The 57,671-nt window shown below is 30.9% G+C and carries 53 protein-coding genes and 2 pseudogenes (1 of these 55 cut by a window edge); 16 read left to right on the top strand and 39 right to left on the bottom strand.

All coding sequences use genetic code 11. The features are described from left to right. The 5 genes from N524_RS0110595 to nrdI form a co-directional block, all read right to left on the bottom strand. Nucleotides 1-204 carry the 5' portion of an iron chelate uptake ABC transporter family permease subunit gene (locus N524_RS0110595; RefSeq protein ID WP_017637111.1) on the bottom strand. 756 nt of this gene lie to the left of the window's left edge, so only the first 204 of its 960 coding nucleotides appear in the window; its start codon is at nucleotides 202-204; its stop codon lies off the left edge, out of view. Then, nucleotides 194-1,162: an ABC transporter permease gene (locus N524_RS0110590; protein ID WP_029056475.1), complete on the bottom strand. Its 969-nt coding sequence runs from the start codon at nucleotides 1,160-1,162 to the stop codon at nucleotides 194-196. The genes N524_RS0110595 and N524_RS0110590 overlap by 11 nt, the downstream gene beginning before the upstream one ends. 209 nt (nucleotides 1,163-1,371) lie before the next feature. Further along, nucleotides 1,372-2,346: a class 1b ribonucleoside-diphosphate reductase subunit beta gene (nrdF, locus tag N524_RS0110585; RefSeq protein ID WP_002450939.1), complete on the bottom strand. Its 975-nt coding sequence runs from the start codon at nucleotides 2,344-2,346 to the stop codon at nucleotides 1,372-1,374. 390 nt (nucleotides 2,347-2,736) lie between these two features. Beyond that, nucleotides 2,737-4,842, bottom strand: a complete 2,106-nt coding sequence (gene nrdE / locus N524_RS0110580; RefSeq protein WP_029056474.1) for a class 1b ribonucleoside-diphosphate reductase subunit alpha — start codon at nucleotides 4,840-4,842, stop codon at nucleotides 2,737-2,739. Continuing rightward, on the bottom strand, nucleotides 4,805-5,203 hold the full coding sequence (gene nrdI, locus N524_RS0110575) for a class Ib ribonucleoside-diphosphate reductase assembly flavoprotein NrdI (protein WP_026083473.1): 399 nt from the start codon (nucleotides 5,201-5,203) through the stop codon (nucleotides 4,805-4,807). Before nrdI ends, nrdE begins: the two co-directional genes overlap by 38 nt. A gap of 800 nt (nucleotides 5,204-6,003) precedes the next feature. Here nrdI and N524_RS0110570 point away from each other — a divergent pair. The 4 genes from N524_RS0110570 (at nucleotide 6,004) to N524_RS0110555 (ending at nucleotide 10,315) form a co-directional block, all read left to right on the top strand. Beyond that, nucleotides 6,004-6,882 (top strand): DMT family transporter, encoded by an 879-nt coding sequence (locus tag N524_RS0110570; RefSeq protein ID WP_029056473.1) that lies wholly within the window; start codon nucleotides 6,004-6,006, stop codon nucleotides 6,880-6,882. Between the two features lie 17 nt (nucleotides 6,883-6,899). Then, a complete protein-coding gene (gene queF / locus N524_RS0110565; RefSeq protein WP_029056472.1) occupies nucleotides 6,900-7,400 on the top strand; it encodes a preQ(1) synthase in 501 nt (166 codons plus the stop codon). A 331-nt stretch (nucleotides 7,401-7,731) separates the two neighbouring features. After that, on the top strand, nucleotides 7,732-9,237 hold the full coding sequence (locus N524_RS0110560) for a peptide MFS transporter (protein WP_029056471.1): 1,506 nt from the start codon (nucleotides 7,732-7,734) through the stop codon (nucleotides 9,235-9,237). 148 nt (nucleotides 9,238-9,385) lie between these two features. Next, entirely contained in the window at nucleotides 9,386-10,315 is a 930-nt protein-coding gene (locus tag N524_RS0110555) for a diacylglycerol/lipid kinase family protein (protein WP_017636672.1), read from the top strand. A 78-nt stretch (nucleotides 10,316-10,393) separates the two neighbouring features. Here the strand turns inward: N524_RS0110555 and N524_RS0110550 are convergent, their stop codons facing one another. From N524_RS0110550 to N524_RS0110525, 6 genes are all read right to left on the bottom strand, one after another. Next, nucleotides 10,394-10,930, bottom strand: coding sequence for a 5' nucleotidase, NT5C type (locus tag N524_RS0110550; protein WP_029056470.1), 537 nt, complete (start codon nucleotides 10,928-10,930; stop codon nucleotides 10,394-10,396). A gap of 90 nt (nucleotides 10,931-11,020) precedes the next feature. Continuing rightward, a complete protein-coding gene (hisC, locus tag N524_RS0110545) occupies nucleotides 11,021-12,076 on the bottom strand; it encodes a histidinol-phosphate transaminase (protein ID WP_029056469.1) in 1,056 nt (351 codons plus the stop codon). Nucleotides 12,077-12,271: 195 nt separating this feature from the next. Continuing rightward, nucleotides 12,272-13,789: an ABC transporter permease/substrate-binding protein gene (locus N524_RS0110540; protein WP_029056468.1), complete on the bottom strand. Its 1,518-nt coding sequence runs from the start codon at nucleotides 13,787-13,789 to the stop codon at nucleotides 12,272-12,274. Then, a complete protein-coding gene (locus N524_RS0110535) occupies nucleotides 13,782-14,747 on the bottom strand; it encodes an ABC transporter ATP-binding protein (protein ID WP_029056467.1) in 966 nt (321 codons plus the stop codon). The genes N524_RS0110540 and N524_RS0110535 overlap by 8 nt, the downstream gene beginning before the upstream one ends. Nucleotides 14,748-14,988: 241 nt before the next feature. Next, on the bottom strand, nucleotides 14,989-16,770 hold the full coding sequence (gene recQ / locus N524_RS0110530) for a DNA helicase RecQ (RefSeq protein ID WP_029056466.1): 1,782 nt from the start codon (nucleotides 16,768-16,770) through the stop codon (nucleotides 14,989-14,991). Nucleotides 16,771-16,780: 10 nt separating this feature from the next. Next, nucleotides 16,781-18,670: an ABC-F family ATP-binding cassette domain-containing protein gene (locus tag N524_RS0110525; RefSeq protein WP_176745286.1), complete on the bottom strand. Its 1,890-nt coding sequence runs from the start codon at nucleotides 18,668-18,670 to the stop codon at nucleotides 16,781-16,783. Nucleotides 18,671-18,772: 102 nt separating this feature from the next. Between N524_RS0110525 and N524_RS0110520 the strand changes: the two genes are divergently transcribed. Continuing rightward, a complete protein-coding gene (locus N524_RS0110520; protein ID WP_017637518.1) occupies nucleotides 18,773-19,588 on the top strand; it encodes a ZIP family metal transporter in 816 nt (271 codons plus the stop codon). A gap of 141 nt (nucleotides 19,589-19,729) precedes the next feature. Here N524_RS0110520 and ltaS read toward each other — a convergent pair whose 3' ends face one another. The 7 genes and pseudogenes from ltaS to N524_RS0110485 form a co-directional block, all read right to left on the bottom strand. After that, the gene (ltaS, locus tag N524_RS0110515; RefSeq protein WP_029056464.1) at nucleotides 19,730-21,670 is read right to left on the bottom strand and encodes a polyglycerol-phosphate lipoteichoic acid synthase LtaS; all 1,941 of its coding nucleotides are present in this window, start codon (nucleotides 21,668-21,670) and stop codon (nucleotides 19,730-19,732) included. Between the two features lie 418 nt (nucleotides 21,671-22,088). After that, complete coding sequence (locus tag N524_RS0110510; RefSeq protein ID WP_029056463.1) at nucleotides 22,089-23,093, bottom strand: biotin-dependent carboxyltransferase family protein; 1,005 nt, start codon at nucleotides 23,091-23,093, stop codon at nucleotides 22,089-22,091. Continuing rightward, on the bottom strand, nucleotides 23,081-23,788 hold the full coding sequence (locus N524_RS0110505) for an allophanate hydrolase subunit 1 (RefSeq protein WP_029056462.1): 708 nt from the start codon (nucleotides 23,786-23,788) through the stop codon (nucleotides 23,081-23,083). Before N524_RS0110505 ends, N524_RS0110510 begins: the two co-directional genes overlap by 13 nt. Nucleotides 23,789-23,808: 20 nt before the next feature. Next, nucleotides 23,809-24,015, bottom strand: a complete 207-nt coding sequence (locus tag N524_RS0110500) for a hypothetical protein (protein ID WP_029056461.1) — start codon at nucleotides 24,013-24,015, stop codon at nucleotides 23,809-23,811. Between the two features lie 43 nt (nucleotides 24,016-24,058). Continuing rightward, a complete protein-coding gene (locus N524_RS0110495; RefSeq protein ID WP_017637523.1) occupies nucleotides 24,059-24,667 on the bottom strand; it encodes an aminotransferase class IV in 609 nt (202 codons plus the stop codon). Next, a pseudogene (locus N524_RS12900) lies at nucleotides 24,667-25,807 on the bottom strand (chorismate-binding protein). Before N524_RS12900 ends, N524_RS0110495 begins: the two are co-directional and overlap by 1 nt. After that, on the bottom strand, nucleotides 25,791-26,384 hold the full coding sequence (locus N524_RS0110485; protein WP_029056460.1) for an anthranilate synthase component II: 594 nt from the start codon (nucleotides 26,382-26,384) through the stop codon (nucleotides 25,791-25,793). Before N524_RS0110485 ends, N524_RS12900 begins: the two are co-directional and overlap by 17 nt. A gap of 408 nt (nucleotides 26,385-26,792) precedes the next feature. Here N524_RS0110485 and queC point away from each other — a divergent pair, with 408 nt between their 5' ends. The 4 genes from queC to N524_RS0110465 all read left to right on the top strand — a co-directional run bounded on the left by queC (nucleotide 26,793) and on the right by N524_RS0110465 (nucleotide 29,287). After that, on the top strand, nucleotides 26,793-27,464 hold the full coding sequence (gene queC, locus N524_RS0110480) for a 7-cyano-7-deazaguanine synthase QueC (protein ID WP_017637526.1): 672 nt from the start codon (nucleotides 26,793-26,795) through the stop codon (nucleotides 27,462-27,464). Between the two features lie 2 nt (nucleotides 27,465-27,466). Continuing rightward, nucleotides 27,467-27,886: a 6-carboxytetrahydropterin synthase QueD gene (gene queD, locus N524_RS0110475; protein ID WP_029056459.1), complete on the top strand. Its 420-nt coding sequence runs from the start codon at nucleotides 27,467-27,469 to the stop codon at nucleotides 27,884-27,886. Then, entirely contained in the window at nucleotides 27,886-28,599 is a 714-nt protein-coding gene (gene queE / locus N524_RS0110470) for a 7-carboxy-7-deazaguanine synthase QueE (RefSeq protein WP_029056458.1), read from the top strand. The genes queD and queE overlap by 1 nt, the downstream gene beginning before the upstream one ends. A 103-nt stretch (nucleotides 28,600-28,702) precedes the next feature. Then, nucleotides 28,703-29,287 (top strand): hypothetical protein, encoded by a 585-nt coding sequence (locus N524_RS0110465; RefSeq protein ID WP_029056457.1) that lies wholly within the window; start codon nucleotides 28,703-28,705, stop codon nucleotides 29,285-29,287. Between the two features lie 119 nt (nucleotides 29,288-29,406). Here N524_RS0110465 and N524_RS0110460 read toward each other — a convergent pair whose 3' ends face one another. The 10 genes from N524_RS0110460 to norA all read right to left on the bottom strand — a co-directional run bounded on the left by N524_RS0110460 (nucleotide 29,407) and on the right by norA (nucleotide 40,979). Beyond that, nucleotides 29,407-30,513, bottom strand: a complete 1,107-nt coding sequence (locus N524_RS0110460) for a glycosyltransferase family 2 protein (RefSeq protein WP_029056456.1) — start codon at nucleotides 30,511-30,513, stop codon at nucleotides 29,407-29,409. A gap of 160 nt (nucleotides 30,514-30,673) precedes the next feature. Then, on the bottom strand, nucleotides 30,674-31,516 hold the full coding sequence (locus N524_RS0110455; protein WP_029056455.1) for an aldo/keto reductase: 843 nt from the start codon (nucleotides 31,514-31,516) through the stop codon (nucleotides 30,674-30,676). Nucleotides 31,517-31,642: 126 nt separating this feature from the next. Then, complete coding sequence (locus tag N524_RS0110450; protein WP_017637338.1) at nucleotides 31,643-32,992, bottom strand: hemolysin family protein; 1,350 nt, start codon at nucleotides 32,990-32,992, stop codon at nucleotides 31,643-31,645. A 249-nt stretch (nucleotides 32,993-33,241) separates the two neighbouring features. Further along, entirely contained in the window at nucleotides 33,242-34,417 is a 1,176-nt protein-coding gene (gene nagA / locus N524_RS0110445) for an N-acetylglucosamine-6-phosphate deacetylase (protein WP_029056454.1), read from the bottom strand. Nucleotides 34,418-34,556: 139 nt separating this feature from the next. Further along, nucleotides 34,557-36,521: a PTS fructose transporter subunit IIABC gene (locus N524_RS0110440; protein WP_029056453.1), complete on the bottom strand. Its 1,965-nt coding sequence runs from the start codon at nucleotides 36,519-36,521 to the stop codon at nucleotides 34,557-34,559. A gap of 5 nt (nucleotides 36,522-36,526) precedes the next feature. After that, nucleotides 36,527-37,447 carry a 1-phosphofructokinase gene (gene pfkB / locus N524_RS0110435; protein WP_017637341.1) on the bottom strand — a complete coding sequence of 307 codons (921 nt, stop codon included), beginning with the start codon at nucleotides 37,445-37,447 and terminating at the stop codon, nucleotides 36,527-36,529. Next, nucleotides 37,444-38,202, bottom strand: a complete 759-nt coding sequence (locus N524_RS0110430) for a DeoR/GlpR family DNA-binding transcription regulator (protein WP_029056452.1) — start codon at nucleotides 38,200-38,202, stop codon at nucleotides 37,444-37,446. The genes pfkB and N524_RS0110430 overlap by 4 nt, the downstream gene beginning before the upstream one ends. 185 nt (nucleotides 38,203-38,387) lie before the next feature. Continuing rightward, nucleotides 38,388-38,870 carry a Cys-tRNA(Pro) deacylase gene (gene ybaK / locus N524_RS0110425; protein WP_029056451.1) on the bottom strand — a complete coding sequence of 161 codons (483 nt, stop codon included), beginning with the start codon at nucleotides 38,868-38,870 and terminating at the stop codon, nucleotides 38,388-38,390. A 107-nt stretch (nucleotides 38,871-38,977) separates the two neighbouring features. Continuing rightward, nucleotides 38,978-39,460: a hypothetical protein gene (locus N524_RS0110420; protein ID WP_029056450.1), complete on the bottom strand. Its 483-nt coding sequence runs from the start codon at nucleotides 39,458-39,460 to the stop codon at nucleotides 38,978-38,980. Between the two features lie 358 nt (nucleotides 39,461-39,818). Continuing rightward, nucleotides 39,819-40,979: a multidrug efflux MFS transporter NorA gene (norA, locus tag N524_RS0110415; RefSeq protein ID WP_029056449.1), complete on the bottom strand. Its 1,161-nt coding sequence runs from the start codon at nucleotides 40,977-40,979 to the stop codon at nucleotides 39,819-39,821. Nucleotides 40,980-41,303: 324 nt separating this feature from the next. Between norA and N524_RS0110410 the strand changes: the two genes are divergently transcribed. Together N524_RS0110410 and N524_RS0110405 are read left to right on the top strand one after the other, a co-directional pair. Next, on the top strand, nucleotides 41,304-41,921 hold the full coding sequence (locus N524_RS0110410) for a DUF1361 domain-containing protein (RefSeq protein ID WP_029056448.1): 618 nt from the start codon (nucleotides 41,304-41,306) through the stop codon (nucleotides 41,919-41,921). Beyond that, a complete protein-coding gene (locus N524_RS0110405) occupies nucleotides 41,918-42,196 on the top strand; it encodes a hypothetical protein (RefSeq protein WP_029056447.1) in 279 nt (92 codons plus the stop codon). Before N524_RS0110410 ends, N524_RS0110405 begins: the two co-directional genes overlap by 4 nt. A gap of 71 nt (nucleotides 42,197-42,267) precedes the next feature. Here the strand turns inward: N524_RS0110405 and N524_RS0110400 are convergent, their stop codons facing one another. The 6 genes and pseudogenes from N524_RS0110400 to N524_RS0110375 form a co-directional block, all read right to left on the bottom strand. After that, nucleotides 42,268-43,641: a cryptochrome/photolyase family protein gene (locus N524_RS0110400; protein WP_029056446.1), complete on the bottom strand. Its 1,374-nt coding sequence runs from the start codon at nucleotides 43,639-43,641 to the stop codon at nucleotides 42,268-42,270. A gap of 222 nt (nucleotides 43,642-43,863) precedes the next feature. Continuing rightward, entirely contained in the window at nucleotides 43,864-45,420 is a 1,557-nt protein-coding gene (locus tag N524_RS0110395; protein ID WP_029056445.1) for an SLC13 family permease, read from the bottom strand. 181 nt (nucleotides 45,421-45,601) lie between these two features. Beyond that, nucleotides 45,602-46,549, bottom strand: coding sequence for a malate dehydrogenase (mdh, locus tag N524_RS0110390; protein WP_029056444.1), 948 nt, complete (start codon nucleotides 46,547-46,549; stop codon nucleotides 45,602-45,604). A gap of 101 nt (nucleotides 46,550-46,650) precedes the next feature. Next, nucleotides 46,651-46,959, bottom strand: a complete 309-nt coding sequence (locus N524_RS0110385; protein WP_017638397.1) for a hypothetical protein — start codon at nucleotides 46,957-46,959, stop codon at nucleotides 46,651-46,653. Nucleotides 46,960-46,986: 27 nt separating this feature from the next. Further along, nucleotides 46,987-47,895 (bottom strand): annotated as a pseudogene (locus N524_RS12895) (aldo/keto reductase). Between the two features lie 63 nt (nucleotides 47,896-47,958). After that, complete coding sequence (locus N524_RS0110375; RefSeq protein ID WP_029056443.1) at nucleotides 47,959-48,885, bottom strand: CobW family GTP-binding protein; 927 nt, start codon at nucleotides 48,883-48,885, stop codon at nucleotides 47,959-47,961. A 224-nt stretch (nucleotides 48,886-49,109) separates the two neighbouring features. Between N524_RS0110375 and N524_RS0110370 the strand changes: the two genes are divergently transcribed. After that, a complete protein-coding gene (locus tag N524_RS0110370) occupies nucleotides 49,110-49,553 on the top strand; it encodes a MarR family winged helix-turn-helix transcriptional regulator (protein ID WP_029056442.1) in 444 nt (147 codons plus the stop codon). A 133-nt stretch (nucleotides 49,554-49,686) separates the two neighbouring features. Here the strand turns inward: N524_RS0110370 and cydC are convergent, their stop codons facing one another. After that, complete coding sequence (gene cydC / locus N524_RS0110365) at nucleotides 49,687-51,366, bottom strand: thiol reductant ABC exporter subunit CydC (RefSeq protein ID WP_029056441.1); 1,680 nt, start codon at nucleotides 51,364-51,366, stop codon at nucleotides 49,687-49,689. Next, nucleotides 51,363-53,000, bottom strand: coding sequence for an ABC transporter ATP-binding protein/permease (locus N524_RS0110360; RefSeq protein ID WP_029056440.1), 1,638 nt, complete (start codon nucleotides 52,998-53,000; stop codon nucleotides 51,363-51,365). Before N524_RS0110360 ends, cydC begins: the two co-directional genes overlap by 4 nt. Nucleotides 53,001-53,218: 218 nt before the next feature. Here N524_RS0110360 and N524_RS0110355 point away from each other — a divergent pair, with 218 nt between their 5' ends. From N524_RS0110355 to N524_RS0110340, 4 genes are all read left to right on the top strand, one after another. After that, a complete protein-coding gene (locus N524_RS0110355; protein WP_017638403.1) occupies nucleotides 53,219-54,091 on the top strand; it encodes an undecaprenyl-diphosphate phosphatase in 873 nt (290 codons plus the stop codon). A 223-nt stretch (nucleotides 54,092-54,314) separates the two neighbouring features. After that, the gene (locus N524_RS0110350) at nucleotides 54,315-54,998 is read left to right on the top strand and encodes a hypothetical protein (RefSeq protein ID WP_029056439.1); all 684 of its coding nucleotides are present in this window, start codon (nucleotides 54,315-54,317) and stop codon (nucleotides 54,996-54,998) included. A gap of 6 nt (nucleotides 54,999-55,004) precedes the next feature. Then, on the top strand, nucleotides 55,005-55,451 hold the full coding sequence (locus N524_RS0110345; protein WP_029056438.1) for a YaiI/YqxD family protein: 447 nt from the start codon (nucleotides 55,005-55,007) through the stop codon (nucleotides 55,449-55,451). 12 nt (nucleotides 55,452-55,463) lie between these two features. Next, the gene (locus N524_RS0110340; RefSeq protein WP_017638406.1) at nucleotides 55,464-56,030 is read left to right on the top strand and encodes a TIGR00730 family Rossman fold protein; all 567 of its coding nucleotides are present in this window, start codon (nucleotides 55,464-55,466) and stop codon (nucleotides 56,028-56,030) included. Between the two features lie 72 nt (nucleotides 56,031-56,102). Here the strand turns inward: N524_RS0110340 and N524_RS0110335 are convergent, their stop codons facing one another. The 3 genes from N524_RS0110335 to N524_RS0110325 form a co-directional block, all read right to left on the bottom strand. Then, the gene (locus N524_RS0110335) at nucleotides 56,103-56,648 is read right to left on the bottom strand and encodes a GNAT family N-acetyltransferase (protein WP_029056437.1); all 546 of its coding nucleotides are present in this window, start codon (nucleotides 56,646-56,648) and stop codon (nucleotides 56,103-56,105) included. Between the two features lie 116 nt (nucleotides 56,649-56,764). After that, on the bottom strand, nucleotides 56,765-57,061 hold the full coding sequence (locus tag N524_RS0110330) for a hypothetical protein (RefSeq protein WP_017638408.1): 297 nt from the start codon (nucleotides 57,059-57,061) through the stop codon (nucleotides 56,765-56,767). 251 nt (nucleotides 57,062-57,312) lie between these two features. Then, nucleotides 57,313-57,603 (bottom strand): SA0632 family lipoprotein, encoded by a 291-nt coding sequence (locus N524_RS0110325; protein WP_017638409.1) that lies wholly within the window; start codon nucleotides 57,601-57,603, stop codon nucleotides 57,313-57,315. Nucleotides 57,604-57,671 lie beyond the last annotated feature (68 nt).

The following is a 57,671-nucleotide window of genomic DNA, read 5'->3' as shown; positions in this document are numbered from 1 at the left end:
CCGATTTGTCGTAATAGCTTGGAAAATAACAACGGAAGTACCTATAGCACCGCCAACTAAAATAATTAATATGAATTTTCTTAAACGACTTTGGATTTGATAATCAAATATTTCAAAATCAATACCTAACAATAAATATAAAACACCTATAATTAGTGTGATTAAGGTTAGTAACAATACTTTCTTATTGTGTTTAGTTAGCATAATTACCCCTACCTTTCATCAATAAGATAAGGAATATAATAGTTCCAAACACACCTATAGTTAAACCGATGTTAATTTCGTATGGGTACACGATTAGTCGACCTATAATGTCTGAAAACAGCACAAAGACCGCACCTAACATCATTGTATGAGGTAAAGTATGTTTTAAATGGTCTCCTCTATAAATTGAAATGATATTAGGAACAATTAACCCTAGAAATGGTAATGTACCAACAGTGACAACAACAAGCGCAGTAATTGTTGCAGTTATAAATAAAGCGATGTTAATTATTTTTTCATAGTTAACTCCTAAGTTATGGCTGAAGTCTTTGCCCATACCCGCAATCGTAAAATGGTTCGCAAATATATATGTAATTATTAAAAACGGAATACTTAAATATAATACTTCGTAACGACCACTAGTAATAATGGCAAAATTACCATTCAACCAATTACCTATGCTTTGAACTGCATTTGTACGTAACGCAATAAATGTCGTAAAACTAGAAACTATGCCACCAAGCATAATACCTAACAACGGAATAAAGATGACATCTTTTACCTTAATAAGTTGAACTAATTTAACAAAGAAATAAGTTCCAACTACACTGCATATAACAGCAAAAATTAATTTGATAAGTATATGTCCTTTAGGAAAGAAAATTAAAGATAATAAAATACCTAATTTTGCCCATTCCATCGTACCTGCTGTCGTTGGACTTACAAATTTATTTTGCATCATTTGTTGCATAATTAAACCAGCGATACCCAATTTACTACCTGATATGAGAATACTAACTGTTCGAGGAATACGACTCGATAAAATAATATTTAATTGGTCGCTGTTAAGATGGAAAATATCAGTAATCGATATTTGGCTAACACCAACAAATAAAGAAAGAACCGTAAACGCAACGAGAAAGATGAGTAAAACATATCGCTTAAATAAAAACTTCATAACACTTTCTCCTTGAATAGTAATTCTTATTATTTCTGACGATAATGATAATCGTTATCATTTAAAATGTTACAGAATTTATTGGTAATATTCAATAGGTTTTCGAAAAATATTGCTGTAAATTTGATTAATTTTAATATTTAAGTTAAAAACATAAAAAAAGTCTTAATTTTAATCTCATAGCGATTAAAATTAAGACTGTTTATTATTTATTTCTCGTCATCGAATATAAAATCTTCATCTCTTAAAGCTTCAACATTTAGAGCCAGTGTATAACCGTCACCTTTTACAGAGAAGAAATCATGATTTTTAGTTGTAGTGTCTAAGGCATTTTCAATAATAGGGTTGAATTCACGTTCTTCAAAATAAGGTTCAAAACCAAGATTTGATAATGCTTTATTACCATTATATTTAACGTAATTCAGTACATCTTCTGCTAATCCAATGTCATCATATAACAGATGTGTATATGATACTTCATTATCATATAACTCTTTTAATAATTTATACATTTCTTGATCAGCTCGTTGCTTTTCACTTTCAGATAGTTCATTTCTTAAGCTTTGTGCATCTAATCCAGTAAAGACACCATGAATAGATTCATCCAATAATATTTTACGAATAATTTCTCCAGATGTTGTCATCTTTCCTTGACCAGCTAGATATAGTGGATAGTAAAAACCTGAATAGAATAAAAATGTTTCTAAGAAAACACTTGATACTCTAGCAATGTACTGGTCGAAAATGGAAGCTTCTTTACCCCATAATTTATGATAGTTTTCGATGATTTTATCTGATTTATATTTTAAATGAGGTTCTTCAATAACCCACGTATCTAATAAATAGTTTGTTTCACTAGAAGGTAATAATGTAGTGAAAATATGAGAATAACTTTTAGCATGAATTTGTTCCATCATTGCCATAAATGAATATACTGCTTTTTTTCTTAAATCAGTAGTATGAAGCATTATTAATGGCATACCATCGTCTGCTTGGTGTGTGTCTAAACCTGTTAAACCTGCTAACGCTTTTTTAAATGTATTCTTTTCAGCTTCAGATAACGTTTTCCAACTTGCGATATCCTTTGATACTTTAAATTCTGTTTCTACCCACATTTGAGATATATTTTGACGCCAAAACATATTAGTCATATCTTCTTGGGTATTCCAATTGACGGCCTTCATGAATAATAATCCTCCTATCCTTTAATTAAGGTGACAGATAACCACTAACTTTCAATTAAACTACCTAATCCCTTATTAAGGTTATGTATTAACAGAGGTCGGGACAAAAGCGCTTAGGATTTGAGCAGAACCGGACGATGAGCAATATTGTTTCTCAAATTTTGTCGAATCGTGTGAGTTTGCCCAACTTGCATTACTTGTAGAATTTCTTTGTGAAATTCTCTGTGTTGGGTCCCTTCTGCCGAAAATCCTGCTTTTGGGACGCCGTTAATCAGTTTCCCAGAGCACAAAGACTTTATGTCTCAACCACTTTTCTTTATTCTTTTAGATACTCTAAATCATAAATTCAATTAGATTAAGCTTAATGTTCTATTATGTTTGTTTATGATTTTAGATAGCGCAACTTGTACATTCTTCTACACTTAATAATTTATTACGAGTATAGTATAGAGATTTCAAACCTTTATGATGAGCATATACATATAATCTAGAAAGTTCTCGAGTAGAAATTTCTGAGTTAACATATAGTATTGTTGAAATACCTTGGTCAACATGAGTTTGAATTGTTGATACCAAATCAATTAATTTCATTTGATCAGTGTTAAATGCTGATTTGTAATACCACATTGTTTCTGGTGATAAAAATGGCATTGGATAAAACGTTTCTGCATTACCATAAGTACGTCTTTCAATTTGATCAACAATAGGCATCACTGAACTTGTAGCATTTTGCACATATGAAATACTTTGAGTTGGTGCAATAGCTAATCGATATGCGTGATATAAACCATATTGTTCAACGTCTTTTTGTAGTACTTTCCAATCTTCAGCAGTTGGGATATCTAATCCTTCGAATAATTCACGTACTTTTTCAAATTGTGGTTCAAATTCTTGAGATGTGTAGAATTCGAAATATTTTCCATTTGCATAGTCAGATTTCTCAAAATCAAGATATTTTTCTCCACGTTCTTTAGCAATTTGCATAGAACGTTCAATAGAATAATAATTCATCATCATAAAGAAGATATTAGCAAAATCTTTAGCTTCTTCTGATTCATAACCTATTTTATTTTTAGCTAAGTAACCGTGTAAATTCATAACTCCTAGACCAACAGAATGTAACTCACTGTTTGCTTTTTTAACACCAGGTGCGTTTTGAATATTAGCTTCATCACTAACCACAGTCAATGCATCCATACCAGTATGAACTGAGTCTCTGAATTTTCCAGATTCCATTACATTAACAATATTTAATGATCCTAGGTTACATGAAATATCTCTTTTAATGTCATCTTCAGTGCCGTAATCATTTATTACAGATGTTTCTTGTAATTGGAAAATTTCAGTACATAAGTTACTCATTTTAATTTGACCAATATTAGAATTAGCATGTACTTTATTCGCATTATCTTTAAACATTAAGTAAGGATAACCTGATTGTAATTGTGTTTGTGCAATCGTATTTAACATTTCACGAGCATCTTTTTTCTTTTTCTCAACGTTTGGATTTGCAACCATGTCGTCATAATATTTATCTAAATCGATGTCATCTAAAGTCACACCATATTCCTGTTTTACAGTATGTGGCGCAAACATATAGAAGTCTTTACCTTCTTTAGCTAAATCAAAGAATTTAGAAGGGACAATTAAACCAGTTGAAATAGTAGATAAGCGTAAATCTTCATCAGCATTTACCTTTTTAGTATCTAAAAATTCTTCAACATCATAATGGAAGATGTTTAAATAAACTGCGCCTGCACCAGGTCTTTGTCCTAATTGGTCAGCATAACTAAATCCACCTTCTAAAGATTTAGCAACAGGTAATACACCTTTAGCTACACCTTTAATACCTTTGATTGCTTCACCACGTGCACGTAATTTTGATAAATTGATAGCAACGCCGCCACCAATTTTACTTAGTTGTTTCGCAGTTGAATCAATAAAGTTAATAGAATTTAAACTATCATCTACTTCTAATAAGAAACATGACACTAATTCTCCACGTCGTGCTCTACCAGCATTTAAAAACGTTGGTGTTGCTGGTTGGTAACGTTGTTCAACCATGGATGAAATAAATTGTTTCGCTTGGTTTTTATCACCATTAGCTAAGTACATTGATACGATAGCAACGTGTTGATTATAATCTTCTAAAAATTGTTGTTTATCATTGGTTTTAAGTGCATAGTCTTTATAAAATTTACTTGCTGACATATAACTTGCGAATTGGAAATTAATTGATTTCGCATATTCTGTAATTTCAATTAAATCTGCCTCATTATATTTTTCAAAGACATTGAAATAAAAGTTATTGTCTACAAGATAATGTAATCTTTCGATTTCGCTATCGAAATAAATTGTTTTATCGTGGATTTCTTCCAAGTATACTTTAAGTGCCTCTTGGTCTTTTTCTAAATTAAAAAAACCATTATCTTTTCTTTTTGTAACTTCGTTATTTAATTCAATATGATTGTACTTCTTCTCGTCCATAGTTTTCATTAAAATTACCCACCTTGTTTTTAAATTCGATAACGTCTTTGTTTGTTCCCTGCACTTCAAACTTCATTAACAACGGAATATCATATTTTTCAGATATAGTACGCCCTGCTTTAGCAAAGTTCTGACCCCAGTTTCTATTTCCACTTGCAGCCACGGCCTTAATATTTGAATGATTAACATCTAAAAAAGCCTGAACCTGTTGAGGAACCTCACCAAACCCTATGGTTCCTGTAACTAAAATGTAGGGTTCATTAATAGTTTCTGTACAGTTGTCAGATGTAATTTCCATCGCATTTTCGATTTCAGCACGTTTAATGAATCGACGTACATTGCCTGAAAATGAAAAATATACTACTTTCATTGGATCGCCTTCTTTCACCAATTTAAAAAAATTAAAAAAGAAGTTCTCCTTTATTGTTAAGGAAAGCTTCCTACAAAACATTGTGTTGTAGAATGAAATGAGTCACTAAACGAAACGTTTATAAAAACTATATGACCTTATATTAATATGTGATTTTATTTTTCAAACCACAAGATATAGTGGTTAGTTTCGAATTTAGATCTATATAGTATAATTAAACATTTTGTGCCTAAACACTGTTAATAAGAGTTTTTTCTTAAATTATCAGTGTCATTTTGCATTTATAATAAGATTATTCATTTTATTAGTACCGTTTCAAAACACAATATATTGTGTCTGTTTATTAATATCGGTACTATATTCTGTGTTTCATTATACATAATAGCTATACTTATTTAAAGTTAAAGTTTTATGTCTAATGTTCGTCTTTTCTTTTGAACATGCACCACTACACCATTAGTCTTACCTCAATAAAAATAAAAAAATTTTTCAGTTAAAATCACTTGCTTTTTTAAAGAAAATATACATAACCATCATTCCAATACATTAACGAAAATCCTATCATTACAACGTATACAACCTATAAAGCAATAGAATTGAATTGCAATCGTTTTCAGTTATATACAATTTTTTAGGGATATTAAAAATGTTTAATGCCATCAATCAAAGCAAACTTTATAGAACGTATGTTCGTATTGTTATTGTATAATCTTTGTTCCAAAATATCAAGTCTTTTATGCATAACCCTATCATTTATGCTACTATAGTAACGTTAAATTTTTATAAATGAGGCGATAGTATTGAATCCTAAAATTAAAGGTATTATTGCAATCCTAATTTCTGCAGTAGGCTTTAGCTTTATGTCTGTATTTTTCAGATTAGCAGGTGATTTACCTGTTTTTCAAAAGTCTTTAGCCAGAAATTTAGTTGCTATGTTTATACCATTATTCTTCATATATAAATATAAGCAGCCTATGTTCGGAAAGTTAAGTAGTCAACCATTACTTATTTCAAGATCCGCACTTGGATTGATTGGCGTATTGTTCAATATATACGCAATTGACCATATGGTGCTCAGTGATGCTGATACTTTAATGAAGCTCAATCCTTTTTGGACAATCTTATTCAGTTTGATTTTCTTAAATGAAAAAATTCGTAAATATCAAATTACAGCGATGGTTGTAGCAATATTAGGAATGCTATTAATAGTAAAACCAAAATTTTCTTCTTCAATCATACCATCACTAGTTGGACTATTCTCAGGTATCTTTGCCGCTTCAGCCTACACTTGTGTACGTGCTTTAAGTACTAGAGAAGCACCTTATACTATTGTTTTTTACTTTTCTTTATTTTCTGTAATAGTACTTATACCATTTACAATATTTACTTATGAGCCTATGAGTAATTTACAATTACTATATTTATTTGGAGCTGGATTATCAGCTGCAGTAGGTCAAATTGGTATCACATTAGCTTATAGTTTCGCAGCAGCTAAAGATATTTCTATATTTACTTATGCTTCTATTATATTTACGGCATTGTTCGGATTCATATTATTCGGAGAATCACCTGATTTATTAGCTACACTTGGATATGTCGTAATTATTGGCGCAAGTTATTATATGTTTGAAAAAGCTAGACGAGAATCAAACGCAACTCAACAACAATCTAAATCTTAATTAAAGGAGTGATTCTTTTGGCACAAGGACGTCAAAAAGATGAATTACAAGATATTACATTACTAGGCAATCAAAATAATACTTACGATTTTGATTATAGACCTGATGTTTTAGAAACTTTTGAGAATAAACACCAAGGCAGAGATTACTTTGTTAAATTTAATTGTCCAGAATTCACATCTCTTTGCCCTATTACTGGTCAACCTGACTTTGCTACAATTTATATTTCATATATTCCTAACGTTAAAATGGTAGAATCTAAATCATTAAAATTATATTTATTTAGTTTTAGAAACCACGGAGACTTTCATGAGGATTGTATGAATATCATTATGAATGATTTAATTGATTTGATGGATCCCCATTACATTGAAGTATGGGGTAAATTCACACCTCGTGGCGGTATTTCAATTGATCCATATACAAATTATGGTCGTCCAAATTCAAAATATGAACAAATGGCTGAACATAGAATGATGAACCATGATATGTATCCAGAAAATGTAGACAATCGTTAATACCTTAATTATTTTATTGTTAAAACTTTAGTACTTTGAAATGTCGTCGCAAGATGTTTCATTTAGTGCTAAAGTTTTTTATTTAATTTTCAAAAAACTCTTGCACTTTATTGAGTTAAAGCGTATTTTATATAGTACTAGTACTAAATCTTAAGAAGTTAATGATTAATTACTTTGTATGAATTATACATAAAATAATCACAAGTAAATTGACTGAATTTTCTTTTTTATAATTTTTTGAATATTATTGCAACTTCTTAATTTCAATAGTACAATTTTTAAAAACGACTTAACGTTAGCGTTACGGGAAAAGAAAGGATGGGATAAATATATGAAAGCCAATAATTCCCATGAACAAGCAATACAAGAAATACCACAAACAGGATTCTTCGGGCATCCAAGAGGATTGGGTGTATTATTTTTCGTAGAATTTTGGGAGAGATTTAGTTATTACGGCATGCGTGCAATGCTCTTATTCTATATGTACTACTCAGTTGCTAATCATGGATTAGGAATTGATAGAACGACCGCGATGTCTATTATGTCTGTTTACGGTGCTTTAATTTACATGTCTTGTATTCCAGGTGGTTGGATTGCTGACAGAATTACAGGTACTAGAGGTGCCACACTAATTGGTGCTGTGCTCATTATTATCGGACACATTTGCTTAAGCTTACCATTTTCAATGGTTGGTTTATTCGCATCAATGTTCTTCATCATTATAGGTTCAGGTGTGATGAAACCAAATATCTCTAATATTGTTGGTAGATTATATACCAAAGATGACACTCGTATGGATGCTGGGTTTGTAATTTTCTATATGTCAGTTAACTTCGGTGCTTTAATTTCACCAATTATCTTGCAACAATTTTTAGATGTTAAAAACTTCCACGGTGGTTTCTTAATTGCAGCTATCGGTATGGCACTTGGATTAGTATGGTATATATTATTTAATCGCAAAAATTTAGGTCGTGTTGGTATGTCTCCAACAAACCCACTTTCACCTTCAGAAAAGAAAAAATATTCAGCTATTGTTGGTGCTATCGTAGCAATTATCATCATTGTATTAATCGTTACATATATGACTAATACATTATCATTCGATTTAGTAAGTAATACTGTTTTAGTATTAGGTATTGTATTACCAATTTCTTATTTCACAGTTATGATTCGTAGTAAAGATGTCACTGAGGTCGAACGTTCAAGAACTAAAGCATTTATACCATTATTTATTTTAGGTATGGTGTTCTGGGCAATCCAAGAACAAGGATCAAACGTATTAAATATTTATGGTATTGAACATTCAGATATGAAATTGAATCTTTTAGGATGGAAAACAAACTTTGGAGAAACTATTTTCCAATCTATTAATCCATTATTCATCTTATTATTTGCACCAGTCATTTCAATGATTTGGCAAAAATTAGGTAAACGTCAACCAAGTCTACCTATTAAATTTGTCATTGGTGCTGGATTAGCTGGTTTTTCATATATCTTAATGGGATTAATCGGTAACTTATATGGAAGTGCGCATTTCTCAGTAAACTGGGTTATTCTGTCTTACATCATTTGTGTAATCGGTGAATTATGTTTATCACCAACTGGTAACAGTGCGGCAGTTAAGTTAGCACCAAAAGCATTCAATGCTCAAATGATGAGTTTATGGTTATTAACTAATGCTTCTGCTCAAGCATTTAATGGTACTTTGGTAAAACTCATTGATCCATTAGGTCAAACGAACTACTTCATTTTCCTAGGTACTTCAGCTATAGTCATTACTTTAATTATTTTAGCCTTCTCACCAAAAATTGTTAAAGCAATGAGAGGTATTAGATAATTTAAACAATATTTGCTATAAGTCGAAATAATTCGGCTTATAGCTTTTTTAGTTTATAATGAAAAATGCTATAAATTTACCATTATTGCCCATCAATTTAGGGTATTGAAATATATTAATAAGAACTTAAGGAAAGTAGGTATGTATAATGACAAATAAATATAATCATGGTGTGTTATTTTATCATGAACATAGCGGCTTAAAAGATATCTACCAAGGTTTAGGTGAAGTAACAAAGTCTTTAAGTTCTATGTGTAAACATTTTTCAATTCAATTAAGCGAAAATGAAGGTGACATTAAACGTTACTGCCAATCAATTAAAGATGGTCATTATGGAAACCAAATAGATGTACTGTTTATTTTAGGTGGCGATGGTACTGTAAATGAATTAATCAATGGTGTTATGGAAAATGATTTAGATTTACCTATTGGTATCATCCCTGGAGGAACATTCAATGATTTCACTAAAACACTAAATCTTAACCCAAATCATACGCTAGCTAGTCAACAGTTGTTATCTTCACATATTCAAACTTACGATGTTATTAAAGTAAATGATATGTATGCTCTAAATTTTGTTGGTTTAGGCTTAATTGTTCAAAATGCTGAAAATGTTCAAGATGGTTCTAAAGATATCTTCGGAAAACTAAGTTATATTGGTTCAACAGTAAAAACTTTAATGGATCCTAGCAAATTTGATTTTAATTTAAATATAGATGGCAAAGAAAAAACTGGAAATACATCAATGATTTTAGTAGCAAATGGTCCAAATATTGGTGGTAGTAGAATTCCTTTAACTGACCTATCTCCTCAAGATGGCAAACTCAATACATTTATCTTTGATGATCAAAGTTTTAGCATACTTAATGATATTTTCAAAAAACGTGACAGTATGAACTGGAATGAAATTACACAAGGGATCGATCATATTTCAGGTCAGAAAATCAAACTATCAACTGAACCTACTATGAAAATTGATATCGATGGTGAAATTGCCTTAGAAACACCTATTGAACTTGAAGTATTACCTGATGCAATCAAATTACTCACATTCCCTAACCAAAATAATAATCAATAATATGCTTTCTAATATAAAATAAAACAGGAAATGGCTTCCATTCATTAAAAAAAATGAATATATGCCACTTCCTGTTTTTTATTTTTCATTTAAGAATAAATCTTCTACTTCTTTCCAACCATTTACACGACGATAATCATCATTATTAACATTGTGAACTGCAGTATACATAATTGATTCACCTTCGAATATAGCAAGTTGTCTAGGATTGTCATCGATTAAATAATCTGCATTTATAATATTTTTACGTCCACAAAATACAAAATGTTGAGGGTCTAAGAATGGAAAATGTTCTAATAACCATTCATATTTATCATGAAATGATGTCGGTACATCCATAGCTGCAGTTGCTATATAAACATCATATTGTTGGTTTAATTTTTCAACTACTTCTTGTGCATTTGGCATCACTTTTAAATGTCGGAAGAATCCTGGTTCTCTAAGTATTTCAGTCACTAAACCATCATGCTCTGGAATAACATGTTTTAATTTTTGACCATTTAAAGATTCTACAGTAATACCTAGGTTAGCTCTTTCATTAACTGCATCAATAATCGCACCTAACGTATCAGCCAACACTTCATCCATATCTATTGCAATTTTCTTACGAGACATTAAATCTACTCCTCAAATGTAATGTATTTCTAAAGTATAGCAAATGCATGTTCCAGACAAAAGGTTTTACTGTTATGACATTACGTCTTTTTAGTAATCAAATTGCTGTAAAACTTCAATCATTTTATCATTTTGTTCTGGGAACCCTATCGTAATTCTGACACCGTTAGGAAACAGTCTGGTAATACAACCAACATTTAATAAAGCTTCATATAGTTCTTTACTTTTAGATGTTTTAACAAACACAAAGTTAGTTTGACTCGGTAAAAAATGTTCACTTTGAGGTATTTGATAGAACTTTTGACGTTCAAAGGCATTTTTTTGAGTTATATCTTTTAAATAAGCTTGATCATTTAAAGCCGCTACAGCTGCATATTCAGATAAACGTGTCACATTAAATGGTGGTCTAATTATATTCCATTTTTCAATAGCTTCATTAGTGGCTACTACGTAACCTACACGTAATCCTGCTAAACCATATGCTTTTGAAAATGTTCTTAATAAAAATGCATTATCAAACGTTTCCTGTAATTTTAGCGTATCAGGAAAATCATCCGCAGTGACAAATTCAAAATAAGCTTCATCAATAAGTACTGGTACATGGCTAGGTACTCTTGCTAAAAAGCTATAAAGTTCATCGTGAGTGAAATATGTTCCTGTGGGGTTATTAGGATTACATAGCCATACAAGTGATGTATCATCGTCTACTTCATCTAAAATACCTTCTAAATCAAACGTGCCATTTTTTAAAGGTACTTGTACTACTGATGCAGCTTCTACAATTGCATTGTGATAGTATTGACCAAATGTTGCTTCACTAGTAACAATGTTATCTCCTGGTGTTAGGATTGCTCTTGAAATCATTAATATCACTTCGTCTAAACCAGCACCAAATAATACTCGTGATTCATCTACACCAAGATGCTTACTAATTGCTTCCCTATGTAATGGTGAACCTGTTTCAGGATAATAATGCAATTCATCTAAATGTTTGGTTATAGCATCTTTAACTCTCGGGGAAGGACCATATAAACTTTCATTTGAGGCTAATTTAAATAGATCTCCTTTAATTCCATAGGTTTCTTTAAGTGCCCTAGGAGATAAACCTGGTTGGTATGCAGATAGTTGATCAAGTTGTTTTTTCATAATCTCGTTGCCTCCTTGAATTGACTGAAATTTCAAAATCTTAATGTTAATTATAAACAAATCGAATGTCATAAATCAAACTAGGTACGATTGTTTGCCCTTTTCAATTCAAAAAACGTATCTTGATCATTAATTAAAAAACCTTAACGTCAACATGCATTACATGTTAGCGTTAAGGTTATACTTAAGTTATGCTTATTTTTTCAAAAGCCCTTCTTTTTCTAAATAATCTTTTGCTACTTGATAAGGATCTTTTTTCTTCACTGTTACTTTATAGTTCATTTCTTGCATATCTTCATCAGAAATTTTTCCAGCTAGTTTGTTAAGTGGTTTTTTCACTTCTGGATGGTCTTTTAAGAATTTCTCTTTAAACATTGGTGCACCTTGGTATGGTGGGAATACATGTTTATCATCTTTTAACACGACCATATCATATTGTTTTAATTCGGCATCTGTAGAATATGCATCAATTAAATTGATGTCTCCTTTATTCACTGCTGTATAACGTAGTTTAGGTTCCATTGTTTTTACATTAGATATGTTTAGTCCATAAGATTTTTTAACAGCTTTAAAACCATCTGGTCTATCATTAAATTCTAAAGTAAATCCTGGCTTCAATTGATCTTCTACTTTAGATAAGTCACCAATTGTTTTAATGTTATGTTTCTTAGCAAAATCACGTTTGACTGCTAAGGCATAAGTATTATTATATTTCATTGGTTTCAGCATAGTCATATCAAATTTTTTCTCAAGACTTTGCTTAGCTTGTTGATATACTTGTGATTCTTTTTTAGATTTTAAATCCTCTTTTGTCAATTCACCTAAAACAGTACCTGTAAATTCTAAATAACCATCGATATCATCTGATTTCAAAGCATTAAATAAGAAGGCTGTCTTGCCCATGCCGTCTTTTACTTCAACTGTATCATCCGTATCTTGTTCAATTAAAATTTTATACATGTTTGTAATAACAGAAGGTTCTGAACCTAATTTTCCTGCAAGGGTAATTTTATCGCCTTTTTGAGCAAATAGCGGTACTATAATTGCAATCATAATAATAACAACCATTGTACCTAAAACAATCATTAGCTTTTTGTACGATAACTTTTCCATAAATCTTAATACAACATCAAATAAAATGGCTAATAATGCTGCCGGAATCGCACTTATTAAAATTAATGACGCATCATTACGGTCTATCCCTAGTAAAATTAAGTCACCTAGGCCACCAGCACCTATTAATGCTGCTAACGTTGCTGTACCGATAATTAATACCATAGCTGTTCTAATCCCTGCCATAATCACTGGCATTGCAATGGGAAGTTCCACCTTCGTTAAGCGTCTTATAGGTTTCATACCAATACCTTTAGCCGCTTCAACTAATGATGGGTCTACTTCATTTATACCAGTATATGTATTACGTAAAATTGGTAGAAGCGCATATACAACAAGTGCGATAATAGCTGGTACTCTTCCTATTCCGAATAATGGAATCATTAAACCTAATAATGCGAGTGAAGGAATAGTTTGCAATACAGCAGCAATATTCATTACTATCTCTGATGTCTTTTTAGTTTTAGTTAATAAAATACCTAATGGTACTGCTATAATAGTAGCAATTAATAATGCAATAAACGAAATTTGAATATGTTCAATAATCGTTGAGAGTAACTGTCCTTTACGTTCACCTAAAGTTTGCCAAAATTCATGCATTATCGTTACCCTCCTTTGTTACAGACAAATACTCAAACACGTCTTCTCTCTTTAACAAGTTTTTTTGTTGTGATTGTTCATCAACAACTATAACAGCTTCATTAGCTATCAATGTTTGATAAATATCCTCTAAATATTGCTGATTACTTATTTCAGGATAATTATTCATTACTGAAACTTCATCTAGTGGACGATCAATACTCAATTCTTTTAATTGCACTTTGGATTTATGTCTATTTAAATGGTTACCCATAAATTGTTTTACAAATTCACTTTGTGGTTGTTGCTGAAAACCTAAAGGTGTATCAATTTGTTCAACATGACCATCATTTAGTAAGCAAATACGATCTCCCAATTTCATTGCTTCTTGAATGTCATGTGTTACAAATACAATCGTCTTTTTGATTTTTGTTTGTAGCTCAATTAAGTCATCTTGGAGCTTTTCTCTACTAATTGGATCTAACGCACTAAATGGTTCATCCATAATAATAACCGGTGGATCTGCTGCTAATGCACGTACTACACCAACACGTTGTCGTTGTCCACCTGACAGTTCATCTGGCATTCTATTTTTATAAGTTTCCGGTTCTAATCCAACCATTTTTAATAATTCATCAACTCTTGCATCGATATCTTTATCTTTCCATTTCTTCATTTGAGGTACTTGAGCTATATTCTCTTTAATAGTCATATGTGGAAATAATGCAATCTGTTGTAACACATACCCAATATCCCATCTCATTTCATATACAGGATAATCACTGATGGGTTTATTATTAAAATAAATATATCCTTCACTTAACGGTATTAATCGGTTAATCATTTTTAAAGTCGTCGTTTTCCCACAACCTGAAGGTCCAATTAATACGAAAAATTCTCCTTCTTTTATATTAAAACTCACATCATCTATAGCTACATGATTGCCGTATCGTTTCGTTACGTTCTTAAATTCAATCACAACTTCACCTTCTTTAATCTAACCTAATAGACATTTTCGTTTACTATACCCTTTTTCTATACTTAAACACAATTAAAAATAATTAACTTTTTTGTATTTTGTAAATCAAATAAATCTATAACATAAATTCTTATTTCGTTAGTTTTTTAAATAAATATAAAAACTCGATAAATTTTATGTATGTTCCTTAAAATTTATCGAGTGGATTGATTATATTCAATTTTATTCAGTATATATTCTGTTAAATACTTGTTTTATAAGACTGTATTCTTTCCAAAAATTGAGGACAATAATGTTTTAGTTTATAACTTCCTACTCCATCAATATTAATCATATCTTGTTTTGATTCTGGCTTTCGTTTAGCAAATTCTTCTAATGTATAGTCTGAGAAAATACTTACCGGCGCTATACCTAGTTTATCACTTAATTGCTTTCTAACTTTAACTAATTCACTAAATAATGCTCTATCTACACCCTCTACTGTATTGATATAAACTTTTTCTTTAGATTTTTGTTTAAACGGTGTAGTAAAGACTTTTGTATCATTATTTAATAACTTTTTAACTGATTTATCGCAAATAAGTATTTCATCATTTTCATTTAAAAATCCTTTAAATCTTAATTCATCAATTAAATGACTTAATTCAGATGTTGTGTACGATTTCATGATACCGTGAGTTGTTAATTGATTATAATCATTATATTTAATGTAATCTGTTATTTCCCCACGTAGGACTTGGATAATAACACTATAACTTTCTTGTTGTCGCATACGTGCCACACAACTAATAATCATCTTTGCTTCTCTTGTCATATCATATGTTTTATTTTCTTGAATACAATTACTACATTGTTTGCATTCTTCTAACTTTTCATTAGGTTCAAAATAATGCACAATTGTTGCTTCTAAACATTTTTTCGTTTTGGTATATTGGATCATTTTAGTTAATTTTTCGCCCATTTTTTCTTTATAATCATCATCTGCTTGAGATACTGTTATAAAGTATTCATGTAGCCCTCTATCGCGTTCACTGAATAATAAAATACATTCACTTTTCAATCCATCACGTCCAGCACGACCTGCTTCTTGATAATATGATTCCAAATCTCCTGGCATATTATAGTGAATGACGAACCTAACGTTAGATTTATCAATACCCATACCAAATGCATTTGTAGCAATAACAACATTTACACGATCGTATAGAAAGTCATTTTGTGCCGCTTCTCTCTCCTTATTCGTTAAACCAGCATGATAAATAGTACATTTTACTTTATGACTATCAAGCACCTCTTGTAATTCTTCTACTTGTTTTCGTGTTGAACAATAAATAATACCCGCTTCTTCATCGTGATCTGTTACATAATCTACGACAAATTTTTGGCGTTGATAAGTTGGATTAACTTTGAAAATTAAATTACGACGTTTCGTACTTGTTTTGACTTCATCTTGACTGTTAATGTTTAACTTTTCCATGATGTCTTGTTGTACTTCTGCTGTTGCTGTAGCTGTTAATGCAACAATTGCAAAATCTTGAGGGAGAGTGAACACTTTCTGAATAACGCTTTGGTAACTAGGTCTAAAATCATGTCCCCACTTAGAGATACAGTGTGCTTCATCAAAAGCTACTAAATGAATATTTACTTTTCGTAATTGACTCAAGAAATATTGATTTTCAAAACGTTCTGGTGCTACATATAAAAATTGAATTTGCCCATTGATTAACTTTTGTTCAATTTCTTTTTGCTGCTTTTGAGTCAAACTACTGTTAATAAATGCTGCATTAATCCCCATTGCTTTTAATTGGTCTACTTGGTCTTTCATTAAAGATATTAATGGACTAATAACAATTGTAGTCCCACCTAACATCAATCCAGGCACTTGATAACATATAGATTTACCACCACCTGTTGGTAATACACCTAATACATTTCTATGATCCATAATTTTCGATATAATTTCTTCTTGTCCGGGTCGAAATGTATCGTAGCCAAAATAATGCGATAAAGTTTCTTGCATGATTAAATTCCCCTTATTGTTCTTTTAATTCTTCGAGTTCACTCCATCTATTGATGTCAGCATCATACGTTGTTTCTAATTGTTCTTTTTCTTCGTTTAATTCTTTAATTTTTGCATAATCAGCACTAGCTTCTACCATTTCTTCATCAATTTCAACTAACCTAGTTTCAGTTTGATCAATTCGTTTCAACAGTGCTTCATATTCACGTTGTTCTTTATATGATAGACCAGATTTTTTACGTGTTTGTGGCTTAGTCTTTGATTGATTTGTAGCTTGTTTCTCGATTGCTACTTGTTTATCTTGAGATTTTTTATAGGCTTCGTAGTCTTCAAATGAGCCAATTATTTTTTCCATTATTCCATCATGGATATACCAATATTCCTGCGCGACTTTATTAAGGAAATATCTATCATGGCTAACAGTTATAACTGATCCACCAAATTCATCTATATAATCTTCTAATATTGTTAATGTCTCAGTATCTAAATCATTAGTAGGTTCGTCTAATAATAAAACATTAGGCTTATGTACTAGTAATCGTAATAGATAAAGACGCTTTTGTTCTCCACCTGATAATTTATATACTTTTTTACCATGTGTTGAACTAGGGAAAAGAAATCGTTCGAGTAATTGTGTTACCGAAACGGAAGTGCCATCTTTTTCCATTGCAACTTCACTTTCTTCTCGAAGATAATCAATCATTCTAATATCTCTGTCTAAAGTTTCTTCAGTTTGTTTAAAATAGGCAACTTTAACTGTTTGCCCTACCTTTAAAGTACCTTCGAACGATTGTTCTTCAGAAGCTAGAATATTTAATAGTGTCGTTTTACCTGCACCATTAGGTCCTACAATTCCAATTTTCTGCCCATTTTGTATTATTTCAGTAATATCTTTGAATAGCATCTTGCCATTGATAGATTTAGACACATGCTCTAATTCATAAACCTGTTTACCAAGTCTAGAGTAAGCCAAATTTAACTGTGCTTTATCTTGTTTAGTTTGTTGTTTTACTTCAGATTCTAAATCGCTAAATCGATTAATACGAGCTTGTTGTTTCGTTGTTCTTGCTTTAGCCCCTGCTCTCATCCATGCTAACTCTTGTTTATATAGTGCCTTTTGCTTTGCTTGTTGTTTTTGTTCAATTTCTTCATTTTCAGCTCGCATTGCGATGTAATCTTCATAATTACCTGGATAAGTTTTTAATTTACCTCTGTCTAATTCAATAATTCTAGATGATACTTCATTTAAAAAGTATCTATCATGAGTTACGAATAATACTGTATAGGGATATTGTTTCACGTAATTGATAAGCCAATTAATTGATTCAAAATCCAAATGGTTTGTAGGTTCATCTAACAATAATAAATCAGGTTGTTCAATTAAAGTCTTAGCTAATACAACACGTTTTTGTTGACCACCTGATAATTCTTTAACGAGTTTATTCGTCTCATTGATTCCTAGTTTAGATAGGATGGTTTTAATTTCTGCATTATAATCCCATGCATCTTTGCGATCCATCATTTCTTGTGCATTCATCATGACTTGAAATTGTTTGTCAGTTTGATCTTTTGAATATTGATTTACAGCTTGTTCATACTCTTTAATAATTTTTAAAGTTGGTGTATCAGAACTTAGTACTGCTTCAAAAACAGTCATTTCACCATCTAAATCTTGTTTTTGAGATGAATAGCGAATTCGATAATTATTAGGATGAGTGATATCGGCTGTAAAATCTTCGTCTAGATTACCTATAACTTTTAGCAAAGTACTTTTACCTGTACCATTAATCCCAACGAGACCAATCTTTTCATGCTCAGATATTGATAAATTTAAATCATCGAATATCACTTTATCTGCATAGGATTTATTTAAATGTTCAATTTTATATGCTTCCATGCTTATCTTCCTTTTACTATCGAATTTTCAATATAAATTTGTTAAGATTAAATCAGTTCTATATATTATACACCTTTTTAAGCTTAAATGATATAAGGAGACCTAGTTATGGCAGAATTCTTCGAAAATTTGCCTCCTCATTTTCAAGCTTTAATTGCAGGAATCATTACATGGTTATTAACAGCACTTGGTGCAGCTTCTGTTTTTATTTTTAAATCTGTAAATGACAAAGTGTTGAACTCTATGCAAGGGTTCGCCGCAGGTATTATGATTGCTGCGAGTTTTTGGTCTCTACTACAACCCTCAATTGAATTTAGTAAAGATTCGGCCGTACCTTGGCTACCAGCCGCAATTGGTTTCTTATTCGGTGGTTTCTTTATTCGTGGTTTAGATTTTGTCATACCACATATTCACAGAAATGCTAAAGATAAAAATCAACAACAAGAAGGTATTCAAACATCATTGAGTAAAAATGCGCTTCTCGTTTTAGCCATTACATTACACAATATTCCTGAAGGTTTATCAATCGGGGTAGCATTTGGTGGTGTCGTATCAGGTAATGGTACTGCTACATTTTTAGGAGCAATTGGCTTAGCTATTGGAATTGGTATCCAAAACATTCCAGAAGGTGCAGCGCTATCAATGCCAATTAAAGCAGCGGGTTCTTCAAGTTGGCGAGCTTTCAACTATGGACAAGCTTCAGCAATTGTAGAACCAATATTTGCTATGATTGGTGCAGGTGCGGTACTAATTATCACACCAATGCTTCCTTATGCGCTTGCTTTTGCTGCAGGTGCAATGATATTTGTTGTCGTTGAAGAGCTTATTCCTGACTCTCAATCAGGTAATAACACAGATTTAGCTACATTAAGTTTAATGCTTGGATTTGCCATTATGATGATATTAGACGTTGCATTAGGCTAATCATCATTGGTTCTTTTCTAATCATTAAATATGCAATTTCCATATAAAAATTCCTATAAATAGAGTTTTAAAACGAAGGCAAATAGAACAAAAAATCCGAATTGAGCAAATACGCTCAATTCGGATTTTAATTTATATCAATTACTTTTTCTCATTACCTTTAGGTCCTGTTTTATATTCATACTTCGATGGATTTACTTTTTTGAAATCTGGATTTTTATAGAATCTGAATAAATCTCCATTAAGTAAACTATCATTCATTTCTAAGTCTTTTTCAACTTGTTTTTTATTCTTCTCGAAGTCTTTTGGTTTTTTAGTTAATAATTCATTATCCTTATTAGAATATAACTTACCATTTACATATTTGTAGTCTTTAGTAATGAAATCACCATTTCTGAATGGTACTACATCGTTATGTTGTTTAGAGAATAAATCAGTACCAAACATAATATAGTTCTTAGTATCGATACCAGCAAGATGTAAAATTGTTGGCATTACATCTGTTTGACCTGCATATTCTTTATTAATGCCGCCAGATTTACCTGGAATTTTCAACCAGAAACCAGTACGGTTTAAATCAGTAAATTTAGCTGGTGTAATCTTCTCACCTAATAATTTTTCCATAGCATTATTATGATTTTCAGAAATACCATAGTGGTCACCATAAATCATAATTACTGAATCATCATATAGACCTTTTTTCTTCAGATCAGTTACATATTCTTCTAATGCTTGGTCTAAATAGTGTGCTGTTTGAATATAACCATCTACAGTTGAATCACCTGTATTAGGTTTATCAATTGAAGCGTCTTTCTCATCTAATGTAAATGGATAATGGTTAGTCAATGTAATTAGATGTGAATAGAATGGTTTTTTCATTTTAGCTTGATAATTCGCTGAATCATGGAAGAATACTTTATCTTTTAAACCTAAGTTAACAACATTGTCATCTGACATATCATAATATGTTGCATCATAGAACTTATCTATACCAAAATGTTTATAAATTTGATCACGGTTCCAGAATGTTTTGTAGTCACCATGCATAACATTTGAAGTATAACCTTGCTTTTGATCTAAAATAGCAGGTAATGATTGATAAGTATTGTCACCTTTTAATGAATAGGCTGAACCTTGTGGTAACCCATATATACTATTATCCATTGTCAACTCTGCGTCAGATGTTTTACCTTGACCAGTTTGATGGAAGAAGTTAGGGAAGTATGTGAAATCTTGTTTACCACTTGATAACTTATTCAAGAATGGTGTTACTTCTTTACCATTTACTTTCTTATTAATTAAGAAAGTTTGGAAACTTTCCAAATGAATTTTGATGATATTTTTCTTTTTAGCTGCACCATAATATTCTTGGTTTGGCTCTGTTCGTTTTTGTTTCGTGTAATTCAACACTTTAGTTAAGTCATCTTCTGATGCTAATGCCTTTTGCTGATTGTTTTCAATCGTTTTGACACCATCGTATACAGTGAAGTTAAATGGTCCTAAATACTTAACTAAGTATTTATGGTCGAATGTACGAGTTAATAGTTCTGGACGATCTGTTTCCGCAAAAGCTAAGTTTAAAAAGAATAGTGCGACTGATACAGCCATAACAACTGGCACAAACTTTTTGCTAAACGCTTTTGTACTTAACCATTGACGTTTAAAAATCAGAATAAATAGGTAAATAATTGTATCAATGAAGTATACAAAGTCATACCATTTAAATGAAGCACCTAATGCACCGCCCATTGATTCAACGTTACCTGCTTGATTCAATGTACTAAATGTTAAAAAGTCAGAGAAAAATCTGAAATATACAACGTTAGCATATAGTAAAAACGTTAATAAGAATCCTCCAACAAAAATGAACCAGAAAGCCTTTTTACCTTTAAAGAATAGGAACACACTTAGTATGAGTGCAACTAAACTGTATGGATTCATCAGTAATATTAAGTTTTGTACTAACCCTTTAACACCTAAAGAAAAATCAACATAATAGGAAAAATACGTCTTCAAGGTGATAGTAAATACCATCATCAGGAAAAACGCAAAAAGACTTATCTTCTTTTTGTGAGAACTCATGTTTGTTTCCTCCGTTAATTGTTAATAAATCATCAATATCAGAAACTCTAAACAATGCCATTTCCAACTTATTTACAAGTTATCTTCAATGATTTAAAACAATCTATAATTTTAAAAATTCACTAAACATTTTATTTTGACGTTAAAAATAGCTAGTAGATTAATTTATTAACTAGCTACTATATAATTGATGTTAATTTTTTATTAAGATTAATATGACGAATGTAATCATATTGTAACAAAATACATAGCTCAATATATTAATATAAAGGAAGTCAACCCAAATATCAAGTAAAAACACACTTTTAGAAATGTTTACTCTCATTATCATACTCATCAATTCGTTTATTCATATATTTTAATTATTGATTATATTTATAGACATCAGTCTTAAGCATGAACTTTTTTACTATATAATTTATTTTAGCATTTCCAATTGCATTCGATATTCTATACCATGGAACAGTTGATTTAACCAATTACTGTATTTTATTAAATTTTTCTCTGCTGTTTCAATATCAATAAATTGAAATTTCAGTTTAGAACCTGTTGGTTTCTGTGCTAGTTTTGTTAAATGGTAGCTCGCAATTGTCCCAATTTGAGGATAGCTACCTAATGTATAGTGATCATTTAATAAAATGATTGGTGTTCCATCCCTTTTAACTTGGATTGTTCCTCGTTTAACAGATTGATGCGCTGGCATATCTTCATAATAAGCTTTCACTTTTTGTCCTTCTAATATCATTCCCATTCTATTAGCTTTGCTTGATACTTTGTAATTATTCAAAGTAAAGCGTTGCAATACATTCTCTTTAAAATCTTCTGAACCTTTGTTTCTAATAACATGAAATACATCTGACATATAATTAAAAGATAGCGCGTAACCGTCAACGCCCCAATCTGTTTGTCGTTTGTCTGAGAGATTCTCAAATAGTTTTTGATGACGATCGCTATATTGTCGTTTCATTTCGATTTGATCACCATCTTTTAATTGTCTACCTTCATATCCTCCCATTTTCACATTAAAATCTGTAGAAGTTGAACCTAACCATTCTTCTAAATCAAAACCTCCACCAACAGCTAAATATACACGTGATGTTCGACTCGTTTCTTCAAATCTCAAAACATCATCTTTTTTCATTAAATAAAGCTTATATGGGTAAATTTTCATATTTTTCGTTTCAGCTTTAAAATTTCCACCTGCCAAAGCAATTAAAGTAGGTTCAGTAAATCTTATCTTCGGCATTTTTTGAGTCATTTCTAATGTTGCTTCATTTTTATCATTAGCAACTAAGCGATTAGCGATTTCATGCGATAAACTATCTAGCGCACCACCAGGAATTACTCCATTATGTTCATAGCCGTGTCTCCCAAAATCATGAAAACTACTAAAAAGACCACTATTTTCTATTATGATTGACATGTCTTCAAGTCTCCTATATTCAAATCGTTTTTCTCTTTTGCAATAAATTGAACATTGTCGCCTAATTTTAAAAGGGCAAAATTCGTTTTATTAGGGAAGAAAAGTTGTAATGGTGTGTAGCCTATAACTAACCAATCATTGTAGGTATCAGTTGTAACGATGCCACATTTCTTTCCTTCTATAACAACAGAACCTGCTGGGATAAATTTCTTTTTAGTACTAGTATGATTTACATATAATTTTTTATTCATACCTGTTAAATATGGAAATCCTGGTGAGTAGCCCATCATTGATACAAAATATTCGCTTCCTGAATGAAGTTGTATAAATTGAGATTTATCGATTTTAAAATGTTTTAACAAAGCGTCTAAATCTGGTCCGTACTCATCTCCGTATACTATAGGGATTTGAATAGGCTCTTTATTTTGAACATTATGTGATATTTCTAATTGAATCGATTCTATTAGTGCTTTCATATATAAGAAAGGTGATTGTATATGGTGATGTTTAATCATATCTCGTGCATCATATATAATCATCATATCCGATTCTGTTGGAACTATTTCTGTGATGAACGGATAGTTTCTTTCATTTAAATATGTTCTCAAGGCTAATAAATCTTCTGTAAGATCCTTAGACACCTTTTTCTCTATAGATACTACGATGGCTTGATCGCCTTGACTATAAATTTTCATACCTTCACCTCAAAAAGTCTTTATTGATGATAAAATACGTTCATACGTTCAATAACAATAGGCATAAGTGATTTAATCAAAAAATAAACTAATATAATGGCACATATTGTAGTAATCGTTGCAACAACACGTGCTAATATATATGAATTTTTGTGTATTAATCGATCAATAATCACTTTATTAACAACCGTTACAACTACTAATATTACTATCCATACTAATGCCATTATTTTCTCCGTTTATTATGATTTACTATTCTTAAAATTAATTTTAAAGATAAATTGTTACATCGGCAACCTCTCGAAGGCTATTCAACAAAAATACTTCTATTTCGTTACCTTTTACTTTCTTTATAAAATCATCAATATAATAATTTTTCTCTTTCAATTTACCATGGTCAATTAAATACTGACGCATACATCCTAATAAAAAATCTTCATTATATTGCGGTGTATAATAGTTACCATTTTCCTTAATCATTATATTGCCGATATCAAATTCTAAAATCTTTCCATTTTTATTATATATAAGAGCTAAGTCTGTATCTAAACGATACGTTACATGATTACGATTAGATGTCTTATTGATTTTAGTTAAATGAGAACTACCATTATGTTCAGGTACTATTGTTGCAGTAAATTGAGACTTAGAAGATAAAGGGGCTACTACATATTCTAATTCTCCATTTTCTTCTAACATTACTTTTAAGCGATAAATACCTTGATTATATTGATGTTGAATAGTTTGAATCAAGTCATCCCATTTAGATTGATCAAATGGGATATTAAGCATTTTACTAGATCGTTGTATTCTGTCTTCATGATATATTAAACGTGAGATTTGGCCTTTTTCCAATTTCATCGTTTCAAACAAATACATTATAATCTCTCCAATATTTTAGTTTTATCTTGGAATTCTTGAACTTCTGAATCAGGATTGGAGTTAATTGTAATTCCAGCACCAACACCATAAATAGCTTGTTGATGTCGGTATTCAATTGTACGAATTGGTATATTAAAAATCATTTTGTCATTTGGCATTAACAATCCTATTGTTCCACAGTATATATACCTTGGTCTTTGTTCTAATTCTTTAATAAATCGCATTGTATTAATTTTGGGTGCACCAGTAATAGAGCCACAAGGGAAAATAGCTCCTAATATTGATTCAAGTGTCACATTAGTTGATAACTTTCCGGCTACCATACTCGTCATTTGATATACAGTGTGATACGTTTCTATAAAAAATAATTTATAAACTATAATAGAACCTGTTTCTGCAATTCGAGATATATCATTCCTTAGTAAATCGACAATCATCACATTTTCCGCTTTATCCTTATCTGATTGTTGTAATTGAAGATAATTATTATGATCCTCTTTATCATTGTCTCCTCTTGGTATAGTCCCTTTCATGGGCTTACTAACAATGATATTATCTTCATTTTTAAAATGACCTTTTTGAAAGAATAATTCCGGAGAAATGGATGCGACACTGACTTCATCCGTATCTAGTAGCACCGTATAATTACCATTTCCTGTTGCTGTTAATTGTTCGTATAACTTTTCAATAGGATAATAAATATTGTCAGTTAAACGTGACGTATAATTAACTTGATATGTATCGCCTTCAACAATAGCTTGTTGGATATGTCGAATTTTCTCTTTCATTTGATGTTTAGATTCTACAAATTGAAAATCATGTTGATTATCGTATGGTGTACTATTGGGTGATTTATATTGTAATTCTTTTGCTGAATTGAAACTATAGGCAACCGCTAATATATCTTTATCTTCTATTTCACATACAGCCAGGATTAAAATAACGTGCCGCTTCATATGTTAAATATAAAGCCACAAAATAACCTTGTTGCTGTTGTGTTTCAGCAAATTGTACAACTTTGCCAACTTCACTTAACTGAGTGGCAATACATTTCTTGTGATAATCATTTAATTGAATATGATAGGTTTCATAGTTGTCTTCATCTATATAATAGCGATAATTAAATTCTATATTCACTGTTCTCACCTACGATTTCAAGGAAATTTTGAATTTGGTTATAACCATGCTCACTTAAAATTGATTCAGGATGATACTGTACTGCAAAGATTGAATACTGTTGATGTTGCAAGCCCATAATTACACCATCTTCACCTATTGCTGTGACTTTTAATTCATTTGGTAACGTTTCTTTATCTGCCATAAGAGAATGGTACAGCATAACATTGAACGAATGAGGTATACCCTTGAAAATACCTAATTGTTGATGACTGAGTTTTGTAGTATGACCATGTATCGGATTATTGCGATGTACAATCTTACCACCAAAATATTCATAAACAACTTGAAAACCTAGACACACTCCTAATATAGGAACTTGTTGATAAAATGTTTCAATCACCTTAAACAATTTGGGGTAATCACTTGGTCTTCCAGGGCCTGGTGAAATAAAAATGGCATTGGGGTTAAATGCAACTAACTCTTCTAATATTAAATCATCTATGTCAATGACTTTAATTGGTTCCTTAGTAGCTATTTTAAAATAGTTTATTAAATTATATGTAAATGAATCTTTATTATCTATCACTACTATCATAATTTCGCTCCATTTAATTAATATTATTCAATCATTTCATTAAATCACAGTTAGGTGCATGACTTATTGTAAAAACGTGTCATGCTTGCTATTAAACTACTTATTGTAACTGACTTATATATATCTTTAACACTATTATCACAAAAATTCTCTTGATTTTACATATGAATTAGTTTATTCTATGGTGCGTACAAAATATATTTATCAGAGGTTCCTAGCCGAAACCCTCTATAAAAAACTAGACACTGAATTTAATTTCAAATTATAAATAGACATATCTTTTTAACTTTTTATATTAAAATTATATGTGTATTCATAATCTTTCGTCTATCTTTTTTATAGAGATAGGCTTTTTTTATGCTTAAAATTTCGGATCTAATAACCAAAGATAAACTGGGGGAAATATGAATGGTTCAAGATAAATTAGATAATAACAAAGCTATCGTCGTTTTCAGTGGTGGTCAAGACAGTACGACGTGTTTATTCTACGCAAAAAAACATTTCAAGGAAGTTGTACTTGTTACATTCAATTATGGTCAAAGACATGATACTGAAATTGAAGTGGCTAAAAAAATTGCACAAGAGCAAAATGTAGAACATCACATTTTAGATATGTCACTTTTATCTCAGCTAACACCTAATGCCTTAACACAACATGATTTAAAAATCGAAGAGACAGAAGATGGTATTCCAAACACCTTTGTACCAGCACGTAATTTACTATTCTTATCATTTGCTGGCGCATTAGCTTATCAAATTAAAGCTAAGCATATTATTACCGGAGTTTGTGAAACTGACTTCTCTGGTTATCCTGATTGTCGTGATAGTTTTATTAAATCAATGAATGTGACTTTAAGTTTATCAATGGATCGTGATTTCGTTATTCACACGCCTTTAATGTGGTTAGATAAAGCACAAACATGGGAACTTGCTGATAACCTTGGTGTGTTAGATTACATTCGTGAAAATACATTAACATGTTATAACGGTATTATTGGAGATGGCTGTGGCGAATGTCCTGCCTGTCAACTTAGATCACGAGGGCTTGAACAATATCTTGAACAAAAAGGAGTAAAATAAGTATGCTACAACAAATTTATCCTAGTGTTAGTCACCCATATCAATTCGAACTTAATAAAGATTTTAACTTTTCAGCAGCTCATTATATTCCAAGCGAAGATGCTGGAAAATGTATGCGTACCCATGGTCATACGTATTTTGTAAATATTACTATCGTTGGAGATGAATTAGATCACAATGGCTTTTTAGTGAATTTCAGCGATTTAAAACAATTGATTCATGGACAGTTCGACCATTATTTACTTAATGATTTAGTAGAGTTCAAAGGCAAAAGTCCTTCTACTGAAATTGTCGCTCAAACAATTTATCAAATGGTTCAATCATACCTTAATGAACAAGATAATAATCCTAAGTGCGTTCAAGTATACTTGCGCGAGACGCCTACAAGTTATGTCGTATTTCGTCCTAAGGATGAGCAATAATGGCTAAAATACCTGTATTAGAAGTCTTTGGTCCAACCATTCAAGGAGAGGGTCGTGTTATAGGTAGAAAAACAATGTTTGTACGCACTGCAGGTTGTGATTATCGTTGTAGTTGGTGTGATTCAGCCTTTACTTGGGATGGAAGCGCAAAAGAAGATATTCAATTAATGACTGCTGAAGAAATATATGCCAAATTACGTGAAGTTGGTGGAGATAACTTTAACCATGTAACGATTTCTGGTGGTAATCCCGCTCTTATAAAAGGAATTCAAGAATTGGTTGATCTATTCGAAACACATCATATTCAAACCGCTCTAGAAACTCAAGGTAGTAAATTCCAACCTTGGATGACTCAAATCAATGATTTAACTATCAGCCCTAAACCACCAAGTTCAAAAATGAAACCTAATTTAGATATTTTAGATAGCGTTATTGAGCAATGCGTACCTGAATCATTAAATTTAAAAGTGGTCATCTTTGAGGAAGATGATTTTGATTTTGCTAAAATGATTCATCATCGTTACCCTACTATTCCTTTCTATTTACAAGTAGGCAACCCATATTTAGATGATAATGTTGATAACCATACTGCCAAATTACTACAACGCTATGAAAGTTTAGTAGACGGTGTAATGACAAGTAGTGATATGAACAATGTTTACGTATTACCTCAATTGCATACTTTATTATGGAGTAATATGAAGGGTGTTTAAAATTTAGTTAATATAACTTTAACATTTTCGAGTGTTATATAATGATTAACTTTATATTAATTGATATAATAATTGAATGAAATATTGCGGATAGGAGCACATCATGATTCTATATTTATTAATTAATATTGCCGTAGTATTGCTCATAGTCGGACTTGATTTATATTTTCACCAATTTAAACAACTTAGATTTAGCTCCATATTAATAGCTATTTCTCTTAATGCCATTATTGATTTGTTTATCGTGTCAAAATATAATTTCATATCAATCTATACGATGATTTTGTTAATTGCATGGGCATTATTACAACTCTATTTAAACAAAAAAATTCATCCTTTTATCATAAAAGATCAAAAATTTATCGCAATGATATTTGCAATTGTAGTGAGTTTATCTCAGTTTATTACAAATATATCAAGTGAACAGTCACTCTACATGTCATTACCATATTTAGCACCTGCAATTTTTCTTATTGGTGCCATTTTATTATTTGTAGGTACGTTCGAATCATCAGAACTTGAATATTTACCATTTTTAAAATCTATTAAATACCCACTTACAATTGGTACAATTATAATTATGATTGCGTTTATTGCTATGATGATACTTACACCATTTTGGTATGTATTTACTATTATATATGTACTATTCATGTTGTTTATCATCTGGCAACATATATTTAAGTAACATTTATCAACTTATAAATGTTACTTTTTTTATTTATTCAATTATAAAATCATTAAAGTCTCAGCCACAATATTAAAAACTCACAAGTATAAGTGATATCCCTATACTTGTGAGTTTATTTAATGTACATGCTCTTTATATTTTTCGTTATTTTGTGAAGATTGGTATGACGTTTGTTGTCTATTTAAATCTAATCTTTTAATTTGATTATAGTGATGTGTTTGTTCTTTTTTAGCTTCAGTAGTTTTTAAATTATCATTTGTGTTATGTGCTTCTGATTCTTGATCAGGTTCTATATTCGTAGCTTGAACTATATATTTAGGTCGGCGTTTCACTTCATAGTAGATACGTCCTATATATTCACCAATGACACCAATCGACATCAACTGAATACCACCTAATAGTAAAATCGCTGCAATAGTAGTGAAGTAACCAGGTATATTAACACCAGAAATCATTATATTGATTAGTAAATATACGATATAAAGAACACTTAAAGAAAATGTGAACATTCCAAGATAAATCATCATTCTCAATGGTTTATTATTAAATGAAATTAAACCATCAATTCCGTAGTTAAGTAATTTAGCAAATGACCATTTTGATTCACCTGCTTCACGTTCTACATTTTGATATGTGAACACTTTCGTATTATAACCAATCCATTCAAATAACCCTTTTGAAAAACGATTATATTCATCCATAGATGTAAGTGACTGTACTGCACGTTTACTTAATAGCCTAAAGTCTCCTACACCGTCTTCAAATTGGATATCTTCTACAAAGGCGTTAATTAACTTATAGTACATGCGAGTCATTGATTTTCTCGCAAAATTTTCACCTTTACGATCACGCTTAGCAATTACTTGATCATAACCTTCGTTATATCCTTCAATCATTTGTGGAATAAATTGAGGTGGATGTTGAAGGTCTGCATCTATCATTATAACTGCGTCACAACTATGACTGTGTTGATAACCAGCAATCATAGCAGCTTCCTTACCAAAATTTCTACTAAACGAAATATATTTTACTTGATGATCTTCAAGTGCCAGACTTTGTAGATGATCAATAGTTGAATCTTTACTGCCATCATCTATGAATAGCAAATCGTATTCGTATTGCTTATCCACGCTGTCTTGTTTCATTATTTCAGTCAATTTTTCATATGTCTTTAATACGACTTCCCCTTCGTTAAAACAAGGAATGATGACCCTTATCTTCATTCAACGACATCCTTTTCTACAAAATGGTTTAGTATAAGTTTATCAAGTAGTAAATAAGATAATCTAGTTAAAGCCCTTGTATTTACAAAATCTTAATATCGCCTTAATGTTACTCATACTCTCTTTCTATCATTAAATTTTTACTTAAAACTCAATACATTTATTTTAAATCTCCTATAGCTACTTCATCTGGATCTTTACCTTGTCTAGCATTTTGGTTTAAGCTATCGATTTGAGCTACATCTGTAAGTTCAAGATTAAAATCTAAGATATCATAGTTTTCTTTAATACGACTTGGCGTCTTAGACTTAGGAATAATCATTCGATTATGTGCTAAATGCCAACGAAGCACAATTTGTGCAGGTGTTTTCTTATATCTTTTAGCCATATCTAAAATTACTGGATCATCTAATAAACCTCTATTTCTCATTAATGGCATCCACGCAGTGACTTTAATATCGTGATCATCACAATATTGTTGTAATTCATGTTGGTTAAAATACGGATGTAATTCGATTTGATTAATTTGAGGTGTAATATCAGTTTCCTGCATTAATTTTTCTAAATGATGTTGTTTAAAATTACAAACACCAATTGCTTTGACTTTTCCTTCATGGTATAACGTTTCTAATGCTTTATAAGATTCAATGAACAAGCCATTGTCTTCGCAAGGCCAATGAATTAAAAACAAATCTAAATAATCTAATCCTAGATTTTCTAACGATTTGTTAAAATATTGAATCGTACTGTTATAACCTTGGTAATCATTCCATAATTTAGAGGTAATAAATAAATCTTCTCTGTCAACATCAGTTTGACTAAGTGCACGGCCGAGCGCTTGCTCGTTACCATAGAAATATGCCGTATCAAAAGCACGATAGCCTGCTTCAATTGCTGAATTGACCACTTCATTCATTTCGTCATCAGTTATTTTATACACACCTAATCCAATTGAAGGCATAGGATAACCATTATTTAAGTATTGCGTATCATTAATTGTCATTAATATCCCACTCTTTCTCTTAATCTAGTTGTTCACGTTAGTAAGAATTTGTATACCATAATATATTACACGTAAGTAAAGACGCTTAAACATTGAAGTTTAAGCGTCTTTTGATTATTTATATTATTATTCAGATTGTTCATCTTCTGAATTGATATCGTAAGTTGGACGTTCTTGGTTATATTCATACTTTAAAGTTACCCAAATAATTTGGTGGTTTTCTATTTCAGAAATAATCCAACGATCATACTCAGTATCAACAAAGTCATCTTTTTGTAAGTTTGTATTTTCAGATTGTAACCATCCGCCTATAGTATCAATATCTTCAGAGTCTTCGAATTCTATACCAAATTTTTCATTTAGATCATCTAGTAGTACACGACCATTAATTTGATATTTATTATCCTCTAATTTAACGATATCATTTACTTCATCATCGTCAAATTCATCTCTGATTTCACCGACGATTTCTTCTAAAATATCTTCCATAGTTAAAATACCTGCCGTACCACCATATTCATCAATAATTAAACTAATATGAACATGTTCACGTTGCATTCTTACTAGTGCATCACTGATGCGCGTCGTCTCTGAGATCATAGGTAATTCATGGATATAGTTAGCAATCTTAATCGTTTTACCTGAAGCATATTCAGTTAAAAATTCTTTAACGTTTATAAACCCTTTGACATGGTCTTTATCGCCATCTTCAGTGATAGGGTAACGTGTAAATTGATATTCTTTAATCGTTTCTAAAAGCTCGTCTACATTAAATGGTTCATTCAATGTAATCATTTGAGTTCGGGGTACCATAATATCTTTAGCTTGTCTTTCATCAAAAGAAAAGATATTTTGCATATATGCAAGCTCTGTTTGGTTGATTTCTCCACCATTATAACTGTTATTAATTATAATCTTAATTTCTTCTTCTGACATTGCATCAGTTTGAGCATCAGGATCTACGCCAAACATTCTAATGATAACTCTCGCTGAACCATTCATTAACCAAATTAATGGTTTCATAACATTACCGAAATAATATAATGGTCTAGCATAAAGTAAAGCCATTTTCTCAGTATGCTGAATGGCAAATGACTTAGGCGCAAGTTCACCCAGTACAACGTGTAAATATGTTACTACTATAAACGCAATAACAAATGAAACTGTTGTTGTTAAAGCACTAGGTAAGTGCATTAATTCAAATAATGGATGTAATAATTTATCAAATGTTGGTTCACCTAACCAACCTAATCCTAATGAAGTTACTGTTATACCTAATTGACAAGCAGATAAATAATAATCTAAGTTGCTAATCATCTTTTTAACGACTTTAGCACCACTATTACCTTCCTCTGCCAATTGTTCAATACGCGTCGATCTTACTTTAACTAATGCAAATTCAGATCCGACAAATACTGTAGTTAATGCAATTAAAAGAAAAAATACTATTAAACTAATTATGGTCGTAGTTTCCAATTATTTCCCTATTTCTAGGGATTCACCTCCGTATTATATGTGTCACACATGGTTAACACGTAATTAAAATTTTCGAATTGACTTGAATTATATTTACATGCTAAGGCCTTCCCATTGCGACACCCCCTAAAAAAATGTAATTGATTTAATTCTATCATAGAATTTTTATATATTGTTGATTTATGTTTATAGATTTACAACATAACATTTAAAACTAATATCCCCTTTTAGTCAAGTTATTCATTATGACTAAAATGTATGCGGCTGTCCATTTTTAATTGTTGTCTTTACATTGATATTATCGTCAACGATAACTATATCTGCATCTTTTCCCTCTTTAATACTACCTTTTGTTCTATCTATTCCTAATGCTTTTGCTTGGTTCCAACTTGTTACTCGCCATAAATCTTTGATTGAAGCGCCAGTGTATGACATTATGTTACGTAAACCATCATTCATTTTTAAAATACTACCTGCAAGTGCACCTGTATCTAGTCGTGCTTCACTATTACGTACAATGACGTTTTGACCACCTAAATCATATTCACCTTCTGGCATACCTTTTGCTCTCATAGCATCTGTAATGAGATATAAATGTTCATTACCTTTATTTTTATATGCCAATGCTACTGCAGCAGGATGGGAATGAATACCATCTACAATAATTTCAGTATTTAAATTTTGATTTAACCAAGCTGCACCAAAAACACCTGGATCTCGATGACCAAAACCAGTTGCAGCATTATATAAATGTGTAATGTGTTTAGCACCATAATCAACAGCATTGTTTGCTTCTTCAAAAGTCGCCACAGTATGTCCCATTGAAAATATAATGTCATTATTGAGCGATTTTAAAGTGTCTATTGCACCTTCAACTTCTGGTGCAAAGGTTATAATTTTAATTAATTGATTTGCAGTTTGTTGAAACTGGTTTATTTTATCAGCCGTTGGTCTTTGAACATATTTGGGATGCTGAGCGCCAACTTTATGTTCAGATATAAATGGTCCTTCAAGATGTATGCCTACGATTTCAGCGGCTTGTTGTACGTCTTGAATTTGATGATAATTAGATATATTTTGTAGTGCTTGTTTAATACTTTCATCTGATTGTGTCATCGTTGTCGCTAAAAATGACGTCGTTCCTTCTGATAATAACTGTTCGGCTAGATGTTTCAAGCCCTCTTGTGACGCATCCATAGCATCTTCACCATATCCACCATGAATGTGTATATCGATAAATCCTGGAATAACATGATGTCCTTTAGCGTCTATTGTTAGGTATTTTCCTTTAAGTTCATTTAATCTCTCTATATTAAAATTCGAACCAATTTCTAATATTTTTCCATCTTTAATATGTATATAACCTTGTTCAATTTTTTGGCTTTCAGTATATATTTGCCCATTCACAATGATATATTCTTCCACTACTAATACCTTCTTTTCTAATTCATTTAATACGATTGTTATTTTACTATAACCTTTAAATTTATTCATATCATACAGTTCAATAAAGTTATTAAAAATAAAATACCCTTGTCGAATTAACGACAAGGGCTTGAATCTATTATTCATCCATAGCTTTTGAAGCTTCAATTTCATTTTCAGTTAATTTTGGTTTTAAGAAACCGTAGATTAGAGCAGAAATGATTGTACCAATCACAATAGCTAATAATGTTTGTAAAATATGACTGAAATCAGTTGTTGCAATAACAAAGATACCACCATGTGGGGCATTAATTCTTGAACCTAAAGCTAATGCTATAGCACCACTTATGCCTGAACCAATCATCATAGATGGAATAACTCGAATTGGGTCAGCTGCTGCAAATGGTATAGCGCCTTCAGTGATGAATGATGCGCCCATTACATAGTTAGGAACAATTGAACCTCTTTGTTCTTTAGTAAATTTCTTTCTAAATAATAGCATAGCAGTTGCAATTGCTAATGGTGGAATCATACCACCTATCATAGCTGCTGTAATCGGTGCTGCATTTCCTTCAGTAAGTGCAGCAGTTGCGAATACATATGCTGCTTTATTGAAAGGTCCACCCATATCGATGGCCATCATTGCACCAATAACTAAACCAAGTAACATAATGTTTGAACCTGAAAGACCATTTAATCCGTTTAATAATAAATTGTTCAACCATGAAGCTGGTGGATTAAATACATAAATCATTAGCAATCCAGTTACAAGTACAGATAGTAATGGATAAATTAACGTTGGTTTTAAACCTTCTAATGCTTGAGGTAAATTACGTGTAATATATTTAATACCTTGTGTTAAGTAACCTGCTAAGAAACCTGCAATAATACCGCCAATAAAGCCTGAATCACCTGAAATAGCTAACATACCACCGACTAAACCAGCTGCAAATCCTGGCTTATCTGCAATACTACGAGCAATGAAACCTGCTAATACTGGAATAATTAAAGCAAAGGCACTGTTTTTACCAATATTCCATAGTTGTTCTGCAAAAGCATTGTGTTCAGCGCTCTTTGGATCAAATGAGTTAGGTCCAATAATAAACACGATAGCCATGATGATACCACCAGCAATAACTAATGGTAGCATGTTAGAAACACCATTCATTAAGTGTTTATAAAACGCTTTTCCTGGACTTAATTTTTCTTCATTATCATCTTTGTTACTTGATGATCTATCTCCGCGGGCAACAAATGGTTTACGACTAGTATCTAATGCTGTGTTAATTAATTCTTCTGGACGTTTAATACCATCTGCTACTGGTACTTCTACTACATTTTTACCATCGAAACGGTCAGTTTCAACATGTACGTCTGCTGCTACAATAATACCAGAAGCTTTTTCAATATCTTTTTCAGTTAAATGGTTTTTAATACCACTAGAACCATTCGTTTCAACTTTAATTTTTATGCCCATTTTCTCAGCTTGTTTTTTCAATGCGTCACGAGCCATATAAGTGTGAGCGATACCTGTTGGACAAGCTGTTACTGCAAGTACATATGGTTCATTATCTTCTGTTGAACCATCAGCTGCTGCAGCCGCTTCAGCTTCATTTTGTTGTGCTTCTGCTTCTTCTTCTTTTGTAGCTTCATCATCAGCATTATCGATAATTTGTAATACTTCTTCTGGTGAAGAGGCATTGATTAATTTTTCACGTACGTTTTCATCCATTAAAATACCAGATAATTTAGCTAAAGCATCTAAATGCGTTTGTGCCCCACCTTCAGGAGCGGCAATCATAAAGAATAGGTGTGCAGGTTGCATATCTAAGCTTTGATAATCCACGCCTTCCTTAGATTTACCAAATGCGATTGCTGGCGATTTAACCGCTGCAACTTTCGCATGTGGAATGGCAATCCCTTCACCAATTCCTGTTGTACTTTGAGATTCACGATTATGAATGGCTTCTTTAAATGATGGTACATCACTTAATTTGCCAGCTTTATCTAGTTGATTCACTAACTCATCAATAACACCATTTTTATCTGATGAAGATAAATCCATTGCTATCGTTTCTTTTGTCAATAATTCTGTTATTCTCATATTATTCACTCCCCATCAAGTACAGAAATCGTAACTTGTGATTTTATATTTTCTATTGCATCTTTTGTAGCTAAATCTGCGTCAAATGCGGTAGCTGTTCCTGAAGCAACGGCTTGTTTAAATGCATCTTCTATTGATAATCCTGTAGCCAAACCTGCTACCATCCCAGCAACAGTACTATCACCTGAACCAACAGTATTAACTACTTTCCCTTGAGGGTTAACTGCTTTAATACTACGTTCGCTATCTACATAAATTGCACCGTCCCCGCCTAGTGAAACAATCACTGACTGTGCACCTTTATCTAAAATTTGTTTACCGTATTTAATGACGTCCTCGTCATTTTTAATTGAAGTATTAAACATAACTTCAAGTTCGTCTTTATTCGGTTTTATAAATAATGGATTATATTCTAAAACCGTTTCAACTAATTCTTTTTCTGCATCTACTACTAATTGAGCACCAGTTTGTTGAGTGATTTTCGCAATTTGTGCGTAGGCGTCACTTGGAATACTTTTCGGTACACTTCCTGCTACGATAACAATATCTTCTTTGTTTGTTTTCTTAATTTGATCTAATAGTGATTGAAATTGAGCATCTGTTACGTTAGGTCCTTGTGCATTTATTTCTGTTTCTTTGCCAGTTTTTAACTTAACGTTAATGCGTGTATCTTCATCTACTTGAACGAAATCAGTTTGGATATCACTATCTTTTAGTGTCTGAGCGATAAAGTCACCTGGAAATCCACCTGCAAAACCTAATGCAGTAGAATCAACATCTAAAGTCTTTAATACTCTAGATACATTAATACCTTTGCCACCTGCAAATTTATTTGTATCTTTAGCTCTATTTAATCCATCTATTTGGAAGTCATCTACAAACATGACATAGTCTATCGATGGATTGAATGTAACTGTATATATCATAAAATTCCTCCTAAAAATCGATATTGCTTTCTAAAATCATCATTGACATGGTTTTCAATGCCACGTTTAGACGTAATGATTTGAGTATTGTCACGTGCTGGAACCCTAGCAAAATAAACTTGATTGAACTTAGTTTCATCTACAACGACAAAGCTTTCATTAGAAAGTCGCATCGCAGTTTCTTTTATTAATGCTTCTTGTTCATCAGGTGTCGTTAATCCATATTTCTCATCTATACCATTCATTCCGATGAAAGACTTATCAAAGCAATAACGTCTCAAAGTTTCTAAAGCGCTAGATCCAACAGTAGCAAAAGTATTCGCCTTAACTTGACCACCCAACATTAACGTTTTAAAGCCTTTTTTAAGTAATTGTTCAACGTGTGTTAAACCATTTGTTACAACGATGATTTCTTTTGCATCTATGTAAGGTATCATTTCTAACGTTGTTGAACCTGCATCTAAAAATATACAGTCATTATCACTAATTTGTTTCGCAGCTTGTCTAGCAATTTCTTTTTTCTCTTGTGAGTTTTGCGTTAATTTTTCTTTTAATCTTGGTTCTACTATTCGATTATGACCAATCGTCGCACCACCGTGGATACGTTGTAATTTCCCTTCTTGTTGTAACTTTGATAAATCTCTTCTAATAGTAGAAGAACTACAACCTGTTCTATCCATTAATTCTTGGAGTGTAAGAAAATCTTTATTCTTTAATTCTTGTAAAATTAAGTTGTGTCGTTTCTCAGATATCAAAGTAACCACCCCATTTCACTTATCATTATAATGAGTACGCTTTCAAATTTCAATCATAAATTGTCAAAATCAATCAAAAACAATCATATTGTGACAAAAATAACACAGAAATATATGTAATCGTCAAAATTCAACTTATTACAACATATTTCTGTGTCATTATTATCATTTTATATTTGTTTTTATTAATTTTGGATGATTGGCTCTACTTTTGCATTTGTCATAGAAATTAAGTCTTCCACCCCTATAATCATTTGCATACCTCTTTGTCCACCACTTACGTATACTTTATCGAGTTGTCGTATAGATTGATCTATAACAGTAGGAAATAAATGTTTCATTCCTATAGGTGAACAACCACCTCGAATATATCCAGTAACTTGCTTCAATTGATCTAAAGGCATCAAATTTAACTTTTTCTCGTTTACAACGTGGGCAGCTTGTTTCATGTCTAACGTTTCCTTTACTGGTATGACAAATACAAAATGATTATGGTTGGCATTTTCTAATACAAGTGTTTTATATACTTCTTCTACTTTAGCATTAACAAGTTTGGCTATTTGTTCACCTGTTTGGTGTTCTGCAGTCACTTCAAATATATTAGTTTTATAGTTAACTTTCGCTCTATCTAACATTCGCATTGCATTCGTTTTTTTCGTTTTACTCATTATGTCACCTCTAATATTACTTTACTAATCGCATTTCATTTTACCACTAATAAGTTATATATTGTAAACGCAAAAAATAACACATACTCTTTTTAAAAAAGTACGTGCTATTGTATGTCTGAATGATTTGCCCCTACTTGACCATTACCATTCACTGAGATATTTGTTTGTTGATTTTTCTGTTGATTCACATATAAATACTTTGAATCTTGTTGTTGTTGATTAACTTGTTTTAAATCGTATTGTTCATCTAAATGTTTATTTGCATAATTAATTGCAATAACTTTGCGTTCTCTTGGCGTAAAGTCAGTTTCTGATAATCTATGATTGTCTTTTTTTACATATGTAGTCTTTTGATGTTTTACATCGTTATTATTATTGTCATTTTTTTCAGAAGCTTTGGCTGTTTTAAAGTCAGTTATTTGAGTTGTTTTCTCTATAACAGAAAGTTTATTTGCTTTTGAAAATGTACAAATGGTTTGATGTACTTTAGCTAATGCGTTTTGATTCGTTGCTAAAAATATTAAACCAATTAAACAAATAGTCAAAATAACTGCAAATATACTCAATAATAAGTTTTTCAAATTCATCCCCTTACCCACATTTCTTAATTGATTTTTGTCTATCTTAACATAGTCATATTCAATTTCAGTTATGTAGGTCACAATTTAAATAGATTGTAATATTTGTAACAGTATTATTACTAAAGTTGTTATTTTTGTTACATAAAATCATTAAAAAACGAAATAACTTGATTTGATTCTTTATTTTAATCTATTTTTTACATCAAAATTTATTTCTTTAGTTTCTAATTGTTCGAATACTATATCAAAAATTTAAAAAAGTTTTACTGTTTTAAAAAGGTGCTATGTTTTCATAAATATCAATTTATCAAAAAAGCTGTTCACGTACGTTAAAAAGTACAATGAACAGCTATCATTTTAAAATTTACTTTTGAGTGATATTTTTTCTAACTACTTTTTCAATAAATATAATGACAATACCACTTAATGATACAGCTATTGCCATATATAAAGGAAATTCTATGTTCACATCAAATAAGGCACCAGCTACTAATGGTCCCATAAAATTCCCCATACTTGTAAATGTTGAATTGAGTCCGCCTGCAAATCCTTGACGATTACCTGCTATATTTGAAAAATAATTTGTAATAGCCGGTCTAATCATGTCAAATCCTATAAAAACAATGAAACTAATTAGCATTATAGTCCAATAACCTTGTGCAACAATAAGCATCACTAGAACGATTGCTGAATATAATAATGAACAAGCTATAAAGTTTAACTCACTAGTATACTTCATGAATTTATCAAAGAAGAAAACTTGGAATAGTGCGCCAAAGATACCGCCACCTGTGATTGCAATTGAAATATCTTTTGGTGTGTAACCTATTTTGTCTGATGTATAAAGTGAAAATAGTGTTTCAAATGCTGATAATCCGAATGCAAGCACTAACGTTAGAATTACTGGTGTTAAGAAAACTTTCCAATTAATTTTAGTTAATAATTCTGGATCATATTGTGGGAAACCAGCAGTTGTAACTTTTTTCGGATTGTGAATAACAATCAATGACATAATAAATGCGATAATACCTAGACCACCTGCAAAGTAGAAAGGTAATCTATGTGAAATCTCTGCTAAAAAGCCCCCAAAACCAGGTCCTAAGATAAAACCGGAATTAATAATCGCAGACATATAACCAAAGTTTTTTGCTTTATCTTGCGATGGTGAAATATCGGCAATAAGACCAGTAACACCCGGCATAACCATACCAGCACTTAGTCCACCTAAAACACGTGAAATAATTAGGATTGAAAATGAATGACCCATCGCAAACATAAATTCAGAAATTGAAAATAAGACTAGACCTATACATATAATTAATTTTTTTCCTAATTTATCTGCTAATCCACCACCAAAAGGTGAAATAATCATTTGCGCTAATGCAAACACAGCAACTAGTATACCTAAATCGCTACCTTTTAACCCTAAATCTTTAAGATAAACAGGTAGTACTGGAATAACCAGTCCAATTCCTAAGAATATTAGAAATATATTAAAGTAGAGTGTAAATAATTGTTTTCTCATAATGGTGTCCCCCTCTCTAACAATGCATAACTTACTTAATATGACATGATTCGTTTAAATAAATTCTTATTATACATGAAAGATATGTTTTAAAAGTCCGTTCATTGTAATACATTTTCAAAAAAATTAACAGTAAGGCGTTTTAATAATGTAATCATTTAATTCCAATCTTATTTTACTATAATAAATATTTAACTTTCATACTCTTTTAGTTGATTACTGTTGCTCATAGCGATATTATTAAAACTCAAATATTTTTTACGCTTTAAAAGAAAAAATATTAAATCAAATTTCAAAAACGATGTTATGAAAGTAGTGTTTATCATGCAACCTCGATATATAGCAAGAATCTATTTTATCATTCTATTTACTATATCCTTGTTCGAAACAAAAATATTCAACTTTATGACTTTAAATTTATTTTTAGCATATATTCCATTTGAATTGTGTTTATTATTAAAGTTATTTAAACCAATGAAAAAATTTGAATGGCCATTATTTGTCATATTTGGAATGATCTTTTTATTACTTGTTCCAAATACCTTTTACATGATTACTGATTTAATTCATTTAAACCAATTTCAATTCAACTTCTTAATTGGATTAAACTTAAAAGAATGGATTTTCTTTACTTATTTAATGCTAGGTGTCTTTTTAGCAATGTATGTTATGATATTGATTTTCATGGAAATCTTACATTTTACAACACATATTTGGTTGAACCGAGCATTAGTTATTATTCTTATGTTTTTAAATGGTTTAGGCATTTACATGGGTCGTTTTTTAAGAATTCATACTGTTTATTTAATCAATGAACCCCTTAAAATCTTTTACGAAGTTATAAGTGTGTTTAATCTTAAAACATTTATATTTGTATTATTAATGGTCATCATGCAATCAGCAATCATTTTATTTGTAAAAGGAGTTCGACTACAAAAATGATTTTTAACTTACTTATCTTATTAGTAATTATTGTAATTATACAGCTCATTATCGGACATTTTATTCACGATATTGGGTTTAGCTATGCTAAAAGTATTATTTTAATGTTTTTACCTCTAGGAATAGGATTGTTTATTTTACAAGTTTTTTATTATGAACGACGTTTCCCTAATTGGAATGTTCCATTAGGCGTTAAATTACGGTTAAAATATATGTATATTTTAACGTTTTTCGAATATGTAGCAGTGTACGTTTGCTTATTTTGGCTTAAATAAAATCTTATGGTTGTTAATAGTAATGACGTTTTGAATATTACACTTCAAAATATTACTATTAACAACTTTTTTTATGACAATGACTTGAATAATGACATTACTCGCTCGCGGCTATCGTTATGATTCACCATTTGTTTAGGGTAATTTTGACCTAATTCAATCCCTTGCTGCTTCAATTTCTTTTGATTTTTCTTGGTATCATGCAATAACTTTGCATCGACATCATTAAAAACGGGTAACCATCTTTTTATATATAATGCTTTAGAATCAAAACGTTCACTCTGTCTCATCGGATTAAACATTCTGAAATATGGCACGGCATCTGTACCAGTTGATGCAGACCATTGCCATCCATGAACATTAGACGCACTATCATAATCAATCAGTTTATCTTTAAAATATGCTTCTCCCCATGTCCAATCTATTAATAAATCTTTAGTTAAAAATTGAGAGGTTACCATTCTCATTCTATTATGCATATAACCAGTTTGATTGAGTTCTTCCATTGCAGCATCAATAATTGGAAAACCTGTTTCTCCATTTTTCCATTTTGTAAATTGATGTTCATTATTTACCCAATCAATGTGTTGGTATTTTTCTTTAAATGCTACATTTGCAGTTTCTGGATATTGCGTCATTAATACATAATAAAACTCTCTAAAAATTAACTCTCTTATAAAAGCTTCATAATTTGATTCATCCATGTCATAACCTTGTAGTAAATCATTAAATACTTGAATAATATCAATAAGACCATATGCCAAAGCAATGCTAAGTTGACTGGTCAACACTTCAGGAAGATATTCTCTATTTGATTCATAATTTTGAATATCATGTTCTAAAAAACTTTGCCATTGTTGCTGAACGTCTTTTTCTGCTAATCCTCTATCTTCAACATCTAGTTTCAATTTCTTTTCAGACGATGATGTTTTATTGGCTATATCTTTTAATTTGTATTGATCTATTTTTCTTTGCATGACGTATGGGCGCCATTTTTTATAAAAACTTGTAAACACTTTATATGGTTCGCCTTGATTATTAAATGTTTTCTTCGGATTAAAATAATGTTGTACTCTTATGGGTTGGACTTCAATTGAAGCTTTATTGAAATGTTGTTTTTGATGAGGATAGTCATATTCTTCTTTATGATAACTCATAATATCACTAGCCATAACAACCTTATCCAACTCTTGTGACTCACAAAATTCAATTAATTGATCGTAATCAATCATATTTACTGAAATATGATTGTTATGTAATTCATTTACAAATTTCTTTAACGTTCCTTTATAAAATGTCTCTTTTAATTGTGAATGATCTCCAAATTGCTCTACAGGAATGATAAACACACATGATTCAATATCATCTAAACACTGATAAATATACGCTAATAATGGATTATGATTTATTCTAAAAACTCGATTTAATACAACACCTATTTTCATTCTATTGTTACCACCTATTATTTTTTATAGTTTGTTTAATACCCTACTATGAGTTTAATTAATACATATAAAAATAATAAATATATGCTGCAATCAATAATAATGAAGTAAATAAAAATCCAAATATTAAAATAAGCTTGAGAACAATAGTTGCTCTCAAGCTCTTATAAATCATAGCTCTGATATTTCCCAAGAAATAAAACAAAACCTATAGCTATATTTTTATACTAAACCTAACCATTTCCAGTAAGTTAAACTGAAAATAATAACAAGAATGTATCCAACAATAGTTAATGGAATACCTGATTTCAAGAAATCTTTAACAGTAAATGTATCAGTTCCGTATGCAAGCATGTTTTGAGGCGCACTTACTGGTAATAAGAATCCAAAACTAATAACAAATTGTTGTATTAATACAAATCCAATAGATTGATCTCCTAAATGTAACGTAGATGTTAGTGAAATAAAGACAGGAATCAATGCAGAAGATAAACTAGTAGCACTCGCAAATCCTAAGTGTATTAAAATATTAAATAATGTAATGAGTGCTATTGTCGCAATAATAGGTAATCCTTTAAGTCCCATCAACCCGAATGTTTGGTCACTTAACCATTGTGCGGCACCTGTTTTTAACAATACATTACCTAATGAAATACCAACACCAAATACAATAATTGTGCCCCAAGGTATTTTCTTTTCTACGCCTTTCCAAGTAATTACACCAACTTTAGGCATCAACATAATACCTAATGCTATTAATGTAATTGAAGCAGAATCAATAGGATGTAATACCTTTTCAGTTGACCAAAATAGTAATAGTAAAACTGAAATAATAATTAAACGCCATTCACGAGGTTTAACAGGACCTAATTGATTTAATTCTTCTTTAATTAGCGCTTTCCCACCCTCAATAGATTCTCGTTCTGACGGCATGACTTTTATCATAATAAAATAAAGGGCAATAGACATTAGTATTGACCATGGTGCAGCATATAAGAACCATTCGCCCCATGAAACGTCATGGCCTAAATTTTGGTTAATAAAATTAATTGCAACAATATTTTGTGCTGCAGCTGTTTTAATACCTATATTCCAAATCGAAACAGCTTGAACAGATGTAATAATTAAAAGTGAAGCAAGTTTACTTTCTTTTGATACTTTAAATGCTGCGATCATACCTAATAATATAGGTACTACAGCTCCTGCTCTTGCAGTTGCAGAAGGAACAAAAAATGCTAGTACTATGGAAACAAGAATAGCACCAATAACAATGTTCTTTGTTTTATTTCCAACAATAGATAATACTAATAATGCTAAACGTTTGTGTAAGTTCGTTTCTTGCATAGCAGCTGCTAAAAATAATGCTGCTGCAACTAAGGCTACTGCAGATGTAGAGAAACCACTAAACGCTTGTGTTAAAGCATTATTAGTCCCTAACATCTCACTACCTTTTATAATAGCATCACCATTTTTGGGATTACCTAATTGTTCTGATAAGTTTTGAACTGGACTAAACCCAAGTAACAGTATGATTAAACCTAAAATTAACGTCGCTGAAACAGGGTAAGACACCGCTTCTGTCACCCACATAATTACTGCAAATGCTAAAATAGCTAAAGCCATTTTAGCCATAATAGGCAACCCAGCTGGTGTAGGTAAAAGTATAATGGCAATTAATATAACAAAGCTTACAATTATCCATATAGGCTTATAGCCTTTTTTCTCTTTCTTACCTGGTTGGTTATGAACATTCTGGGAGGATTGTTTTGCTTTAGACATGTGCACCTACTCCTTATTATCATTATCTTGTTACTATAAATTATATCAAGAAAACGCTTTATCCAATATAACCAATTACAAAAGACACACAATACTCAATTTTCAAAATAAATATTATACAACTAACTAAACTACACTCAATTAAATATTTTAATCTATGTTAAATTTAATTGGAAATGAATTATTTTAGTTTGTATTTAAGCGTTTCTTTAACCTTTTCCACTGATAATGCTGATTTATCCAATTGTTCACGTTCAGAATCACTTAAATTCAACTCAACGATATTTTCCACACCATTTCTTCCTAATTTCACAGGTAATCCTAAACAAATATCGTCATATCCATATTTACCTTGAGCATACGTAATTGCTGCTAATATACGATGCTTATCTTTCAATATTGTTTCAACCATTTCATAAACCGCTGCAGCAGGAGCATAATAAGCTGAACCATTTCCTAACAATTGAACTATTTCAGCACCGCCTTTGCGTGTTCTATCAACAATCTGTTCTATTATATTTTGTTCTAATAATTCAGCTATTGGAATGCCATTGACTTGAGTAGAATTGATTAATGGCACCATTGTATCGCCATGTCCACCTAATACTAAGCCTTGTACGTCTTCAACAGACACATCAAGTTCTTTGGCAATGAATGTTTGATAACGCGCACTATCTAATACACCGGATTGTCCTAATACTTTATTTTTAGAAAATCCAGAAGCAACTAATGCAGAGTATGTCATAGCATCTACAGGATTAGTTAATACTATGATAATGGCATTCGGTGAATATTTAGCTATTTGTTGTGCACTAAGGTGAACAATATCTTCATTAGTTTGTATTAAATCATCTCTACTCATTCCTGGTTTTCTAGCAATTCCTGCAGTTATGACTACAACATCTGAATCTTGTATTTCAGAATAATCAGCAGTTCCTTTAATATCTACATTAAAATTAAATATTGGAGCACTTTCTAGTATATCTAACGCTTTACCTTTAACCACATTTTCAGACTGTGGTCTATCAACAACAACTATGTCAGCGCTTTCATTTTGAGCCAAAATAAAAGCCAATGTAGAGCCAGTTTGCCCTGCACCAATAATCGAAACCTTATTTCGTTTATTCATCCTGCACACTCCCCAATCATTAAATATTAAAAAATAAAACTCTGATATTTCAATATTATTATAACATTGAAATATCAGAGTTTTTTAGTTGTATGTGTAATTTATTTTTTAATTTGACCAAAAATTTCATGATTTATACCAAAAACATATAACAGCGTAAAGAATGCTGCTCCGCTTAATATAGTTAACACAAGCGTTAATATGAGTGTACGTTTAAAGTGACGTATAAATGCAATAAAAAGTAGTCCTAAATTATACGCAAATAACAATCCGAATAAGGTCATTGTCACTAATATCTCGGGATAAAAAATATTGCATAATAGTACAATGACTGCAAATATTAAATAAGGAATCATAATTAAATTACGTTCAAATTTAAGTTGTTTCTGTCGTTTATCTTCATTATTCATTCTTTATAAATCCTTCCTAACATTTAATTATAAAATATCTCGACCTAATGCCGCAGTGTATATATCAAACCACTCTTGATCAGTTAATTCAACATTTAATCCAGCAGTAGCTGCATCAATTTTTTCAATAGATCGTGTTCCTAATATTGGCATCACCTCATTAGGATGTCTAATTAACCAAGCTATCATAATAGCAGAAACGTTCACTTGATATTTATTTGCTAAAGGTTCAATGACTGACATGAGGCGTCTACTTTTATCGTCAGAAGTATCAAACAGCTTACCTCCCGCAAAAGGACTCCAAGCCATCACTTTAACTTGATTTTGATACATTTTATCCATTACACCATTATGTAGTATATCTGTTTGCTATGGTGACAATTCAAGTTGATTGATACTAATGTGCAACTTATCATGATTAAGACTTTGTTTTAATAAATCATATTGCGTTTCATTAAAGTTAGATACTCCAAATGATTTAATTTTACCTTCATTAACCAATTCTTTTAGAGCATCTGTAATTTCATCGGGATTCATTAATGGTGACGGTCTATGAATCAATAAACTATCTAAATAATCTACATTTAATCGTTCTAATGAATGATTTACTGACTTAATAATGTGTTGGTGGCTATGATCATATCGGTGTCCATCTGTAAATGTTTGAGTTTCAGATGGTAAAACAATACCGCATTTTGAAACAATTTGTATTTGTTCACGCAATTGTGGTGATAATTTTAATGCTTTACCAAAAAGCGTTTCATTTTGATAATCGCCATAAATATCTGCATGATCCATAATTGTAATACCACGTTCTACAAGTTGATTAATAAAACGATTTAATGCTTGATCTGATAGTTGCCATTCATTAGCCCGCCAAAATCCTTGCACAATTTTTGAAAAATGAACATATTGGTTAATTTGTGTTCTTTCCATTATAATCACGACCCTTATTTTTTATAATGTATTCACTTCAGTTAGGAACAGTTGAAATTTAAATTAAGTAAATTGTAACATATCCAATTTATTTCTGAGTCGATTTACATCTATATGTTCCCCTATAATCACTATCGTTAATGGCATTTCTTTAGCTATAGCCCCAAAGTCTGGTAAACCATATGAATATTGAAACTCAATTGTTTCATTAGGATTGTCTCTAAATTTTAAATAACCTTTTAATCTCAATACATTTTTCGGTAATTGCATAATAAATTGGTAAAATAATTGACGGTCAATAGGACTAGTAAACGTATATTTCATACTAATAATACCGTGATGATGGTGATGTTGATGAAGTTTTGTTGTTTTATCTGTTTGGTTTCGAAGTTGACTGATGTCAAACTTTCCATAAGTAGTCAAAATATGCGGTGCACTCGGATTAATTTTATTTATTTCGTTCTCTATTTTATTTATTTCTTCAAAATCAACGCAATCCATTTTGTTAATGACTAATAAATCACTCATTTCAAGTTGCTCTTCCATTAACGTTTGTGTGGAACTAGTGTAATCATTCCTATTTAAAAATCTTTCAACATCCACTACACTTATAATTTGTGGCATGTCTATATTATCAACTATGGTTGGATCTTGACATGCAGCAAAGATTTCGATAGGATTAGCGACTCCTGTTGCTTCTATAATAATATGATTACAATCATCTTTTTGAATTAAAGATTGAATTTGATTAATTAAATCAGTTTTTAAGTCACAACACACACAACCATTAATAATTGATCGTACTTCTATATTTGAATCTAAATTTTGACTATCTACATCAAATGAGCCAAATTCATTCATAATCACTTTTATTTTCTCATCAATTTTTAATAATTCACTAATATAATGTGTCAGTAACGTAGTTTTACCACTACCTAAAAAACCGCTTATGATAGAAATTGATATTTTTCTAGATTTATTATTTTTCATTGTAAAATTCCTTTTCTATTACAAGTATTTTTAAAAATGATAACATAAATATTTAATTATCTTTTTGCTTGATTTAACGATAGATATCTTCTAAACTTTAAACATACTTTAATTTTAGCATGACATTGAATCACAGTGTGTTGTGAATTATATTCCGCACAACATAGACGGATTCCAATCCGAATAGAGAGAAAAACGGATAGAATGTCTGGAGGAGAACTTTAATGTCTGATCAACATAATTTAAAAGAGCAACTATGCTTTAGTTTGTACAATGCACAAAGACAAGTAAATCGCTACTATTCAAACAAAGTCTTTAAAAAGTACAATTTAACTTACCCACAATTCCTTGTATTAACAATTTTATGGGATGAATCTCCCGTAAATGTTAAAAAGGTTGTGACTGAACTAGCACTTGATACTGGTACAGTATCCCCACTATTAAAACGAATGGAACAAGTTGATTTAATCAAACGTGAACGTTCCGAAGTCGATCAACGTGAAGTATTTATTCACTTGACTGATAAAAGCGAAAAAATTAGACCCGAACTTAGCAATGCTTCTGAAAAAGTTGCAACTGCTTCATCATTATCACTTGATGAAGTGGATGAACTTAACCGTCTTTTAGGTAAAGTCATTGATGCATTTAATGAAGCTAAAGATAATTAATTAAGCTTTTGTCATGGTAATTTAAAGTTAAAGGTTAGAATCAAACACTTTCAAAGTATAAAAATGCTCTAAAGTACATCTCAGTGCTTTAGAGCATTTTTATTTTTCTAGAAACTATCAATCACATTTTTACTCATTGGTTCAATTGAGTTATTTTATATAAATATCCTTTATTTTGGATAAGTGAATGATAACTACCTGCTTCTTTGATTTCACCGTCTATCATAATTAAAATTTTATCAAAATATGGTAATAAACGTAAATCATGCGTAGCAACAATTAATGTTTTAGCTTGTTTATCAATTAATGTCATCAATTGATCCGTACGATGAGTATCTAGACCAGTAGTTGGCTCATCTAAAATCCATATATTAGCTTGATTTTTTAATAATAAACGTGCCATGTTTAATCGTTGAATTTCTCCGCCTGATAAAGTATTTCCATCCATTGTTATTTCTTGATTTAAAGCTAAATGACTCAAATTTAACGCTTTTAACGTATGCCGCATATCATCTTCATCACAATCTGTCAGTAAATTATCTTTGATGGTTCCGTCGAATAATTGTTGTGATTGTAGTAATGCATTGATTTGATGATATTTTTCTTCTTCTTTAATTTGAAATACATCTGTTTGATTTAACGTTACCTGTCCGCTGCTTACTTGATATAATCCTAACAAAACATGTAATAGCGTACTCTTACCGCTACCAGATGGACCGATAATAGCGACACGTTCACCTTCTTTAATATGAAATGAAACATGATTCAATACTGATAGTTCTTGATTGTCATATTTAAATGTTACATCTTTTACTTCATATAAATCATGTTCATTAGTTTTGTCTGAATCTGTATATAGATGTTCTTTGGATATATCATCGTTTTGAATAACTTCATTAATTTCTGATAACGATTGATCTGTATCTGCTTTATAAAAAGCTACATTACTCATTGGTACAGCTTGTTCAAACAAAGTTAATATCATTAATACAATACTGGTTAAATATACAACATCTAAAGAGTGTGTATGGACTTGAATAGCGCCCAAAACTAATGTAGCAAAAATTGATACCATAGCAATGATATTTAGTAAATAATCATAAACAGTTAAAAATCCCTGTTCTTTACTTTGCAATGCATCATATTGTTGTAAATGTTGTAATACATCATTCTTATAATCTTCGTCCTTATTAAAGCGTTGTAATTCTTGAAATCCTTCACGATAATCAAAAAATCTTGTTAAAAATTGTCTTTGTTGGTGTGATACTACTGTCTTCAATTTACGTGCTCTTTTAGCACTTAAAAATGGAACAAGCCATAATGTCAATATCATACTCGCTGCAATTAATATTGCATGTGCTGGTGAGATGAATAAATATACTGCTATCGTTATCAATGCAGTTATTCCTATGACAATAGGCGGATAATAAACTCTTAAGTATATGTTTTGTAATGCCTCTACTCCACTTACCATACGTGAAATTAAATCGCTAGAATTATATTTTCGATAAACATCTGGTACTACTCTAACCAGTCCTTTAAAGAATTGTGTTCTTACATTTCTTAACATAGTAAAGGTCGTACGATGAGAATATAATCTTTCATAATATCGAGATATCGCTCTTAAAAAACCAAATAGTTTAACCGAAACAACTAACACCATTAAAGCATATAATGGAGCTCCTAACGCACTTTCAGTAACCATATATCCACTTAGAAAGAACATCGCTAAAGCAACTAAACTCCCCACGACACCTATAGCTATTGCTATTACTAAATCTTTATCAATTTTAAATTGAATTCGTGACTTCATGATTCATCACCATTTTCTTTAACATTAACTGAAATATTTTTATCATCTTTAATAATCTCACCATCATGTATATATAAACGTCGTGTTGCTTGTCTAATTGTGGAGTCTCTATGAGCAATTATAAGTTGCGTCGTTGCTTTAAATTGATGATGCATCACGCTTTGAATCACTTGTTCCGTTTCTATATCTAAACCAGTTGCTGGTTCATCAAGTATGACTAAGTCTGGTTTCATTACAAGTAAACGACACAATTCAATTCTTCTCATCTGCCCACCAGATAACATTTCTCCACCATCACCAATTAGTGTATGGATTCCATTTTTTAATGATTGTACCTTTTCTTTTAATTGCACTTGCTCTAATGCTTCTAAAATAATGTCATCACTAACGTCATTAAACATTGAAATATTATCTTTAATTGTGGCAGTAAAAATGTATGGACGTTGACTTAAAATACCTATTTGCATTTGATCATATTTATATGAGACATGACCTTCTGTAGGTTTAAGAGATTGACTTATTAATTTAGCAAAGGTAGTTTTACCTGCCCCACTTGGTCCAACTAATGCGATGTGTTCATGTTCATTAATATCGAGAGTGACATGTTTAATTGAGAAGTCATTCCCCTTTTCATTACTATATTTAAACATGACATTGCTTAAGCTTATAAGTGGGGATTGGTTTGTATGATAATAATTTATAAGTACACCATTTTCTGATGTACTTTCTAAATATTCAAATACAACATCACTTGCACCTTCACTTTGTTTGCCCGTATGAAACGCTTGTCCTAAATCCTTAATGGCATTATAAAATTCTGGAGCTAAAATAATAGCGATTGCTGCTGTTTTAAAATCAATCGTATGAAAAACAACGAGACTCAGTGCTGCTTCTAATGCTACAAGTCCAATTCCTAATAAGCTGATAAACTCTAACATTAAACTTGATAAAAATGCACTTCTCAAAATTTTCATTGTTAAATCTCTAAAATGTGTACTATCTTCATAGATTTTATTTTCCGTTTGTTTTGTTCGGTTAAATAATTTCAAAGTGATTAACCCATGTGTCATATTGAGAAATCGTTGTCCAAATTGATTTAAATAAGTCATTTGATCCTTAGATTCATCCCGAGTTTTCAACCCAAATATAATATAAAATAATGGAATGAACGGTGCAGTTATGATCATTATCAATGCTGTGTTTAAATGAACAAAGCACATCGCAATCATAATAGCTAAAGGAATCATCATTGACTTAAATACTTGCGGCAAGTAACTTTGATAAAATGGCGCAATACCATTTATTGTTTCTGTTAAAAGTGTCATTTCCTCACCAACTGATTGTGTTGATTGGTGGCGAATCACTCGTTGACGCAAGTCATGTTTAACTTTAATAGATAAACGGTTACCTAATAATTGATTACAAAAATTCAAAGTTGCACGTATCATCAATACTACAAAAATAAAACTGAGTATAATCATTGGCGATTGTTTTGCTTTAAATAACATTATATTTAAAAAGTCTGCTATTGCTATATTCTGTAAAACTACAAATAATGCTAACAATATACATACTATTAGCATTAATGCAGGATAAATTTTATACTTAAATACTAATTGCATTAATTTTTCCACTAGATATTCACCTGATTTTTATTATAATCTCTATATTAAAGATTGAAAGATTAATGTACAACGATAGTGCTTTTGACAATTATATGACGACAAATCTTTCTCATACTTTGGTCTAGTGTTATTACTATTTGTAGCGTGCTTTGAAATGAGTATGCTATTATTATATGGTGAATTTGAAATAGTCAAAAAAACATTTAATATATGAAAGTAGGTACATTATGTTATTACTTGAATTAATCAAGGGGCTTATTTTAGGTATCGTAGAAGGTCTAACTGAATTTGCTCCTGTTTCCTCTACAGGACATATGATTCTTGTTGATGATATGTGGTTAAAGTCCACTAAATTTTTAGGTGAGCAATCAGCTTTCACCTTTAAAGTTGTTATTCAATTAGGTTCTGTATTTGCGGCAGCATGGGTGTTCAGAGAACGCTTCTTTGAAATATTACATATTGGGAAACATCAACCTGAGCAACAAGCGACTACTGGACGTCGTTCAAAACCAAAAAGATTGAATTTGATGCATGTTTTAGTAGGTATGATTCCAGCCGGTATTTTAGGTTTCTTATTTGATGATGTCATTGAAAAATATTTATTTAGTGTACCAACAGTTATGATTGGTCTTTTCCTAGGTGCAATCTATATGATTATCGCTGATAAGTATTCTGAAAAAGTAACTCATCCACAAACTGTAGATCAAATTAATTATTTCCAAGCATTCGTTATTGGTATTTCTCAAGCCATTGCTATGTGGCCAGGGTTCAGTCGTTCTGGTTCAACGATTTCAACTGGTGTCTTAATGAAAATGAACCATAAAGCGGCATCTGACTTCACATTTATCATGTCAGTACCAATCATGCTTGCAGCAAGCGGATTATCTTTATTAAAACATTATGAATATATTCATTTAGCGCATATTCCATTTTATTTATTAGGTTTCTTAGCTGCATTTATTGTAGGTTTAATAGCAATTAAAACATTCTTACATCTTATTAATAAAATCAAATTAGTACCGTTTGCAATTTATCGAATTATATTAGTAGTTGTCATAGCTATCCTTTATTTCGGTTTTGGTATAGGTAAAGGTATCTAATTAAACATTTTTAAGACTAATTACCGTTGAGAACAAGTTACTTTTCTCAACGGTTTTTTCTTACTTAACATTAATAAATAATACAATGTTAATTTTAAATCACGCCCTTTAACAAAATTATCTTTCAAACCAAATTTCGTACATTATTGTTACCAACAGTAGTTTATTTTCATGTATCATAGGGTATGGATAAAAATAGTAAAAATTAATGGAGGCAACGAGTATGGACAAAAAGAAACTCATAAAAACAGCAATTAATGTTTTACCTATCATCATCGTTCCGTTAGTCGTAGAACGTAAAAAAATAAAAGATCATCCTGATGTTAAAAAAGCGACTGATGCTACATCTAGAGCAGCATCTAAAACAACATCTGCTATTTCTAACAAGACTTCTGACGTTAAGACATACGTTGGTGACAAGAAACAAGAATTTGATAATAAACGTGAATTGAAAAAAATCGCTAAAGAAAATGACCCAGCTTATATTGAGAAAAAAGGCGAAAAATTAGCGAAGCAAAATCGCAAAGAAGCAGACAAAATGGATAAAAAGCTTCAAAAAAATATTGAAAAACGTCACAAAGAAGAAGATAAACAACGTGAAGAAAACGAAAAACAACGTATTAAAGATATGAAGAAAACTCAAAAATACGAAGAAAAAGTAGGATTAACACCAGGTAAGCTTGATGAAAAAACTGAGAAAAAAGGCGAAAAGTTAGAAAAAGAAAATCGTAAAGAAGCTAAAAAGATGGAGAAAAAGCTTCAAAAAGAAATCGAAAAACGCCATAAAGAAGAAGATAAACTACGTGAAGAAGCCGACAAATCTAGAAAAAAAGAATTTAAAAAATATAAAGATTACACAGCTAAAAGTGTAGTTAAACAAAATAAAGAAAATAATAATGAGGCTTAATCTTTCATGACACGCATTATTATTGACGGAGATGCTTGTCCAGTTGTTAATTCAGTGATTGATTTAACACAAGGGACAGGCATTTTTGTTACAATTATACGTAGTTTTAGTCACTTCTCAAATCAAATTGAACCTAAACATGTAAATACTGTCTATGTGGATGATGGTCCTGAATCGGTAGACTATAAAATTGTCCAATTATCATCTTCAGAAGATATCGTTATTACACAAGATTATGGTTTAGCTAGTCTATTACTCAACAAAGTAAAGTATGTCATGCACCATAAAGGATTTACATTTAATAATGATAATATTCAACAATTGCTAGACCAACGTTATATTAATGCTCAAATTCGTAAGCAAGGAGGCAGACATAAAGGACCTCCCCCATTTACGAAACAGGATAAACAACACTTTGAACAACAATTTAATAAGCTTTTACATCAACTTTAATGGAGGTACATAATGAAGAAAATTGCAGTTTATTGTGGCGCAAGCAAAGGAAAAGATGACACATACGTTAAAGAAGCATATGAACTAGGTAAATATATGGCTGAAAAAGGTTACGAATTAGTTTTCGGAGCTGGATCTGTGGGTATTATGGGCGCTATTCAAGATGGCGTTTTAGACCATGGTGGTAAAGCGATTGGTGTAATGCCAAAAATGCTTGATGAAAAAGAAATTACAAGCCAAAAAGTAAGTGAACTTATTTTAGTAGATTCAATGCATGAAAGAAAAAATAAAATGACTGAGCTTGCTGATGCTTTTGTTATGGCTCCGGGTGGTGCCGGCTCACTAGAAGAATTCTTTGAAATGTATAGTTGGGCTCAAATTGGTATTCATCAAAAACCAATTGGCGTATACAATATCAATGGTTTCTTTGAACCATTACAAGGGTTAATCGATCATATGATTAAAGAAGGATTTATTGATGAAAAATATCGTCAACTCGCTCCACTCTTCGATACTAAAGAAGCGTTACTTGAAGGTTTACTCAATTATAAACCTTTAGGCGTTCGTACTTATGATTAAATAATTTCTGTTAAAACCAAAATACCCCACTAGAATTTATTCAAAAAATAATTTCTAGTGGGGTCACTTCAATTATTTATCTAAATCAATCACATATCTCACATGTCTTTTCAAAGGATGATACTTACTCAAGTTAGGGAATTCAAAATGATCATAAAATGACATTCCTATTTTTTCCATGACTTTTCTTGAAGATAGGTTTGTTTCAGCAGTAAAACTATAGACTTTAGAAATGTCTTTTTCTTTAGCAAATTTAAGTACCGCTTCTGCACCTTCAGTGGCAATACCATTTCCCCAAACTTCAGGAATCAGACGCCACCCTATTTCATAAAGTGGTAATTCTTTAAATGGATACTCACTATCTTTAGGAATATAGTTTAATCCTATAAAGCCAAGCCATTCATTCGTTTCTTTCAGCTCTACTGAGAATAGACCAATACCATAATCTTTAATAATTTGGTCCATTTTTTTCATATCTAATTCAGAACGACGATAACTCAATAAACTTGGGAAATATCTTCTGACTTGTGGGTTAGCATTCATTTTTTGAAAAGGTAATAAGTCTTTTTCTTCCCAATCTCGTAATTTCAAGCGCTCAGTTTCAATATAAACAACCATTTTTTACACTCCATTACTACGTAAATACATCATTATATACATTTTATAATAAAATTAACGCGCTATGAAACAGTAAGATTCACATCGCGCTATAATTCGTTTATTAAAATTTTGATTTAGCTTTTAGTTATATAACTGATAAGTTCAATATTAACTGGAATTTCTTTTAAATGATCACGTTGATTTTTTGGTGCTGTAAATGTAGCATCAATAAAATCATTCTGATGATCTAAGTGATATGTTGCAACAAATGTATCTGTATCTGATTCAAAATTAGGCAAGTGCGCAATTACACGTTTAATTTCACCTGTAGAATCAACAACATGTCTACCTGTAATATTTTCTAATTCTCTACCTAATTCTGGTAGCGTTAGCGCTTTTCCCTCTAAAATACTAAAATCTTGTTCATGCATGGCTCTTCTCTCCTCTTCACATTTTTGAAAATGATGACAATAATCATATTAATCTTTATAGTTTATTTTTATTATATATATTTATCCATTACGATACCCATTTTTTTCGTATATCAAACTTTACGTTCAAGACGATATTAAGTTGATATTTTAATCATATCATATTCTATTCTGTTGAAGATGATGCTTTTGATTAGATTTATTGCTGGTTCTGTTCTGATTTAAAATTTGTTACTTCTTTAATTTTGTTCTTAATTAGAAGATGTTTTATTCTTCTCGCTTTTATTAGTATCCTTATCATCACTATTATCAGAACTAGTTGATTGACTTGAAGCAGAGTTATCAACTTCTTTTTGTAATTTATCTTGTTTATCTTTTAAATCGTCTTTTTGTTTATTTAACTTTTTCTTTTGTGATTTTAATGATTTGTTTTCTTTTTCTAATTTATCTACACTCTTTTCTAATGTCGCTTTCTCCTGACTTTTGCCACATGCGGATAACATTAGCGTTGCAGATAAAAATAATACAATCCACTTTTTCATGTTAAACTCCTTTAAAAACAGTTATAAATATAATTCATTTTATCATGAAATAATAATTTAATCATTTT

It is taken from the genome of Staphylococcus sp. URHA0057 (assembly GCF_000620265.1).
Classification (GTDB): Bacteria; Bacillota; Bacilli; order Staphylococcales; family Staphylococcaceae; genus Staphylococcus; species Staphylococcus pasteuri.
The sequence above is the reverse complement of the archived record's forward strand: the minus strand, read 5'-3'. Positions and strand labels throughout refer to the sequence as shown.

What these genes read in the sequence shown, in the direction of transcription:
- N524_RS0110500 (WP_029056461.1), bottom strand. Translation starts at nt 24,015, where the DNA reads ATGGCATTAGTATGGATAGTAATATTAGTAGTTGTAACGGTTGTTAAT.
- N524_RS0110465 (WP_029056457.1), top strand. Translation starts at nt 28,703, where the DNA reads ATGATTCTATATTTATTAATTAATATTGCCGTAGTATTGCTCATAGTC.
- N524_RS0110410 (WP_029056448.1), top strand. Translation starts at nt 41,304, where the DNA reads ATGCAACCTCGATATATAGCAAGAATCTATTTTATCATTCTATTTACT.
- N524_RS0110395 (WP_029056445.1), bottom strand. Translation starts at nt 45,420, where the DNA reads ATGTCTAAAGCAAAACAATCCTCCCAGAATGTTCATAACCAACCAGGT.
- queD (WP_029056459.1), top strand. Translation starts at nt 27,467, where the DNA reads ATGCTACAACAAATTTATCCTAGTGTTAGTCACCCATATCAATTCGAA.
- N524_RS0110540 (WP_029056468.1), bottom strand. Translation starts at nt 13,789, where the DNA reads ATGCATGAATTTTGGCAAACTTTAGGTGAACGTAAAGGACAGTTACTC.
- N524_RS0110520 (WP_017637518.1), top strand. Translation starts at nt 18,773, where the DNA reads ATGGCAGAATTCTTCGAAAATTTGCCTCCTCATTTTCAAGCTTTAATT.
- N524_RS0110340 (WP_017638406.1), top strand. Translation starts at nt 55,464, where the DNA reads ATGAAGAAAATTGCAGTTTATTGTGGCGCAAGCAAAGGAAAAGATGAC.
- queE (WP_029056458.1), top strand. Translation starts at nt 27,886, where the DNA reads ATGGCTAAAATACCTGTATTAGAAGTCTTTGGTCCAACCATTCAAGGA.
- norA (WP_029056449.1), bottom strand. Translation starts at nt 40,979, where the DNA reads ATGAGAAAACAATTATTTACACTCTACTTTAATATATTTCTAATATTC.
- N524_RS0110400 (WP_029056446.1), bottom strand. Translation starts at nt 43,641, where the DNA reads ATGAAAATAGGTGTTGTATTAAATCGAGTTTTTAGAATAAATCATAAT.
- queC (WP_017637526.1), top strand. Translation starts at nt 26,793, where the DNA reads ATGGTTCAAGATAAATTAGATAATAACAAAGCTATCGTCGTTTTCAGT.
- N524_RS0110350 (WP_029056439.1), top strand. Translation starts at nt 54,315, where the DNA reads ATGGACAAAAAGAAACTCATAAAAACAGCAATTAATGTTTTACCTATC.
- ltaS (WP_029056464.1), bottom strand. Translation starts at nt 21,670, where the DNA reads ATGAGTTCTCACAAAAAGAAGATAAGTCTTTTTGCGTTTTTCCTGATG.
- cydC (WP_029056441.1), bottom strand. Translation starts at nt 51,366, where the DNA reads ATGAAGTCACGAATTCAATTTAAAATTGATAAAGATTTAGTAATAGCA.
- N524_RS0110370 (WP_029056442.1), top strand. Translation starts at nt 49,110, where the DNA reads ATGTCTGATCAACATAATTTAAAAGAGCAACTATGCTTTAGTTTGTAC.
- N524_RS0110460 (WP_029056456.1), bottom strand. Translation starts at nt 30,513, where the DNA reads ATGAAGATAAGGGTCATCATTCCTTGTTTTAACGAAGGGGAAGTCGTA.
- N524_RS0110345 (WP_029056438.1), top strand. Translation starts at nt 55,005, where the DNA reads ATGACACGCATTATTATTGACGGAGATGCTTGTCCAGTTGTTAATTCA.
- N524_RS0110555 (WP_017636672.1), top strand. Translation starts at nt 9,386, where the DNA reads ATGACAAATAAATATAATCATGGTGTGTTATTTTATCATGAACATAGC.
- N524_RS0110330 (WP_017638408.1), bottom strand. Translation starts at nt 57,061, where the DNA reads ATGCATGAACAAGATTTTAGTATTTTAGAGGGAAAAGCGCTAACGCTA.
- hisC (WP_029056469.1), bottom strand. Translation starts at nt 12,076, where the DNA reads ATGAAAAAACAACTTGATCAACTATCTGCATACCAACCAGGTTTATCT.
- N524_RS0110355 (WP_017638403.1), top strand. Translation starts at nt 53,219, where the DNA reads ATGTTATTACTTGAATTAATCAAGGGGCTTATTTTAGGTATCGTAGAA.
- pfkB (WP_017637341.1), bottom strand. Translation starts at nt 37,447, where the DNA reads ATGATATATACAGTTACATTCAATCCATCGATAGACTATGTCATGTTT.
- N524_RS0110495 (WP_017637523.1), bottom strand. Translation starts at nt 24,667, where the DNA reads ATGTATTTGTTTGAAACGATGAAATTGGAAAAAGGCCAAATCTCACGT.
- N524_RS0110485 (WP_029056460.1), bottom strand. Translation starts at nt 26,384, where the DNA reads ATGATAGTAGTGATAGATAATAAAGATTCATTTACATATAATTTAATA.
- nrdE (WP_029056474.1), bottom strand. Translation starts at nt 4,842, where the DNA reads ATGAAAACTATGGACGAGAAGAAGTACAATCATATTGAATTAAATAAC.
- N524_RS0110560 (WP_029056471.1), top strand. Translation starts at nt 7,732, where the DNA reads ATGAAAGCCAATAATTCCCATGAACAAGCAATACAAGAAATACCACAA.
- N524_RS0110455 (WP_029056455.1), bottom strand. Translation starts at nt 31,516, where the DNA reads ATGACAATTAATGATACGCAATACTTAAATAATGGTTATCCTATGCCT.
- N524_RS0110440 (WP_029056453.1), bottom strand. Translation starts at nt 36,521, where the DNA reads ATGAGAATAACAGAATTATTGACAAAAGAAACGATAGCAATGGATTTA.
- N524_RS0110550 (WP_029056470.1), bottom strand. Translation starts at nt 10,930, where the DNA reads ATGTCTCGTAAGAAAATTGCAATAGATATGGATGAAGTGTTGGCTGAT.
- mdh (WP_029056444.1), bottom strand. Translation starts at nt 46,549, where the DNA reads ATGAATAAACGAAATAAGGTTTCGATTATTGGTGCAGGGCAAACTGGC.
- nrdF (WP_002450939.1), bottom strand. Translation starts at nt 2,346, where the DNA reads ATGAAGGCCGTCAATTGGAATACCCAAGAAGATATGACTAATATGTTT.
- N524_RS0110385 (WP_017638397.1), bottom strand. Translation starts at nt 46,959, where the DNA reads ATGAATAATGAAGATAAACGACAGAAACAACTTAAATTTGAACGTAAT.
- nrdI (WP_026083473.1), bottom strand. Translation starts at nt 5,203, where the DNA reads ATGAAAGTAGTATATTTTTCATTTTCAGGCAATGTACGTCGATTCATT.
- N524_RS0110590 (WP_029056475.1), bottom strand. Translation starts at nt 1,162, where the DNA reads ATGAAGTTTTTATTTAAGCGATATGTTTTACTCATCTTTCTCGTTGCG.
- N524_RS0110505 (WP_029056462.1), bottom strand. Translation starts at nt 23,788, where the DNA reads ATGAAAATTTATAGTCAAGGCGATCAAGCCATCGTAGTATCTATAGAG.
- N524_RS0110335 (WP_029056437.1), bottom strand. Translation starts at nt 56,648, where the DNA reads ATGGTTGTTTATATTGAAACTGAGCGCTTGAAATTACGAGATTGGGAA.
- N524_RS0110405 (WP_029056447.1), top strand. Translation starts at nt 41,918, where the DNA reads ATGATTTTTAACTTACTTATCTTATTAGTAATTATTGTAATTATACAG.
- ybaK (WP_029056451.1), bottom strand. Translation starts at nt 38,870, where the DNA reads ATGAGTAAAACGAAAAAAACGAATGCAATGCGAATGTTAGATAGAGCG.
- N524_RS0110375 (WP_029056443.1), bottom strand. Translation starts at nt 48,885, where the DNA reads ATGAAAAATAATAAATCTAGAAAAATATCAATTTCTATCATAAGCGGT.
- N524_RS0110420 (WP_029056450.1), bottom strand. Translation starts at nt 39,460, where the DNA reads ATGAATTTGAAAAACTTATTATTGAGTATATTTGCAGTTATTTTGACT.
- N524_RS0110325 (WP_017638409.1), bottom strand. Translation starts at nt 57,603, where the DNA reads ATGAAAAAGTGGATTGTATTATTTTTATCTGCAACGCTAATGTTATCC.
- N524_RS0110510 (WP_029056463.1), bottom strand. Translation starts at nt 23,093, where the DNA reads ATGTCAATCATAATAGAAAATAGTGGTCTTTTTAGTAGTTTTCATGAT.